The organism is Methylobacterium indicum (genome assembly GCF_017347565.1).
GTDB classification, from domain to species: Bacteria; Pseudomonadota; Alphaproteobacteria; order Rhizobiales; family Beijerinckiaceae; genus Methylobacterium; species Methylobacterium indicum.
This window is the reverse complement of record NZ_AP024145.1, coordinates 4,068,555-4,124,384: the sequence shown is the minus strand read 5'-3', so window position 1 is coordinate 4,124,384 and position 55,830 is coordinate 4,068,555. Positions and strand designations below refer to the sequence as shown.

Annotated in this window: 51 protein-coding genes (1 of these 51 cut by a window edge); 21 read left to right on the top strand and 30 right to left on the bottom strand. The window is 71.5% G+C overall.

The annotated features are described in order from the left end of the window. The 10 genes from phnE to argE form a co-directional block, all read right to left on the bottom strand. Positions 1-788, bottom strand: the 5' portion of a protein-coding gene (gene phnE, locus miv_RS19205; protein ID WP_207178298.1) for a phosphonate ABC transporter, permease protein PhnE. It extends 97 nt beyond the left edge of the window; only the first 788 of its 885 coding nucleotides appear in the window; its start codon is at positions 786-788; its stop codon lies beyond the left edge, outside the window. 128 nt (positions 789-916) lie between these two features. After that, entirely contained in the window at positions 917-1,846 is a 930-nt protein-coding gene (gene phnD / locus miv_RS19200; protein ID WP_207178296.1) for a phosphonate ABC transporter substrate-binding protein, read from the bottom strand. Between the two features lie 32 nt (positions 1,847-1,878). After that, positions 1,879-2,700, bottom strand: a complete 822-nt coding sequence (gene phnC, locus miv_RS19195) for a phosphonate ABC transporter ATP-binding protein (protein ID WP_207178294.1) — start codon at positions 2,698-2,700, stop codon at positions 1,879-1,881. Positions 2,701-2,774: 74 nt separating this feature from the next. Then, positions 2,775-3,392 (bottom strand): DapH/DapD/GlmU-related protein, encoded by a 618-nt coding sequence (locus miv_RS19190; protein WP_207178292.1) that lies wholly within the window; start codon positions 3,390-3,392, stop codon positions 2,775-2,777. A 4-nt stretch (positions 3,393-3,396) separates the two neighbouring features. Then, the gene (locus tag miv_RS19185; RefSeq protein WP_207178290.1) at positions 3,397-4,074 is read right to left on the bottom strand and encodes a DUF1045 domain-containing protein; all 678 of its coding nucleotides are present in this window, start codon (positions 4,072-4,074) and stop codon (positions 3,397-3,399) included. Between the two features lie 112 nt (positions 4,075-4,186). Continuing rightward, positions 4,187-5,698 carry a fumarate hydratase gene (locus miv_RS19180; RefSeq protein WP_207178288.1) on the bottom strand — a complete coding sequence of 504 codons (1,512 nt, stop codon included), beginning with the start codon at positions 5,696-5,698 and terminating at the stop codon, positions 4,187-4,189. Between the two features lie 482 nt (positions 5,699-6,180). Beyond that, positions 6,181-7,323 (bottom strand): CaiB/BaiF CoA transferase family protein, encoded by a 1,143-nt coding sequence (locus miv_RS19175; protein ID WP_207178286.1) that lies wholly within the window; start codon positions 7,321-7,323, stop codon positions 6,181-6,183. Positions 7,324-7,328: 5 nt separating this feature from the next. Next, positions 7,329-8,765 (bottom strand): aldehyde dehydrogenase family protein, encoded by a 1,437-nt coding sequence (locus miv_RS19170; RefSeq protein ID WP_048430895.1) that lies wholly within the window; start codon positions 8,763-8,765, stop codon positions 7,329-7,331. Positions 8,766-8,913: 148 nt separating this feature from the next. Continuing rightward, entirely contained in the window at positions 8,914-9,213 is a 300-nt protein-coding gene (locus miv_RS19165; protein ID WP_207178284.1) for a hypothetical protein, read from the bottom strand. A gap of 128 nt (positions 9,214-9,341) precedes the next feature. Beyond that, positions 9,342-10,484: an acetylornithine deacetylase gene (argE, locus tag miv_RS19160; protein ID WP_207178282.1), complete on the bottom strand. Its 1,143-nt coding sequence runs from the start codon at positions 10,482-10,484 to the stop codon at positions 9,342-9,344. Between the two features lie 357 nt (positions 10,485-10,841). On the opposite strand from argE, the gene miv_RS19155 reads away from it, so the two are divergent. The 6 genes from miv_RS19155 to miv_RS19130 all read left to right on the top strand — a co-directional run bounded on the left by miv_RS19155 (position 10,842) and on the right by miv_RS19130 (position 19,138). Then, positions 10,842-12,431, top strand: a complete 1,590-nt coding sequence (locus tag miv_RS19155; RefSeq protein ID WP_207178280.1) for an ABC transporter substrate-binding protein — start codon at positions 10,842-10,844, stop codon at positions 12,429-12,431. Between the two features lie 219 nt (positions 12,432-12,650). Continuing rightward, a complete protein-coding gene (locus miv_RS19150; protein WP_048430891.1) occupies positions 12,651-13,607 on the top strand; it encodes an ABC transporter permease in 957 nt (318 codons plus the stop codon). Beyond that, positions 13,600-14,475: an ABC transporter permease gene (locus tag miv_RS19145; RefSeq protein WP_058619607.1), complete on the top strand. Its 876-nt coding sequence runs from the start codon at positions 13,600-13,602 to the stop codon at positions 14,473-14,475. The genes miv_RS19150 and miv_RS19145 overlap by 8 nt, the downstream gene beginning before the upstream one ends. A gap of 2 nt (positions 14,476-14,477) precedes the next feature. Continuing rightward, positions 14,478-16,139: an ABC transporter ATP-binding protein gene (locus tag miv_RS19140; RefSeq protein ID WP_207178278.1), complete on the top strand. Its 1,662-nt coding sequence runs from the start codon at positions 14,478-14,480 to the stop codon at positions 16,137-16,139. Positions 16,140-16,658: 519 nt separating this feature from the next. Next, positions 16,659-18,038 carry an aspartate aminotransferase family protein gene (locus miv_RS19135; RefSeq protein ID WP_207178276.1) on the top strand — a complete coding sequence of 460 codons (1,380 nt, stop codon included), beginning with the start codon at positions 16,659-16,661 and terminating at the stop codon, positions 18,036-18,038. 14 nt (positions 18,039-18,052) lie between these two features. After that, positions 18,053-19,138, top strand: coding sequence for a tartrate dehydrogenase (locus miv_RS19130; RefSeq protein WP_207178274.1), 1,086 nt, complete (start codon positions 18,053-18,055; stop codon positions 19,136-19,138). Between the two features lie 287 nt (positions 19,139-19,425). On the opposite strand, the gene miv_RS19125 is transcribed toward miv_RS19130, so the two are convergent. Then, the gene (locus tag miv_RS19125) at positions 19,426-20,085 is read right to left on the bottom strand and encodes a DJ-1/PfpI family protein (protein ID WP_207178272.1); all 660 of its coding nucleotides are present in this window, start codon (positions 20,083-20,085) and stop codon (positions 19,426-19,428) included. A 74-nt stretch (positions 20,086-20,159) separates the two neighbouring features. Here miv_RS19125 and miv_RS19120 point away from each other — a divergent pair, with 74 nt between their 5' ends. Beyond that, positions 20,160-21,128 (top strand): GlxA family transcriptional regulator, encoded by a 969-nt coding sequence (locus miv_RS19120; RefSeq protein WP_207183558.1) that lies wholly within the window; start codon positions 20,160-20,162, stop codon positions 21,126-21,128. 37 nt (positions 21,129-21,165) lie between these two features. On the opposite strand, the gene miv_RS19115 is transcribed toward miv_RS19120, so the two are convergent. Together miv_RS19115 and miv_RS19110 are read right to left on the bottom strand one after the other, a co-directional pair. Continuing rightward, a complete protein-coding gene (locus tag miv_RS19115) occupies positions 21,166-21,375 on the bottom strand; it encodes a hypothetical protein (RefSeq protein WP_207178270.1) in 210 nt (69 codons plus the stop codon). Position 21,376: 1 nt separating this feature from the next. After that, positions 21,377-21,802 carry a rhodanese-like domain-containing protein gene (locus miv_RS19110; RefSeq protein ID WP_207178268.1) on the bottom strand — a complete coding sequence of 142 codons (426 nt, stop codon included), beginning with the start codon at positions 21,800-21,802 and terminating at the stop codon, positions 21,377-21,379. Positions 21,803-21,900: 98 nt separating this feature from the next. On the opposite strand from miv_RS19110, the gene ftrA reads away from it, so the two are divergent. After that, entirely contained in the window at positions 21,901-22,917 is a 1,017-nt protein-coding gene (gene ftrA / locus miv_RS19105) for a transcriptional regulator FtrA (protein ID WP_207183557.1), read from the top strand. On the opposite strand, the gene miv_RS19100 is transcribed toward ftrA, so the two are convergent. Beyond that, complete coding sequence (locus tag miv_RS19100) at positions 22,914-25,442, bottom strand: hybrid sensor histidine kinase/response regulator (protein WP_244748594.1); 2,529 nt, start codon at positions 25,440-25,442, stop codon at positions 22,914-22,916. The genes ftrA and miv_RS19100 overlap by 4 nt on opposite strands. A gap of 212 nt (positions 25,443-25,654) precedes the next feature. Between miv_RS19100 and miv_RS19095 the strand changes: the two genes are divergently transcribed. Next, positions 25,655-26,122, top strand: a complete 468-nt coding sequence (locus tag miv_RS19095; protein WP_244748593.1) for a MarR family winged helix-turn-helix transcriptional regulator — start codon at positions 25,655-25,657, stop codon at positions 26,120-26,122. Positions 26,123-26,149: 27 nt separating this feature from the next. Here miv_RS19095 and miv_RS19090 read toward each other — a convergent pair whose 3' ends face one another. Together miv_RS19090 and miv_RS19085 are read right to left on the bottom strand one after the other, a co-directional pair. Continuing rightward, a complete protein-coding gene (locus miv_RS19090) occupies positions 26,150-27,871 on the bottom strand; it encodes a methyl-accepting chemotaxis protein (RefSeq protein ID WP_207178264.1) in 1,722 nt (573 codons plus the stop codon). Between the two features lie 206 nt (positions 27,872-28,077). Beyond that, a complete protein-coding gene (locus miv_RS19085) occupies positions 28,078-29,019 on the bottom strand; it encodes a LysR family transcriptional regulator (RefSeq protein ID WP_207178262.1) in 942 nt (313 codons plus the stop codon). A 166-nt stretch (positions 29,020-29,185) separates the two neighbouring features. Between miv_RS19085 and miv_RS19080 the strand changes: the two genes are divergently transcribed. From miv_RS19080 to miv_RS19070, 3 genes are read left to right on the top strand one after another with little or no spacing between them, the layout of a single operon-like run. Then, on the top strand, positions 29,186-30,049 hold the full coding sequence (locus tag miv_RS19080; RefSeq protein ID WP_207178260.1) for an NAD(P)-dependent oxidoreductase: 864 nt from the start codon (positions 29,186-29,188) through the stop codon (positions 30,047-30,049). Positions 30,050-30,100: 51 nt separating this feature from the next. After that, the gene (locus tag miv_RS19075) at positions 30,101-31,606 is read left to right on the top strand and encodes an aldehyde dehydrogenase family protein (RefSeq protein ID WP_207183555.1); all 1,506 of its coding nucleotides are present in this window, start codon (positions 30,101-30,103) and stop codon (positions 31,604-31,606) included. A gap of 60 nt (positions 31,607-31,666) precedes the next feature. Further along, entirely contained in the window at positions 31,667-33,028 is a 1,362-nt protein-coding gene (locus tag miv_RS19070) for a DUF3100 domain-containing protein (RefSeq protein WP_207178258.1), read from the top strand. A 71-nt stretch (positions 33,029-33,099) separates the two neighbouring features. Here the strand turns inward: miv_RS19070 and miv_RS19065 are convergent, their stop codons facing one another. The 4 genes from miv_RS19065 to miv_RS19050 form a co-directional block, all read right to left on the bottom strand. Beyond that, complete coding sequence (locus miv_RS19065; RefSeq protein ID WP_207178256.1) at positions 33,100-33,744, bottom strand: L,D-transpeptidase; 645 nt, start codon at positions 33,742-33,744, stop codon at positions 33,100-33,102. Positions 33,745-33,877: 133 nt separating this feature from the next. Continuing rightward, complete coding sequence (locus miv_RS19060) at positions 33,878-36,292, bottom strand: putative bifunctional diguanylate cyclase/phosphodiesterase (RefSeq protein WP_207178254.1); 2,415 nt, start codon at positions 36,290-36,292, stop codon at positions 33,878-33,880. Between the two features lie 125 nt (positions 36,293-36,417). After that, positions 36,418-37,968, bottom strand: coding sequence for an acetolactate synthase large subunit (locus tag miv_RS19055; RefSeq protein WP_207178252.1), 1,551 nt, complete (start codon positions 37,966-37,968; stop codon positions 36,418-36,420). Positions 37,969-38,127: 159 nt separating this feature from the next. Continuing rightward, on the bottom strand, positions 38,128-39,048 hold the full coding sequence (locus miv_RS19050; protein WP_058620042.1) for a glycine/sarcosine/betaine reductase selenoprotein B family protein: 921 nt from the start codon (positions 39,046-39,048) through the stop codon (positions 38,128-38,130). 107 nt (positions 39,049-39,155) lie between these two features. Here miv_RS19050 and miv_RS19045 point away from each other — a divergent pair, with 107 nt between their 5' ends. The 3 genes from miv_RS19045 to miv_RS19035 all read left to right on the top strand — a co-directional run bounded on the left by miv_RS19045 (position 39,156) and on the right by miv_RS19035 (position 42,869). Next, positions 39,156-40,217 carry a zinc-binding metallopeptidase family protein gene (locus miv_RS19045; protein WP_048429203.1) on the top strand — a complete coding sequence of 354 codons (1,062 nt, stop codon included), beginning with the start codon at positions 39,156-39,158 and terminating at the stop codon, positions 40,215-40,217. Between the two features lie 142 nt (positions 40,218-40,359). Continuing rightward, positions 40,360-41,388 (top strand): fumarylacetoacetate hydrolase family protein, encoded by a 1,029-nt coding sequence (locus miv_RS19040; RefSeq protein ID WP_207178250.1) that lies wholly within the window; start codon positions 40,360-40,362, stop codon positions 41,386-41,388. A gap of 224 nt (positions 41,389-41,612) precedes the next feature. Further along, positions 41,613-42,869, top strand: coding sequence for a pilus assembly protein TadG-related protein (locus miv_RS19035; RefSeq protein ID WP_207178248.1), 1,257 nt, complete (start codon positions 41,613-41,615; stop codon positions 42,867-42,869). A gap of 46 nt (positions 42,870-42,915) precedes the next feature. Here the strand turns inward: miv_RS19035 and miv_RS19030 are convergent, their stop codons facing one another. Further along, positions 42,916-44,250, bottom strand: a complete 1,335-nt coding sequence (locus miv_RS19030) for an aminotransferase-like domain-containing protein (protein ID WP_207178246.1) — start codon at positions 44,248-44,250, stop codon at positions 42,916-42,918. Positions 44,251-44,354: 104 nt separating this feature from the next. On the opposite strand from miv_RS19030, the gene miv_RS19025 reads away from it, so the two are divergent. The 3 genes from miv_RS19025 to miv_RS19015 all read left to right on the top strand — a co-directional run bounded on the left by miv_RS19025 (position 44,355) and on the right by miv_RS19015 (position 46,575). Beyond that, entirely contained in the window at positions 44,355-44,552 is a 198-nt protein-coding gene (locus miv_RS19025) for a DUF1127 domain-containing protein (protein ID WP_244748592.1), read from the top strand. Positions 44,553-44,652: 100 nt separating this feature from the next. Then, the gene (locus miv_RS19020) at positions 44,653-45,096 is read left to right on the top strand and encodes a VOC family protein (protein WP_207178244.1); all 444 of its coding nucleotides are present in this window, start codon (positions 44,653-44,655) and stop codon (positions 45,094-45,096) included. A gap of 156 nt (positions 45,097-45,252) precedes the next feature. Further along, on the top strand, positions 45,253-46,575 hold the full coding sequence (locus tag miv_RS19015) for a pilus assembly protein (protein WP_207178242.1): 1,323 nt from the start codon (positions 45,253-45,255) through the stop codon (positions 46,573-46,575). Positions 46,576-46,585: 10 nt separating this feature from the next. Here miv_RS19015 and miv_RS19010 read toward each other — a convergent pair whose 3' ends face one another. From miv_RS19010 to miv_RS18995, 4 genes are all read right to left on the bottom strand, one after another. Next, positions 46,586-47,347 carry an SDR family NAD(P)-dependent oxidoreductase gene (locus miv_RS19010; RefSeq protein ID WP_207178240.1) on the bottom strand — a complete coding sequence of 254 codons (762 nt, stop codon included), beginning with the start codon at positions 47,345-47,347 and terminating at the stop codon, positions 46,586-46,588. A gap of 84 nt (positions 47,348-47,431) precedes the next feature. Next, positions 47,432-47,878, bottom strand: coding sequence for a Crp/Fnr family transcriptional regulator (locus miv_RS19005; RefSeq protein ID WP_048429098.1), 447 nt, complete (start codon positions 47,876-47,878; stop codon positions 47,432-47,434). Further along, positions 47,875-50,841, bottom strand: a complete 2,967-nt coding sequence (locus tag miv_RS19000) for an ABC transporter ATP-binding protein/permease (RefSeq protein WP_244748591.1) — start codon at positions 50,839-50,841, stop codon at positions 47,875-47,877. The genes miv_RS19005 and miv_RS19000 overlap by 4 nt, the downstream gene beginning before the upstream one ends. A 130-nt stretch (positions 50,842-50,971) precedes the next feature. Then, positions 50,972-51,190 carry a hypothetical protein gene (locus miv_RS18995; protein WP_048429097.1) on the bottom strand — a complete coding sequence of 73 codons (219 nt, stop codon included), beginning with the start codon at positions 51,188-51,190 and terminating at the stop codon, positions 50,972-50,974. A 314-nt stretch (positions 51,191-51,504) separates the two neighbouring features. On the opposite strand from miv_RS18995, the gene miv_RS18990 reads away from it, so the two are divergent. Continuing rightward, the gene (locus tag miv_RS18990; protein ID WP_048429096.1) at positions 51,505-51,699 is read left to right on the top strand and encodes a con-10 family general stress protein; all 195 of its coding nucleotides are present in this window, start codon (positions 51,505-51,507) and stop codon (positions 51,697-51,699) included. Between the two features lie 215 nt (positions 51,700-51,914). Here the strand turns inward: miv_RS18990 and miv_RS18985 are convergent, their stop codons facing one another. The 3 genes from miv_RS18985 to miv_RS18975 form a co-directional block, all read right to left on the bottom strand. Beyond that, a complete protein-coding gene (locus miv_RS18985; protein WP_058619845.1) occupies positions 51,915-52,121 on the bottom strand; it encodes a hypothetical protein in 207 nt (68 codons plus the stop codon). 74 nt (positions 52,122-52,195) lie between these two features. Beyond that, positions 52,196-52,699: a hypothetical protein gene (locus tag miv_RS18980; RefSeq protein ID WP_207178236.1), complete on the bottom strand. Its 504-nt coding sequence runs from the start codon at positions 52,697-52,699 to the stop codon at positions 52,196-52,198. 813 nt (positions 52,700-53,512) lie between these two features. Beyond that, a complete protein-coding gene (locus miv_RS18975; protein WP_048429093.1) occupies positions 53,513-54,316 on the bottom strand; it encodes a response regulator in 804 nt (267 codons plus the stop codon). Between the two features lie 229 nt (positions 54,317-54,545). On the opposite strand from miv_RS18975, the gene miv_RS18970 reads away from it, so the two are divergent. Next, positions 54,546-54,788 (top strand): NepR family anti-sigma factor, encoded by a 243-nt coding sequence (locus miv_RS18970; RefSeq protein ID WP_122982719.1) that lies wholly within the window; start codon positions 54,546-54,548, stop codon positions 54,786-54,788. A 132-nt stretch (positions 54,789-54,920) separates the two neighbouring features. Here the strand turns inward: miv_RS18970 and miv_RS18965 are convergent, their stop codons facing one another. After that, positions 54,921-55,097: a DUF1328 domain-containing protein gene (locus miv_RS18965; protein WP_048429091.1), complete on the bottom strand. Its 177-nt coding sequence runs from the start codon at positions 55,095-55,097 to the stop codon at positions 54,921-54,923. Positions 55,098-55,299: 202 nt separating this feature from the next. Here miv_RS18965 and miv_RS18960 point away from each other — a divergent pair, with 202 nt between their 5' ends. Further along, positions 55,300-55,494, top strand: coding sequence for a hypothetical protein (locus miv_RS18960; protein WP_141657945.1), 195 nt, complete (start codon positions 55,300-55,302; stop codon positions 55,492-55,494). 85 nt (positions 55,495-55,579) lie between these two features. Here the strand turns inward: miv_RS18960 and miv_RS18955 are convergent, their stop codons facing one another. Then, a complete protein-coding gene (locus miv_RS18955) occupies positions 55,580-55,783 on the bottom strand; it encodes a hypothetical protein (protein ID WP_048429089.1) in 204 nt (67 codons plus the stop codon). Between the last annotated feature and the right edge of the window lie 47 nt (positions 55,784-55,830).

The window sequence follows — 55,830 nt, the reverse complement described above, 5'->3', positions numbered from 1 at the left end:
CTCACGTCCGTGTAGTAGAAGTTGCGGATCGCGACCAGGAACTCCTGGCCGATGCCGCCGGCCCCGACGAAGCCCATCACGCCGGCACCCCGCACGTTGATCTCGAAGCGCAGCAGCGCGTAGGAGGCGAAGTTGGAGAGCACCTGCGGCACCACCGCGAAGCGCACGGTCTCGAGGAAGCCCGCGCCCGTCCCGGTCAGGCCCTCGACCGGCTTCATGTCGATGTTCTCGACCACCTCGGAGAAGAGCTTGCCGAGCGCCCCGGTGGTGTGGATCGCGAGCGCCAGCACGCCGACCATCGGCCCGAGCCCGAAGGCGATGACGAAGATCAGCGCGAACACCACCTCGGGCACCGTGCGGCACACTTCGAGAAAGCGGCGGGCGCAGAAGCGGATGGCCGGGGACCGCACGAGGTTGGCCGAGGCGAGGAAGCACAGCGCGAACGCCGCGATGCCGCCGAACAGCGTGCCGAGATAGGCCATCAGGATGGTCTCGGCCAGCAACCCGAGCCATTTTGGCAGGCCCCAGTACCAGGCCGCGACGTCGGCAGGCAGGTTGTCGATGGTCAGGGTGGGCAGGATCTGGCCGAGATAGGCGGTGAAGTTCTGGATGTTGTCGAGAAAGGTGAGCGGCCGCACCTCGGCCATCCAGCCGGCGAGCAGGTAGAGCGCCACGATGACGACGACGACCGCCAGGTTGCGCCGGCGCGTCGAGGCGACGGCGCCGGAATAGGCGGCGAGCAGGGTCGCCTCGCGCTCGGGCGGCAGGGTCTCGATGCGGACGGTCACGGGGATGCTCCTCCCCTCCCCCTTGTGGGGAGGGGTTGGGGGGTGGGGGTGGTGCCGGATGAAGCTCGCGCTCTACGCGGCACCACCCCCACCCCTGACCCCTCCCCACAAGAGGGAGGGGAAGTGGCTTACGACCGCTTGCGCTGCTCGTCGTTGTGGCGGAGCATCTCGATGATCGGTTGGTAGTCCTTCAGCGTCACCGGGGTGAGGCCCTGGTCCTTGCCGTCCGAGAGCTTGTCGAAGGCGGCCTTGTCCTTGGTCGGGAACTCGATGAAGGCCTGGCGGATCTTCTGCTTGAGGTCGTCCGGCAGGCTCGCGAGGACCGCGAAGGGCCCCTCGGGCAGGAACTCGGACTTGAAGATGACGCGGAAATCCGATTGCTTCATCGGCGTGCCGTCGGCGTTCTTCACCATGCCCTTGGCCAGCATCCGGGTCAGGTTGCTGTCGGTGTCGGAGTTCCAGAAGTTGGCGGCGGCGTCGGCCGTGCCCTGGGCGAGCGCCAGCACGGCGTTCTCGTGGCTGCCGGCATAGAAGGTCTTGCCGAAGAACTTGTCGACGTCGTGGCCGGCCTTGTGCAGGAAGAAGCGCGGGGCCTGGTTGCCGGAGGTCGAGTTGGGGTCGACCAGGGCGAGGCTCTTGCCCTTCAGGTCCTCGATCGACTTGTACGGGCTGTCCGCCCTGACATAGATCACCGAGTAATAGCCCGAGACGCCGGTCTCGTGCTTCTGGTTGACCACCGGCTCGGCCTTCACCCCGGTGATGACGGCGCGGGCGAAGGAGGCCGGGCCGTAGAAGGCGATCTGGATGTTGCCGGCGCGCTGGCCCTCGATCACCGCCGCGTAATCATTCGCGACGCGCAGCTTCACCGGAACGCCGAGTTCCTTGGTGAGGTAGGCGGTGAGGGGGGTGTAGCGGTCGACGGTGCCCGACGCGTTCTCGGCCGGGATCACGCCGAGGGTCAGCTCGGGGTACTTCGCCTTCCAGTCCTGGGCGAGAGCCGGGCCGGCGGCGAACATCAGGGCGGCAGCGGCGCCCACGAGGGTGCGACGGGTCAGCATCGTTCAAGTCCTTCTCGGAACGAAAAAAGGTTTCAGGCGCTCAGCGCCTCGGCGTGGCGGACGGGAGCCCGCACCGGCACCGGCGGGGTCTCGGGCTCGCCCCGGTCCATCACCTCGCCGGCCTCGAGACCGTAGAGGGTGCGGGCGACGTCCTCGGTGAGGTCGAAGCCGCGGCCGTCGAACACCACCCGGCCGGCCGAGAGGCCGATCAGCCGGTCGCAATAGGCCCGGGCGAGGTCGAGGGAGTGCAGGTTGCACAACACGGTGATGCCGTAGCGCTTGTTGGCGTCGGCGAGCGCGTCCATCACCAGGCGGGTGTTGCGCGGATCGAGGGAGGCGACCGGCTCGTCGGCCAGGATGATCTCCGGCTCCTGCACCAGGGCGCGGGCGATGGCGACGCGCTGCTGCTGGCCGCCCGAGAGCTGGTCGGCCCGGTTGGCGGCGAACGCCCCCATGTCGAAATTCTCGAGGGCGGCCAGGGCCAGCGCCCGGTCCTGCTCGCTCCACAGCTTCAGCAGCGAGCGGTGGGCCGGCACCTGGTTGAGCCGGCCCATCAGCACGTTCGTCATCACGTCGAGGCGGCCGACGAGGTTGAATTGCTGGAAGATCATCGCGCAGCGGGCGCGCCAGGCGCGAAGGGCCCCTCCACGCAGGCCCGTCACGTCGGTGCCGTCGAAGAGGATGCGCCCGCCGGTCGGGTCGGCGAGGCGGTTGAGCATCCGCAGCAGGGTCGACTTGCCGGCGCCCGAGCGCCCGATCACGCCGACGAAGCTGCCGCGCTCGATGGACAGGGTGACCCCGTCCACGGCCCGGCGGGCACCGTATTGACGCGTGAGATTCTCGACAACCAGCATCCGCTCGCCCGACTTCACTGTTCGGCGAACGTAAACGCCCGTTAAGCGACAGCCGGATGACAGTGCGTCAGTGCTTAGCCGGCATATTTATCAAGGAAGGCCTCGATCGGAAGCTGGCGGAAGTCGGGGAGAGCGGCGCGCAACCTGTCATGGCCCCAGTCCCACCAGGCGAGTTGCATCAGGCGCTCGGCGGCCGCCTCGTCGAAGCGGCGGCGCACCGGCCGGGCCGGGTTGCCGACCACGATGGTGTAGGGCGCGACGTCCCTTGTGACGATGGCGCCCGCGCCGACCACCGCGCCGGTGCCGATGCTGCGCCCCGGCAGCACCACGACGCCGTGGCCGATCCAGACGTCGTGCCCGATGGTGACCGGCAAGGCCCGGCGCCGGTCGAAGAAGGCCGGCTCATTCGCTTCCTCCGGCCAGTACGAGGCGGCTCGGTAGGTGAAGTGGCTCTGCGAGGCCCGTTCCATCGGGTGGTTGCCCGGATTGATCCGCACCATCGCGGCGATCGAGCAGAACTTGCCGATCGTGGTGTAGATCACCTCGCCGTCGTTGCCGATGTAGGAATAGTCGTCGAGCACCGTCTCCGCGAGCTGGGTGCGGGGTCCGACCTCGGTATAGCGGCCGAGCCGGCTTTCCCGGATTGTGGCGGTCGGATCGATGACGGGCTCCAGCCCGAGTTGTCCGGCCATCGCGTCAGCCTCCGAGCGGGATGCGTTGCAGCACCCGGAACGGGGCGGCACCGTCCTGGCGCAGCACCGACAGGGCGTCGAGGGTGAGGGAGGCGCCTGCGCCGTAGGCGGCCGTCAGGCGCTCGCGCCAACGCGCGCGAGCCTCCTCCGGCAGGGCGTCGGTCAGGGTCATGTGGAAGCGGAATTCCTCGAAGACGTGCGGATAGCCCCAGGCCGCGAGCAGCGCCCGGCCGCGGGGGCTCAGGCGCTCGGGCCTGCGGCGCGCCGTTTCGGCCTCGCTGAGGGGCGCGCGGAACGGCTCGAAGGCGGCGACGCATTCGGCGGCGAACAGGCCGAGTTCCGGCGGCGGGGCCACCGGGATCAGGGCCGTGAAGGCGCCGAGCGTCGCGACGTGCAGGGGACCGACCGGGACCGGCGGATGGTCCGCCGCCAAGGCCTCCGCCGCGGCGAGCAGGTCGGCCTCGGCCGCGCCGGGGGCGAGCCGCATCGGCGCCTTCAGGGTGGCGTGGAAGCCGTAGCGACGGGGCGAGGTTGTCACGCCCGCGAGATCGGCCATCCCGTCCGGGCGGGGGATCTCGGCGCCGGTATGGTTGTCGATGCCGAGCACGGCGTTGCCGAACCGGGCGAGGTCCGAGCCGGGCTTCGGCGTGAAGTAGAGGGCGTAGCGCGTCGTGCCGGTCACGCTTGTCTCCTTGCGCCGCCCGATTCAGCACGCGGGCGTGACTGAACCGTGACGGCAAGGCTCAAGGGTGACGAGCACGAACCCTCCCCTGCGGGGGAGGGCCATCCTGCGCTTACGCCGGCGCCATCTCCCGCACCGGCCGCCTCCAGCGGGCCGGCCCGTCGCGGTGGACCGAGGTGCCGGCGGCGTCCACCGCGACGGTGACCGGCATGTCCTCGACCACGAATTCGTGGATCGCCTCCATGCCGAGATCGGCGAAGGCGAGCACCCGGGCCGACTTGATCGCCTTGGAGACGAGGTAGGCCGCGCCCCCCACCGCGATCAGGTAGGCCGCACCGTGGCGGGCGATGGTCTCGACCGCGGCCGGGCCCCGCTCGGCCTTGCCGACCATGACGAGGAGGCCGGTCCGCGACAGGATCGGCTCCAGGAACTTGTCCATGCGGGTCGCGGTGGTCGGGCCGGCCGGGCCCACCGCCTCGTCGCCGACCGCATCCACCGGGCCGACATAGTAGATCGCCCGGTCGCGCAGATCGACCGGCAGGTCCTCGCCCGCCTCCAGCATCCGGGTCAGGCGCAAATGCGCCGCGTCGCGCCCGGTAAGCAGGTGGCCCGACAGCAGCAGGGTCTCTCCGGCGCGCCAGGAGGCGACCTCCTCGCGGGTCAGCCGGTCGAGATCGACCCGCCGCCCGGCGGCCGTCGCGACGCTGACATCCTGCGGCCAGAGATCGAGGGAGGGCGGGGTGAAGACGGCAGGCCCGCTGCCGTCGAGGGTGAAATGCGCGTGCCGGTCGGCGGCGCATTGCGGGATCAGGCCGACGGGGAGCGAGGCGGCGTGGACCGGGAAGGTCTTGAGCTTCACATCCAGCACCGTGGTCAGGCCGCCGAGGCCCTGCGCGCCGATGCCCAGCGCGTTGACCCGTTCGAAGATCTCGAGCCGCAACTCCTCTTCCCTGGACGACGGCCCGCGGGCGCGGATCTGCGGCAGGTCGATCGGATCGAGGAGCGAGAGCTTGGCGAGCGTCATCGCCTTCTCGGGCGAACCGCCGACGCCGATGCCGAGCATGCCGGGCGGGCACCAGCCGGCCCCCAGGGTCTCGACGGTGCGCACCACCCAGTCGGCGACGGAATCGCTCGGGTTGAGGGCCGCGAACTTCGCCTTGTTCTCCGAGCCGCCGCCCTTCGCCGCGACATGGACCTCGACCGTGTCGCCGGCCACCATCTCGACATGAAGCATGGCCGGCGCGTTGTCGCCGGTGTTGCGGCGCCCGAAGAGCGGCTCGGCGACGACGGAGGCGCGCAGCGGGTTGCGCTCCTCGCGCCAGGCCCGGCGCACGCCCTCGTCGACGATCTCCTGCAGCGAGCGGTTCGAGACGATCCGCGCCCCGAGCCCGACCTTCATGAACACTTGCGCGGTGCCGGTATCCTGGCAGATCGGCCGGCGGCCGAAGGCGGCCATGCGCGAATTGACCAGGATCTGCGCCATCGCGTCCCGCGCCGCCGGGCTCTCCTCGCGCCGCCAGGCCTCGGCGAGGTTCTCGATGTAATCGGCCGGGTGGTAGTACGAGATGAATTGCAGGGCGTCGGCGATGGAGGCGACCAGGTCGTCTTCGCGGATGGTGGCCATGGTGGTCCTCCCGGGTGGTTTTATTGAGGATCCCGCGACTTTATCAGGCGCGGGATCCCCTCTCCCGTGTGGGAGAGGGGTAGGGGCGATCGAAGATCGCGCGAGGGTGCTACGGTTCCGTGTGAAGCACTCAGCGTAGAGCTGCCCACACAACAGTCACAGCTTTATACCGAAGCCGAGCCACCCTCACCCCCGGCCCCTCTCCCAAACGGGCTAGCGGATTCACACTTCTCCTCTGAATGCTAACCCATTGAAGGTAAGCGCGCTTCCCCTCCCCCTTGTGGGGAGGGGTTAGGGGTGGGGGTGGTGCAGAAGGCACCGCAGAGCCTTATCCGGCACCACCCCCACCTCCGGCTCCTCCCCACAAGGGGGAGGAGAGGCGCGCTACTTTCAAAGGGAGAAGCGCTCAAACCAAGATGTGTGAACATGCTAGCCCAAACGGGAGAGGGGAGTGTGCTCGACTTTTCGATGTTTGGGAAAGCTTACGCCGCGAATTCCCGCCGGATCGCCTCGCTGTGCTCGCCGATGCCCGGCACGCGCCCCAGCACCGGCGCCCGGCCATTGCGCAAGGCCGGCGGCGCGACGATCGAGGCCGGGCCGGCATGGGTCTCGACGGTGACCCGGCGGAGCGCCGGATGCGAGACGAGATCGGCGAGCCCGTTGACGAAGCCGTAGGCGGTGCCGGCGGCTCTCAGTCGGTCGGCCGCCTCGTCGCGGCTCAACTCCGAGAAAACCTGCGCCACCACGGCGTCGACCTCGGGGCGGTTCGCCACCCGGGCGGTGTTGCTCTCGAAGCCCGGGCGCGAGGGCAGATCGGGCTGGCGAAGGAACGCGGCGCAGAACTTGACCCATTCGCGCTCGTTCTGGATCGAGAGCAGCACCAGGGCCCCGTCCCGGGTCGGGAAAGCGCCGTAGGGGCAGATCGACGGGTGGGCCAGACCCACCCGCTGCGGCGCCCGGCCGGTGCCCTCGAAGTAGAGCAGCGGAACGTTCATCCAGTCGGCCATGCCGTCGAAGAGGCTGACCTCGAGCTTGGCGCCCTCGCCGGTGAGGCCCCGGGCGATCAGCGCCTCCAAGACGGCGGAATGAGCCGCCATGCCGCAGGCGATGTCGCAGACCGAGACCCCGACCCGGCCGGGACCCGCCGGATGGCCGGTGATCTCGGCAAGCCCGCTCTCGGCCTGGACCAGGAGGTCGTAGGCCTTCATGTCCGAATAGGCATGGCCGGCGCCGTAGCCGGTGACATCCACGGTGATGAGACGCGGGTAGCGGGCCCGCAGCTCCTCCGAGCCGAACCCGGCCCGGGCGGCGGCGCCCGGCGCGAGGTTCTGGATGAACACGTCGGCCTTGGCGAGGACGGCGTGGAGGAGCGCGGCGTCGCCCGGGTCCTTGATGTCGGCGACCAGGCTTTCCTTGCCGCGGTTGAGCCAGACGAAGTAGCTCGCCAGCCCGTTCACCGCCGCATCGTAGCCGCGGGCGAAATCGCCCTCCGGCCGCTCGATCTTGATGACGCGGGCGCCCGCGTCGGCCAGGCGCGAGGAGCAGTAGGGTGCCGCCACCGCCTGCTCGAGCGCCACCACGGTCAGGCCCTCGAGCGGCCTGACCCTACCACTCCCCGCCGCCATGACCATCAGACCCCGTGCTTGATCGCGATCATCTTCATCGAGCCGAAGCCGTAGAGGGCCTCGAAGCCCTTCTCGCGGCCGTGGCCCGAGCCCTTCACGCCGCCGAAGGGCAGCTCGACGCCGCCGCCCGCGCCGTAGTTGTTGACGAAGACCTGGCCCGACTTGATGCCCTTCGAGAGTCGCAGCGCCTTGCCGAGATCCTGGGTCCAGATGCCGGCGGCCAGCCCGTACTCGGTGCCGTTCGCCACCTTCAGGGCCTCGGCCTCGTCGCGCACCCGGATCGCCACCAGGACCGGCCCGAAGATCTCTTCCTGGGCGAGGCGGTGGTCGGGCGGCACGTCGCCGATCAGGGTCGGGCGGACGTAGTAGCCGTCACCCGGCACGTTCGTGCCGAGCTCGCCCTCGGCCAGGATGGTCAGGCCGTCGCGGCGGGCGAGATCGATGTAGCTCTGCACCCGCTCGCACTGCTTGGCGTTGACGACGGGGCCGAGGTCGAGGTCCTGCTCGCCCGAGCCGACGCGCAGGTCCTTGAAGCGCCTGGCGAGGTCGGCGGTGAAGCTGTCGTAGATCGCGTCCTCGATCACCACGCGGGAGCCGGCCGAGCAGGTCTGGCCGGCATTCTGGGTGATCGCCTTCACGATGACGGTGCCGGCCTCCGACAGGTCGGCATCGGCGAAGACGACCTGGGGCGACTTGCCGCCGAGTTCGAGCGTCACCGGAATGGTGTTCTTGGCCGCCGCCGTCTGGATCAGCGTGCCGACCTCCCGCGAGCCGGTGAAGCTGATGTGGTGGATGCCCTTGTGACTGGCGAGCGCCGCGCCCGCCTCCTCGCCGAGCCCCGTCACCACGTTGAGGCTGCCGGCCGGGAAGCCGGCCTCCGCCGCGAGCTTGGCCAGATGCAGCGCCGAGAGCGAGGTGTCCTCGGCGGGCTTGAGCACCACGGCGTTGCCCATGGCGAGCGCCGGGGCGACCGAGCGGCCGGTCATCTGGAGCGGGTAGTTCCACGGCACGATGACGCCGACGACGCCGTGCGGCTCGTAGACGGTCATGACGGTGAAGCCGTTCTGGAACGGGATCGTGTCGCCGTGCACCTTGTCGGCGGCGCCGCCGTAATACTCGAAGTAGCGGGCGCAGACCTGGGCGTCGTTGCGGGCGAGCGTCATCGGCTTGCCGACATCCTCGCTCTCCATCGTCGCCAGGATCTCGGCGTCGCGGCGGATCAGCTCGGCGAGCTTGAGGAGCAGGCGGCCGCGGGACGCGGCGTCGAGCCGGCCCCACTCGCCGTCCATGGCGGCGTGGCCGGCCTTGACGGCTTCGTCGATCTCACGGGCCCCGCCGCGGGCGATGCGGGCCATCTCCTGGCCGTGCGACGGGTTGAGGACCGGCAGGGTCGCCTCGCTGCCGATCCAGGCGCCGCCGATGAAGTGCTGATGGGCGTTCATGCTCGAAAAGACCTCCCGTGGTGGCCGGCCGCCGGTTCGAGGCGGCCGGCCTGCTCTTGGCCGCGGTGTTACCGCGCCGGGAGGGGCAATTCCAATACGATCGACGGGCGGACGCGATAAGATCGGGATATGGCCCGCCCGGGGGCGCTCAGCGGCTGCCGCTGCCGGCGCTGCCCTGCGGCACCGCCCGGGACGGCTGCCCGGCATTGCCGCCGGCGGCCGAGTTGCCCGTGATGGTCGAGGCGCCGTTCGGCCCGGGGGCCGCGACGCCGCCGGCGCCGCCGCCGGTGTTGTTCGGCATCGGGGCGACGGTGCCGGTCGCGGCCGGGCCAGTGCCCATGCTCGACCCCGTCCCGGGGCCCGGGGCCGTCGAAGGGGCGGCGGTCTGGGCCGAGGCGGCGCCCGCAACGAGAAGGCCGGCGGCGAGTCCTGCGAGAATCGAACGCATGCTGCTCTCCTGTCGGATCCCGGAAATCGTTAGATCCTGGCTCCGACAACGTTCCTCCTCTGGCCCGGTTCGCCCTTCGGCTCGATGGGGGCGATCACCGCTGGTGGGCGATCACCTCTGGTCGGCAATCACCTCTGGTCGGCAATCACTTGGCGCAGCATGGCGCAGCATTCCTCCAAGTCGGCCAGCCCGATCGATTCGTCGGGGCGGTGCGCCTCGGCGATGCGCCCCGGGCCGCAGATGATCGACGGGATGCCGGCGGCCTGGAACAGCCCGGCCTCGGTGCCGTAGCTCACCGCCCCGAGGGCGGCGTGGCCCGACCACGCCTCGGCGAGGCCGCGCAAGGGCGCGTCGTCGGGAAGATCGAGCGCCGGATAGGCCGACAGCACCTCGCTCTCGACCGCGACCTCGCGGCCGGCCGCCCGCAGGGGCTCCACCAGGGCGGCGACCCGGGCGAGGAGCGTGTCGTGGATCGTCATCGGGTCGGTGCCCGGCACCGCGCGGGCCTCCCAGTCGATCCGGCAGGTATCCGGCACGACGTTGACGCCGGTGCCGCCGGCGATGACCCCGACCTGGAGGGTCGAGGAAGGCGGCGTGAACATCGCGTGGAACGGACCTTGCGCGACGAAATCCTCGTGCAGGCCGCGCACCAGCCCGACGAGGTCGGCGGCGAGATGCACGGCGTTGTCGGCGAGGTCCGGCCGCGAGGAATGGCCGGCCCGGCCCCGCACCGTGAGGCGGCCGGCCACCTTGCCCTTGTGGCGCAAAACCGGACGCATCTCCGAGGGCTCGCCGACGATGCAGGCGGTCGGCGGGGCGCAGAGCGCGGGCAGCCGGTCGATCATGTGGCGCACGCCGACGCAGCCGACCTCCTCGTCGTAGGAGAGGGCGAGGTGGATCGGCCGGGCGAGCGGCGCCCGCACCATCTCGGGCACGAGCGCCAGCAGGCAGGCGACGAAGCCCTTCATGTCGACGGCGCCGCGCCCGACCAGCCGGTCGCCGATCTGTTGCAAGGTGAAGGGATCACCGGTCCAGCCTTCGCCGGCCGGCACCACGTCGAGGTGGCCCGAGAGGACGATCCCCGGCACGTCGCGCGGGCCGATCGTGGCGAAGAGGTTCGCCCGGTCGCCCTCCGGCCCCGGCAGCACGGCCGCCTCGACGCCGTGGCGGGCGAGGTGGTCGCGCACCAGCGCGACGATCGCACCGTTCGGCGTGCGGCAGACCGAGGGGATCGCGACCAGGGCGGACAGGAGGGCGGCGGGGTCGGTCATCGGGGCTCTCGCGGAGGGGCTGCGGGCGAATCATAGCGCCTGGACACCGCCGCGCTCCGGCCGAAGGCGGCGCGCCGGGCCGCAGAACCTGCCGCGGCGGACGCCCCGCGCGGCACGAAGGCCCGGCCGGAGGCGGCGGGAGACCGCTTTCGCCTCAAGTCGCCGGGCGAGGCGGCGGCCAACGATTCAGATTGTTGACAATCCTACGAAGATGGTGATGATTGTTTGTGCCGAACGGATTATGCCCAAAATTTTGGCGGTGCAGCATGACGCTATCGCACCGCACAAAGACACCGCCGCCGGGCTTGGCCAGAGGGGAAGACGATGTCGCAGCTGGACGCAGACGCCTTTGAGACCATGAGCCCCGCCGATCGCGGCCGCGTCCTCGACGGCCTGCGCCGGGGAGCATCGCGGCGCGACATCCTGGGCCTGCTCGGCTCGGCCGGCATGGGCCTGCTCGCCGGCGGCGCGGTGTTCGGCAGCGCCACCAAGGCGCTCGCCCAGACGCCCAAGCGCGGCGGCAACATCCGGGTCTGCACCTATACCAGCTCGACCTCCGACACGCTCGACCCGGCCAAGCAGTCGAACGCGAGCGACTACGTCCGCTGCAACTTCTTCTACAACAAGCTGGTCCGCATCGACCAGACCGGCGCCCCGGGCCCCGAGCTGGCCGAGAGCTACGACAGCCCGGACGCCAAGACCTGGACCTTCACCCTGCGCAAGGGCGTGACCTTCCACGACGGCAAGGCGCTGACGGTGGAGGACGTGGTCTTCTCGCTCAAGCGCCACCTCGACCCGGCGGTCGGCTCCAAGGCCAACACGCTGGCCAAGCAGATGACCGCGATCGAGGCCGCGGGCCCGAACGAGGTGCGCATCGTGCTCAGCGGCGCCAATGCCGACTGGCCGGTCATCCTCGGCACCGCCCATTTCCACATCGTCCAGGCCGGTACCACCGACTTCTCGAAGGGCATCGGCACCGGCCCGTTCAAGTGCAAGGAATTCACCCCGGGCGTGCGCACGATCGCGGTGCGCAACGACAATTACTGGCGCCAGCCCGGCCCGTTCCTCGACAGCATCGAGTTCTTCGGCCTGCCCGACGAGCAGTCGCGGGTGAACGCCCTCATGTCCGGCGACGTGCAGATCGCCGCGGTGATCAACCCGCGCTCGCTGCGGGTGATCGAGAGCATGGGCGGCTTCAACGTGCTGGAGACCAAGGCCGGCCTCTACACCGACCTGATCGCCCGCCTCGACGAGGGCCCGGGCACCAACCCGGACTTCGTGCTCGGCATGAAGTACCTGCTCAACCGCGCCCAGATGCGCAGCGCGGTGTTCCGCGGCTACGCCGAGATCGCCAACGACCACCCGATCCCGTCCTCGAACCGCTACTACGCCGCCGACATCCCGCAACGGCCCTACGATCCCGAGAAGGCCAAGTTCCACTTCAACAAGGCCGGGGTGCTGGGCTCGACCATCCCGCTCGTCGCCTCCCCGGCGGCCGACGCCTCGGTCGAGATGGCGGTGCTGATCCAGCAGGATGCCAAGAAGCTCGGCCTCAACATCGACGTCCAGCGGGTGCCGTCCGACGGCTACTGGTCGAACTACTGGATGAAGAGCCCGCTCTGCTTCGGCAACATCAACCCGCGCCCGACCGCCGACCTGCTGTTCAGCCTGTTCTTCAAGTCGGATGCGGCCTGGAACGAGTCGCGCTGGAAGAACCCGGCCTTCGACCAGCTGATCGTCGGCGCCCGGGCCGAGCGCGACGAGGCCAAGCGCAAGCAGATGTACCACGACGCGCAGGTGCTGGTGCACGAGGGCGCCGGCATCGGCATCCCGGCCTTCATCAGCAACATCGATTGCTACTCCAGCAAGATCAAGGGCCTGCACCCGATCCCGACCGGCGGCCTGATGGGCTACACCTTCGGCGAGTACGCCTGGCTCGACGCCTGATCGTCTCCCCGGACGGGGACGGGGGGCGCCCCCGTCCTCCCCCGCATCCTGCCGGGCCCGGCCCGGTCCCGGGGTCCCAGCACGTCCGGGGTCCCGGCCGCGCGGCGTCGCGGGACCGCGGCGCCGAACTTGCCGCGTGGCGTCGCGGGACCGCGGCGCCGAACTTGCAACGAACCGCCCGCCCGGGAGGGCCGGCCACCCAAGGATCAGGGAGGGCGCATGAGCCGCCGCATGTTGACGATGATCGCGGGCCGCGTGCTCGTCGCCGCCGCGACGCTGCTCTTCGTCTCGGTGGTCGTGTTCGGGGCGACCCAGCTCCTGCCGGGCGACGTCGCCCAGGCGATCCTGGGCCAGAGCGCGACCCCGGAGGCGGTGGCGGGCCTGCGCCAGGCGCTCGGCCTCGACGCCCCGGCGCTGCAGCGCTTCGCCACCTGGCTCGGCGGGCTCCTCACCGGCAATGCCGGCGTCTCCCTGGTCAGCCACCAGCCGGTCGGCAACCTGATCTGGGCCCGGCTGTCGAGCTCGCTCATCCTCGCCGGCATCGTGACCGCGATCTCGGTGCCGGTCGCGCTGACGCTCGGCATCACGGCGGCGGTCTGGCGCGGCTCGGCCTACGACCGGGCGGTCGGCATCCTGACCATCGCCGCGGTGTCGATCCCCGAATTCCTGGTCGCCACCCTGGCGGTGCTGGTCTTCGCGGTGCACCTGCACTGGCTGCCGGCCCTCTCCTTCGTGCCGCGCTCGGCCACCCCGCTGGAATTCCTGCGCGCCGTGGCGATGCCGGTGATGAGCCTGTCCTTCGTGGTCGTCACCCAGATGGTCCGGATGACCCGCGCCGCGGTGATCGAGGCGATGAAGGCCCCCTACGTCGAGATGGCGGCGCTCAAGGGCGCGAGCCCGGCCCGGGTGGTCCTGCGCCACGTCCTGCCGAACACGGTCGGGGCCATCGCCAACGCGGTCGCGCTCAGCCTGTCCTACCTGCTCGGCGGCGTCATCATCGTCGAGACGATCTTCAACTATCCGGGCATCGCCAAGCTGATGGTCGACAGCGTGTCGATGCGCGACATGCCGGTCGTGCAGGCCTGCGCCATCGTGTTCTGCGCCGTCTACCTGCTGCTGGTGACCACCGCCGACATCGTCGCCATCCTGTCCAACCCGAGGCTGCGCCATGCGTGAACAGAATCTTGGCCTCGGCGAGACCGTGACGGAGATCGCCCCTGCGGCGCCGCGGATGCGCCTGCGGCTCTCCCCCATGGCCTGCCTGGGCGCCGGCATCGTGCTCGCCGGCATCGCGGTCGCGGTGTTCGGCCAGGCGCTGAGCCCCTACGATCCCGGCGCGATCGTCGATACCGACGTGTTCGGGCCGATGAGCCGGGCCTTCCCCCTCGGCACCGACTATCTCGGCCGCGACATGCTGAGCCGGATCCTGCTCGGCGCCCGCTACACGGTCGGCATCGCGGCGCTCGCCACGGCGCTGGCCTGCACGGCCGGCATCGGGCTCGGCCTGTTCGCCGCGGTGGTCGGCGGCTGGACCGACAGCGCGCTGAGCCGGCTCCTCGACGCGCTGACCTCGATCCCCTCGAAGATGCTGGCGCTCGTGCTCATCGCCGGCCTCGGCTCGTCGCTGCCGATCCTGGTGCTGACCATGGCGTTCATCTACGTGCCGGGCTGCTACCGGATCACCCGGGCGCTCGCCGTCAACATCGCGGCCGAGGATTTCGTGCTCGCCGCGAAGGCCCGCGGCGAGGGCCGCGGTTACATCATGCTGCGCGAGGTGATGCCCAACATGGTGGGGCCCCTCGCCACCGATTTCGGCCTGCGCTTCGTCTTCGTGGTGCTGCTGCTCTCGAGCCTGTCGTTCCTCGGTCTCGGCGTGCAGCCGCCCTACGCCGATTGGGGCTCGCTGGTGCGCGAGAACGTGGCGGGCCTCAGCTACGGCGCCCCGGCGGTGGTGATGCCGGCCATCGCCATCGCGATCCTGACCATCGGGGTGAACCTCCTGGTCGACAACCTGCCCGGCCGGGCGAGAGCGGGAGGGCGCTGATCATGGCGCACGCGCATAAGAGCGGCACCGTCCGGGTCGAGGCGCTGAAGGTCGCCGCGAAGGCCGAGGACGGCCGCGAGACGACGATCGTCCACGAGGTCGGGTTCGAGATCGCCCGCGGCGAGGTCCTGGCGCTGATCGGCGAATCGGGCTCGGGCAAGACCACGATCGCGCTCGCCATGATGGGCTACGCCCGCAAGGGCTGCGCCATCCGCGGCGGCAGCGTCGACGTGTTCGGGACGCAGGTCCTGGCCTCGTCGCCCGCCGAGCTGCGGGCGCTCCGCGGCAACCGCATCGCCTACATCGCCCAGTCGGCAGCGGCCTCGTTCAATCCCGCCCGCACCATCATGGCGCAGGTGATCGAGAGCGCGCTGATCCACGGCTCGCTCACGGCGGAGGCCGCCACCGCCAAGGCGAAGACGCTGTTTCGCGAACTCGCCCTGCCGAACCCGGACACGATCGGCGACCGCTACCCCCACCAGGTCTCGGGCGGGCAGCTCCAGCGGCTGCTCGCCGCCATGGCGCTCCTCAACGATCCCGACCTCGTGATCTTCGACGAGCCGACCACGGCGCTCGACGTCACGACCCAGATCGAGGTGCTGGTCTCGTTCAAGGCGGCGATCCGCGAGCGCGGCATCACCGGCATCTATGTCAGCCACGACCTCGCGGTGGTGGCCCAGATCGCCGACCGGATCGCGGTCCTGCGCCACGGGCGCCTCGCCGAGATCGGCGCGGTCGACCAGATGGTGAGCGCGCCGGCCCATCCCTATACGCGCCAGCTCATCGCGGCCGCCTCCCCGGTCAAGCGCAAGGGGGCGGAGGCCTCGCCTCAGACCGGCGAAGCCCCGGTCCTCGCGGCGACCGGCATCACCGCCGGCTACGGTCCGGTCGGGGCCGACGGCCTGCCGCAGGTCAAGATCCTGCACGACGTCGGCTTCTCGCTGCGCCGCGGCGAGACCCTCGGGATCATCGGCGAATCGGGCTCGGGCAAGAGCACGCTGGCGCGCGTCGTCTCCGGCATCGTGCCGGCCGCCCGCGGCGAGGTGCGGCTCGACGGCACGGTTCTGGCCCCGGCGCTCGGCCGGCGCGACCGCGAGACCCTGCGGCGGATCCAGATCGTCTTCCAGAACGCCGACACGGTGCTGAACCCGGCCCAGACCATCGCCCAGATCCTGGAACGGCCGCTGGCCTTCTACCATCGCCTTGGGGCGTCGGCCCGCCGCCAGCGGCTGATGCAGCTCCTCGACCAGGTCCGCCTGCCCCGCACGGTCGCCGAGCGGCGCCCGGGCGAGCTCTCCGGCGGCCAGAAGCAGCGCATCAACCTCGCCCGCGCGCTCGCCGCCGAGCCCGACGTGATCCTGTGCGACGAGGTGACCTCGGCGCTGGACACGGTGGTGGGCGAGGCGGTGCTCGACCTCCTGGTCGAGATCCAGCGCGACCTCAACGTGGCCTACGTCTTCATCAGCCACGACCTCGGGGTGATCCGCTCGATCAGCGACGCCGTCATGGTGCTCCAGCACGGCCGCGTGGTCGAGGCCGGCCCGACCGAGGCGCTGCTCGCCGCCCCGCAAGAGCCCTATACGCGGCTGCTCCTGTCCTCGGTGCCGGAACTGCGGACGGGGTGGCTCGACGAGGTGTGCGCGGGGCGTGGGGCGGCGGCGTAGCGCGCCGTCATCGCGGAAGGCGATCTGTCCCAAGAACATGCAAGCGCGGGTCTCCCCTCTCCCCGCGGGCGGCAGGGCTGTCCGGGGAAAATCTCTTTAAGAATCAAGCGCGGGATCCCCTCTCCCGTGTGGGAGAGGGGTAGGGGCGATCGAAGATCGCACGAGGGTGCTACGGTTCAGGATCAAGCACGAAACGTCCCGCTGCCAGCAGGACGTTCACTGCTTCACACTGCACCGTGTCACCCTCACCCCCTGCCCCTCTCCCACACGGGAGAGGGGAGACGCGCCACTTCTTTTCCCCGGACAGCCCTGCCGCAGAGGGGGGAGGGGAGACCCGCGTCCCTAACGGCCATTCGCGCATCGCACGCCCGGGCTGGTCGCCGGATCCCTCCCCCACCGATTCTGCCGCCCCGCCCCCTCCAAACCGCACCCCGCGCGGTGCCGCCCGCCCATCTCGGCAAAAAATCCCGCGGCCCCCCGGGCATCCTGCCACTCACGCCGCCCCGGAGCCTCTGAGCCATGCGCCCCAATTCCCTGATCGAGCTCGACCGCGACCACCTCATCCACCCGGTGATCTCGTGGAAGGGCCACGAGGCGCGCGGCGCCACGGTGCTGCAATCGGCCAAGGGCGCCTATCTGACCGACGCCGAGGGCCACACCCTGCTCGACGGGTTCTCGGGCCTGTGGTGCGTCAATGTCGGCTACGGCCATGACTCGATCGTCGAGGTGGCGGCCGAGCAGATGCGGCGGCTGCCCTATGCCACCGGCTACTTCCACTTCTCGAGCGAGCCGGCGATTCGCCTCGCCGCCCGCCTCGCCGAGCTGGCGCCGGGCGACCTCAACCACGTCTACTTCACGCTCGGCGGCTCGGACGCGGTCGATTCGGCGGTGCGGTTCATCCGCTACTACTACAACGTCACCGGCCGGCCGACGAAGAAGCACATGATCGCCCTGGAGCGGGGCTATCACGGCTCCTCGACCATCGGTGCCGGGCTGACCGCGATTCAGTCCTTCCACGACAACTTCGACGCGCCGACCACCCTCCAGCACCACATCCCCTCGCCCTATCCCTACCGCAACCCGGCCGGTGACACGGACGACGCGGTGATCGCCGCGTCGGTGGCGGCGCTGAAGGCCAAGGTCGAGGAACTGGGCGCGGAGAACGTCGCGGCGTTCTTCGCCGAGCCGGTCCAGGGCTCGGGCGGCGTGATCGTGCCGCCGGACGGCTGGCTGAAGGCGATGCGCGAGACTGCCCGCGAGCTCGACATCCTGTTCGTCGCCGACGAGGTCATCACCGGCTTCGGCCGCACCGGCCCGCTCTTCGGCTGCGAGCATGACGGCGTGGTGCCGGACCTGATGACCACCGCCAAGGGCCTGACCTCGGGCTACAGCCCGATGGGCGCGGTGCTGATGTCGGACCGGATCTATCGCGCCATCGCCGACCACGCTCCGGCCGGCAAGCCGATCGGCCACGGCTTCACCTACTCGGCCCATCCGGTCAGCGCCGCGGTCGGCCTCGAAGTGCTTCGCCTCTACACCGAGGGCGGCATCCTGGAGAACGGCCGCCGCGCCGGCGAGCGCTTCACCGCGGGCCTCGAGCGCCTCGCCGACCATCCCCTCGTCGGCGACGTGCGGGTGCGCGGGCTGCTGGCCGGCGTCGAACTCGTCACGAACAAGGCCAAGCGCACGAAGCCCTCGGCCGATCTCGGCATCTCCGGCCACCTCGCCCGGTTCGGCTACAAGAACGGCGTGATCTTCCGCGCCTTCGCCGACGACATCGTCGGCTTCGCGCCGCCGCTCTGCTGCACGGACGAGGACATCGACACCCTGCTCGGCCGCTTCGAGCAGACGCTGAACGACGTCCTCGACGTCGCCGACGTGCGCGCCGCGCTGGCGTGAGAGGACGTTCGACCATGACGACCAAGAACCGCCACTACCGCATCGCGGTCATCCCCGGCGACGGCATCGGCAAGGAAGTGGTGCCGGAGGGCGTCAGCCTCCTCGAAGCCGCGGCGGAGAAGTTCGGCTTTCGCCTCGACCTCCAGCATCACACATTCGGCTCGTGCGACTACTACGCCGAGCACGGCACGATGCTGCCGGCGAACTGGAAGGAGATCCTGACCCCAACCGACGCGATCTTCTTCGGCGCCGTCGGCTGGCCGGCCACCGTGCCGGACCACATCTCGCTCTGGGGCTCGCTGCTGCAATTCCGGCGCGAGTTCGACCAGTACGTCAACCTGCGTCCCGTCCGGCTGATGCCGGGCGTGCCCTGCCCGCTCGCCGGCCGCGAGCCCGGCGACATCGACTTCTACGTCGTGCGCGAGAACACCGAGGGCGAGTATTCCTCGGTCGGCGGCACGATGTATCCGGGCACCGAGCGGGAGATCGTGATCCAGGAGACGGTGATGAGCCGTCACGGCGTCGACCGGATCCTGAAATTCGCCTTCGACCTCGCGCAAAGCCGGCCGAAGAAGCACCTGACCTCGGCCACCAAGTCGAACGGCATCGCCATCACGATGCCGTACTGGGACCAGCGGGTCGAGGCGATGGGCGAGCGCTACCCGGAGGTGCGTCGCGACAAGTACCATATCGACATCCTGACAGCCCACTTCGTGCTGAACCCGGACCGGTTCGACGTGGTGGTGGGCTCGAACCTGTTCGGCGACATCCTGTCGGATCTCGGCCCGGCCTGCACCGGCACGATCGGGATCGCGCCGTCCGCCAACATCAACCCGGAAGGGCGCTTCCCCTCCTTGTTCGAGCCCGTCCACGGCTCGGCGCCGGACATCGCCGGCAAGGGCATCGCCAACCCGGTGGGCCAGATCTGGACCGCCGCGATGATGCTGGAGCATCTCGGCGAGGTGGACGCCGCCCACGCCATCGTGGCGGCGATCGAGACCGCCTTGCGCGAGCCGGCGTCGCGCACCCGCGACCTCAAGGGCACGGCCACGACCCGCGAGGCGGCCGACGCGGTGCTGCGGGCTTTCGCGGCGGCGTGATGATCGGGACGGGCCGGACGCCGCTCGGTGTCCGGCTCGTTCCTGTGCGGCGACACGGGACGCGGTGTGCCATCGTCAGGTTGAACGAGGACGCGGCGCAAGGGTGAAAAGGCGACCGCCAGCTTAAGGCAACAATGCGCAGATAAACTGCTGCTCGGTCCACTTGGTAGCCACGCTTATTCGACGACCCGGCGATGAGAGGCGCCATGATCGATCAGACGCCGGCTTGATCGCGGCCTTAGCCGCGGAGTCAGCGCTGCCCTCATCCCCTAGATTACCTGAGGCCGTCACCCAAGAAGCGCCTCTCGCTCCCGCCGCGAGCCCGCCATGCGGGCCTTGGCCGCCGCGATGATGGCATTCGAAGCCGACGCGGGTGAGCCGGCGTCGAAGGGGGGCTCGGGGTCGTATTCGAGCGAAAGCTGGATCGTTTCAGCTTCCTCGCGGCCGAGAAGCTCGGCGACGACTTTGAGGCCAAAATCGATGCCCGAGGTCACGCCGCCTGCGGTGATGACCAAGCCATCCTGCACGACGCGTTCAGCGACTGGGATGGCGCCGAGGGCTGGCAGGAGGTCCATCGCGTTCCAGTGTGTGGCGGCGCGCTTGCCCTTGAGGAGCCCGGCCCGCCCGAGAACCAGTGACCCTGTACAGACGGAGGTGACGAACCGAGCCCTCTCTGCCTTGTCTCGTATGAAGGTGAGAACCGTTTCATCGGTCAGCAAAGCATTCACCCCGCCGCCGCCGGGAATGCACAAGACATCGAAATCTGGCGCTTCGGCCAGCAGCGTGTCGGGCGTTAGCATCAGACCCGTCGCCGAGCGCACGGGCTGAAGATCCTTCCAAACGAGATGGACGGTAGCGCCCCTGGCCGAAGCGAAGACCTCGTAAGGGCCAGTGAGATCGAGCTGCTGGACACCGGGAAAGCAGAGAAAGCCGAACCGAAGGGTCATGGGTCTCGTCCTGTCTTGACGGAACGAGCCTAGCGGGAGACGGTTTGGCTATCGCGCCAATCATCGCTCGCTTCATGCCAAACGCACCATCGCCCCACCGGATCGAAATCCTTGCTTTCGCCCGCGCCCAGATCCTTGACGTAACGGGCCCGGCGCAGGTCTTCGCCACGGCCAACGACCTGACGCCGCAGGGTCAGCCGAAGCCCTATGAGATCGCTGTGGTCTCGCTCGATGCCGAGATCGTCACAAGCTCAGGCTTGACACTCAAATCTCAACCGGCAGCCGAATGCGCGGGCATGCTCGGCACGCTGATCGTTGCCGGCGGCTACGGGGTGGACGCGGCGCGATGCGACAGAGCGCTCATCGACTGGATTCGTCAGCGAGCATCGGTGGCGGAGCGCACCGCCTCGGTGTGCAGTGGGGCTCTGCTCCTGGCCGAAGCGGGGCTCCTTAACGGGCGCCGAGCGGTGACGCACTGGCAGCGCTGCGCGGAGTTCGCAGCCCGCTATCCCAAAGTCCGTCTCGACCCCGACCCGATCTTCATCCGCGACGGCCGGATCTGGACCTCGGCCGGCGTGACGGCGGGGATCGATCTAGCGTTCGCTATGGTCGAGGCCGACCACGGGCGGAAATTGGCGCTGTCCGTAGCACGCCAACTCGTTGTGTTCCTGAAGCGTCCGGGCGGCCAGTCGCAGTTCAGCGCAACGCTTTCACTTCAAGCGACAGACGAGACATTCCAGGATCTCCATGGCTGGATCACATCCCATCTCGATCGCGACCTGACGCTATCCACGCTGGCCGAGCAGTCCGGCATGAGCCTTCGTACCTTCTGCCGGCGCTATCGAAGCGGGACGGGCCGCACACCGGCGGAAGGAGTGGAGATCATCCGCCTCGACGGCGCCCGCAGAATGCTGGAGGAGGGCGCCAGCGTGACGCGGACCGCCGCCCGGTGCGGTTTCGGCTCGACGGAAACCATGCGGCGCGCGTTCCTCCGCCATCTGGGCATCGGCCCGAGCGCCTATCGCGAAAGATTTCATGGGTAAGTCAAGACTCTGCAACCGGAGATGTCCGCTGCGTGGTTCATGGGCAGATCATACCCATCTTTTGCAATCGATCGCAATCATCCCTCCCATAATTCCATCTGATTGGGGTTTTTAACTGACATTGTCCCGCCACGGAGAGTGCAAGCAGCGCCTTTTTCTGGATGTTTTGAAAAATTTGCAGCGTGTCATCTTCCAAAATCACATCGTCAAAACTTGAATACGTGTGGTCGCGACCGCGCAGGATCACCTCACCATTCCGCCAACTCGAATCCCTCGTCCACCCACCCGGTGATGCCGCCGATCATCACCTTCACCGACACGCCGAGTTCGGCCAGATGCAGGGCGGCCTTGTCGGCGCCGTTGCAGTGGGGACCGGCGCAGTAGACGACGAACAGCGTGCCGGCGGGCCATTCGGCCATGCGCCTTGGCGTCATCTTGCCCCTCGGCAGGTTCAGCGCGAAGGGGACGTGGCCTTTCGCGTAGAGAGCCGGCCCGCGCACGTCGAGGAGCACGAAGCCGACCGCACCCACTGCCGGGCCTCCCTGCGCCGGATCTCCCTGTGCGAAGGCGGCATGCACGTCGGCGCAGTCGGTCTCGAAGGCGAGGCGACGGGCGTAACGCGCGGCGACCTCGGCGGCAGGAGCGGGCGGAACGGCGGTGACGGGGTTCGACATGGCGGGCTGTGCTCCTTCAACGGTCGGCGCCGCCCTTGGAGCGGCCCATCGACCTGGCCTATCCTGCCGCCTTCCCCGCCGGCCCGAGACCGGGCCGGCTGCCGTTCCGCGTCGAGATCGTGCCAAAATCCTCCGTCTTCCCGAGTTCGACCTCGGGCCCCCGCGTCGCGGTGCTGGCCTATGACGGCCTGTGCACCTTCGAGTTCGGCGTTGCCTACGAGGTGTTCGGGCTTCCGCGGCCGGAGGCCGGTCCGCTCTGGTACCGCTACGCGGTCTGCGCGGCGGAGGCCGGCCCCTTGCGCGCAGGCGGAGGCCTCACGGTCGCGGTCGAGGGCGGGCTGGAGGTGCTGGCGGAGGCCGACCTGATCGTCGTGCCGGGCTGGCGGGCGATCGACGCACCGGTCCCACCGGACCTCGTCCAAGCCCTGCGCGATGCCCATGCGGGCGGCGCCCGGCTGATGTCGCTGTGCTCCGGGATCGTCGTCTTGGCTGCGACCGGCCTCCTCGACGGGCGGCGGGCCACCACCCACTGGCGCTACGCGGCGGCCATCACGGCGCGCCGCCCCGCCATCGCCCTCGATCCGGACGTGCTCTACGTCGAGGAAGGCCGGATCCTGACCGCCGCCGGCAGTGCCGCCGGCATCGATCTCTGCCTCCACGTCGTGCGGGGCGATTTCGGGCCGGACCTCGCCAACGCGGTGGCGCGCCGCCTCGTCGTGCCGCCGCACCGCGAGGGCGGCCAGGCCCAGTTCATCGAGGCGCCGGTCCTGCGCACGCACGAGGCGGCCCGCCTCGGCCCGGTGATCGACGCGATGCGGGCAGGCCTCGCCGAGGACCGGTCGCTTTCCGCGATGGCGCGCCTCGCCGGCATGAGCCTGCGCACCTTCCAGCGCCGCTTCATCGCGGCGACCGGCCTGCCGCCGGGCGAATGGATCATCGCCGAGCGGCTGCGCCTCGCCCGGGAGATGCTGGAACGGCCGGAGCCGATATCCCTCGCCGACATCGCCGCGGCGACCGGTTTTCGCAACCCGGCCGGCCTGCGTCATCACTTTCGCAGCCGCCTCGGCACCAGCCCGGCCGCCTACCGGCGGAGCTTTGCAGGACCCCGTGCCTAACCGCCCGGAACGATGCCCCGCCGCTGCCCGATGGCACTCGCCAGCATCCTCGAGAGCTGCTCGGCCGAATACGGCTTGTGCAGGAGCGGAAAGCCGTGGGAGCCCTCCTGCGCCAGGACGTGGCTGTAGCCGGAGGTGAGCAGCACCGGCAGGTCCGGATGGCGCCGGCGCAGGGTCTTGGCGAGCTCGATGCCGCCCATGCCGGGCATCACCACGTCGGAAAAGACCGCGTCGTAGGCGGCGTCCTGGCCGAGCACGTCGAGGGCGGCCTCGGCGTTGGTGACCCAGGTGGCGACGTAGCCGAGATCGCCGAGGATCTGCGCGGCGAAGCGGCCGACGCCGACATTGTCCTCGACGAGGAGCACCCGCTGCCCGGCCCGGGCCGGCGCCAGCCCCTCGTCCGGCGCCGCCGCGCGGCCGGGCTCGGCCGGGGCGGCCACCTCCGGAAGGTAGAGGATGAAGGTCGAGCCCTGCCCGACCCGGCTCGTCACGTCGACGTCGCCGCCCGACTGCTTGGCGAAGCCGAAGACCTGGCTGAGGCCCAGGCCCGTGCCCTTGCCGACCTCCTTGGTGGTGAAGAAGGGCTCGAAGATCTTGTCGATCACCGACGGCGTCATACCGGTGCCGGTATCGGTGAGCGAGATCGCCGCGAAGGGCCCGGCCGCGGCGGCGTGGCCGCGGATCTCGGGTTTCTCCGCCCCGCAGGCGACCGCCAGGGTGAGCGTCCCCTCCCCTTCCATCGCATCGCGGGCATTGACCGCCATGTTGATGAGCGCGGTCTCGAACTGGCTGAGATCGGCGCGCACGAAGCAGGGCCGCTCGGGGCCCCTCGTCACCACGCGGATGCGCGCGCCCGTGACCGTGTCGAGCATGTCGGCGACGCCCTGGAGCCGGGCGACGACGTCGAACACCTCCGGCGCCAGGGCCTGGCGGCGGGCGAAGGCGAGGAGCTGGCCGGTGAGCTTGGCGGCCCGGTCCACCGTGTCGGACACCGCGTCGAGGTAGCGGCGTTTGCGCGCCTCCGGCAGATCGGGCCGACGCAGGAAATCCACCGACGAGCGGATGATGGTGAGCAGGTTGTTGAAGTCGTGGGCGACGCCGCCGGTGAGCTGGCCCACCGCCTCCATCTTCTGCGACTGGCGCAGGGCCTCCTCGGCCTGGACGAGGCGCTGGGCCCGCTCGCGCTGGTCGGTGACGTCCCGGGCGACGCAGTACAGGCTGCCCTCGAACGGGACCGCCCGCCAGGACAGGGTGCGGTAGCCGCCGTCCCGGGTGCGGAACCGGTTCTCGAACGACAGGGTCGGCTCGCCGTCGGCGAGGCGGCGGATCTCGTCGCGGGTCCGGTCCTGGTCGTCCGGGTGCTCGAGCCAGGCGGAGCTGCGCCCCACCACCTCCTCGGGCTGCCAGCCGAGGATCGCGGTCCAGGCCGGGTTGACGCTCAGCCAGGCGCCGTCGGCATCGGCGACGCCGAGCATGTCGCGGCTGACCTGCCAGATCCGGTCGCGCTCGGCGGTGCGGGCGGCGACCTGGCGTTCCAGGGTCTCGTTGAGGCCGCGCAGGGCCTCTTCCAGCCGGCGCTGGGCGGTGACGTCGTTGAACAGCACCGCGACGTGGTGGTCCTCCGGCGCGTCGACCCGGAAGGCGTGCACCTCGTACCAGCGCTCCCCCAGCGCCCGGGCCGGCTGCATGAAGCGCACCGATTCGCCCGTCCGCGCCACCCGGCCGTAGAGGTCGAACCAGTGCTGCTCGTGATCGGGGGCGAGGTCGCGCATCCAGCGCCCGGCGGCATCCGCGAGGCCGGTATGGCGGGCGAAGGCGGGGTTGACCTCGAGGAAGCGGTAATCGTCGGCCCGGCCGTCGGCGCCGAACCGCAGGGCGATGACGCAGAACCCGGCATCGATCGCCTCGAACAGCGTGCGGTAGCGCGCCTCGCTGCGCCGCAGCGCCTCCTCGGTCCGGCGCCGGTCGGTGATGTCGATGATGAACTCGAAGCCGTTGCCGTCGTCGAGCCGGGTCGCCGCGCACAGGCCCCAGAACCGCGAGCCGTCCCGGCGCAGATACTCGCGCTCGGTCGAATCGGATCGGCCCTGGGCCTGGAGCTCGGCGATGACGCGGCGCGACACCGGCTGCCATTCCGGCGGCACCAGGGTGGCGCCGGAGAGCCGGCCGCGGTCGAGATCCTCGCGGTCGTAGCCGCTCATCGCCAGGAAGGTGTCGTTGGCCTCCAGCACCCGGCCCGCCATGTCGAACACGATCACCCCGACGGTCGGGATGCCGAGGGCCGCCCGCAGGCGCGGATCGCCGAGGAGGCCGCCGCCCTCGCCCGACGGCCGGGCTGCCCCCGCGGGAGCGGTCCGGGCCGTGTCGACGAACTCGGTTCCGGCGGACGCGGCCTCTGCGAGAGCCGCCTTGGCCGCTCGCGCCTCCGCCTCCGCCGCGTCCCGGGCGCGCTCGGCGGCCGCCAAGGCGGCGCGCAGGCGCTCGTTCTCCGCGGCGAGATCCGGCGCGTGTCCGAGTTGCGTCATCCGTCTCCCATCCGTCCGGGCGCCGCACGGCCGAGCGCGTCCGCCTCGCGCCACCGATCGGCCCAACACTTCGGCAGGTGCATATAGGCCGAGCCCGCCACCCGTCTCCCCCCGGCCCCCGCGACCTTCGGCGCGGGTGCCGGGGGGAGACATTGCGGCGGGGTGCGCCAGGCCGCATATCCGGACATCCCCCGGAAGGCGGAGGCCGGCGCGTGACGATCCAACCGACCCGTTGCAGCAACGCGGCCCTGCGCCGGGCGACACGCAGCGTCGGGCAACTCTACGACGAGGCGTTGAGCCCCTGCGGCCTGCGCACCACGCAGTACGGCCTGCTGGCGACGATCCGCAGCCTCGGCACCCCGACGATGGGGGAATTGGCCGAGGCGATGGTCATGGACCTCTCGGGGCTCGGCCATACCCTCAAGCCCCTGGCCCGGGACGGCTACGTCGACGTGGTGGCGGACCCGCGCGACCGCCGGGCCCGGCGCATCGCCCTGACGGAGGCCGGCGCCGCCAAGCTCGCCGAGGCGACGCCCCTCTGGCGCGACGCCCAGACCCGCTTCGAGGCCGCGTTCGGGGCCGAGCGGGCGGGGCTGCTGCGCGACCTCCTGCACGCCCTCGCCCTGCCGGACTTCCGCGACGCGTTCGAAGGCCGGGAGCGGGCCTCTCCGCTCCCGTGAGGCCCGTTCAGACGACCCGCACGCGTCTCAGGCCGCCCGCACGGTGGCGAGGAACCGCGTCACCTCGGCCGTCAGGCGCTCCGACTGATGCGACAGCGCGGAAGCCGAGGTGAGCACCTGGCTCGCGGCGGCGCCGGTCTCCTCCGCCGCGCCCGCCACCCCGGCGATGGTGCCGGTCACCTCGCCGGTGCCGACCGCCGCCTGCGAGACGTTGCGGACGATCTCGCGCGTCGCCGCGCCCTGCTCCTCCACGGCGGCCGCGATCGCCGCCGCCACGCCGCTGATCTCGTCGATCCGCCCGCCGATGCCCGCCATCGCGGTCGTCGCCCGGCCGGTGGCGGCCTGGATCGCCGCGATCTGCCCGGTGATCTCGTCGGTCGCCCTCGCGGTCTGGCCGGCGAGCTCCTTCACCTCGGCGGCCACCACCGCGAAGCCGCGGCCGGCCGCGCCCGCGCGGGCCGCCTCGATGGTGGCGTTGAGCGCCAGCAGGTTGGTCTGCGCGGCGATCGAGGAGATCAGCCCGACGACGTCGCCGATGCGGTTCACCGCGAGGCTGAGGTCGCGCACCACACCGGCGGTCGCACCGGCCTCGGCGGCAGCCGTGCGGGCGAGGCCGGCCGAGCCGTCGACCTGGCGGCCGATCTCCTGGACCGAGGCGCCGAGCTCCTCCGCCGCCGCCGCGACGGTGCCGACGTTGGAGGAGGCCTCTTCGGCCGCCGCCGCCACGGCGGTGGATTGCGCGGCGGTCTGCGTCGCGGTGGCCGACATCGTCCGGGCGGTCGCCTGCAGCGCGGTGGCCGAGGTCGAGACACCCTCGACGATGCCGCCCACCGCGGCTTCGAAGGCATCGGCCATCTGGCGCATGCCGGCCTTGCGCTGCTCCTCGGCGGAGGCGCGGGCGAGCCGCGTCTCCTCTTCGAGCGCCCGGGCGCGGATCAGGCCGTCCTTGAACACCTGGACCGCATCGGCCATCCCGCCGATCTCGTCGCGGCGGCCGGCGCCGGGGACCTCCACGGCGAGGTCGTGGCCGGCGAGCCGGCCCATCGCCGCCGTCATGCCGCGGATCGGCCAGATGACGCCGCGTTGCAGGAGGAGCAGCGACAGGGCCGCCGCCCCGACCATCACGGCGAAGCCGACGAGGCTGGCGAGGCGGGATTGCCGCACGGCCGCCGCGGATTCCTCCCGGCGCGCATCCAGCAGCGCCTGCTCGACCGCCGCGAGCTCGGCGGCCTTGGCACGGATCGCGTCCATCACCGCCTTGCCGGCGCCCGACGCCTCGATCCGCCGCGCCTCCCCTTGCGTCGCCGGATCCTGCATCAGGCGGATCGCCCGCGCGGCGACCTCGGCGGTCCATTGCTGCTCGAGACGGCCGAGGGCATCGAGATGGGTGCGCTGCTCCGGGTTGTCGGCCACCAGGGTCCGGGCCCGCCCGAGGGCCGCCGCGAAATCCGCCTCGCCGGCGCGGTAGGGCGCCAGGAACGACGTTTCGCCCGACAGGAGGAAGCCGCGCAGGCCCGACTCGCGGTTGACCATGGCGAGGACCGTCCGGTCGACGTTCTGCATCACCTCCCGGGTATGCGCGGACCAGGCGGCCGTCTCCTCGACGGTCTCCAGATTGCGCCAGGACACGGCCGCGACGGCGAGGCTGAGGCACAGGAGCAGGACGGGAGCCGCCGCGATCTTGGCGGCAAGCGGCAGGTTCACGAGACGCAGCGACGAGACGCCGGAGGGCGCGGCACGAGACGACATGGGCGGAGGCTCCCCAATGTCCCGGAACGGGCCGGTCCGGCCACAGTCTGGACAGCACATTATCCCGTAACGCTGCGGCATAGATCCTAATGCCGCGTGAATATCGATCTCGCTATGCAGCCTTGGACCGGCGAACTTCCCACATCGACATCACGCGAGAAGGTTCCGCCTATCCGGCGATTTTTTCTTGCTGAGCCGGTCTCGCATCACCTCGAGGAAGACGAATTGCGGGCCTCGCCCTTCGCCTCCCCGGCCATGCCGCGGGCGAGGTGCTGGAGCAGCGTGCCCGCCGCCGGCGGGAGCTGACGGCCGAGGCGGGTGACGATCTGCGCCTCGACGCCGTCGAGCCCGGGATCGGCCAGCGGCAGCGCCGCCAGGCTGCCCTCGGCGACCTCCTGGGCGGCGCAGAAGGCCGGCAGCAGCGTCACGCCGATGCCGGAGGCGACGAACTGCTTGAGTACCCCGATCGAGCCGGTGATGAGCACCGGGTCGAGCCGCACGCCCTCGGCCCGCTCCGCCGCCGCGATGATCTGCCGGATGCCGTAGGCCGGGTGCATCGTGCCGAGGCGGTGGCCGGCGAGGTCGGCGAGGCGAACCGGGCCCGGATGGGCGGCGAGCGGGTGGTTCGCTCGCACCAGGACCCGGATCGGCTGGGGCATCGCCAGATGGGTGCGCAACCGCGGCTCGGGCGGCGGATTGTAGACGAGACCGAGATGCGCCTCGTCCTCGACGACGCGACGCACCACGTCGTTGGTCGCCGCGAGGTCGAGGGTCATGGTCAGGTCGGGGTGACGGCCCCAGAAACCCTGGAGCAGGCCCGACATCAGATCGCCGACGAAGCCCTCGCCGAGCACTACGTCGATATGGCCGCGGCGCAGGCCCTTCAGGTCGGTGAGCTTGGCCAGGATGTCCTCCCGGTCGGAGGCCTGGCGCCGGTAATAGTCGAGGAGGAGCGAGCCGGCCGGCGTCGCCCGCACCCCGCGGCGGTGGCGCTCGATCAGGGGCGTGGCGAGCTGCACCTCCATCTGGGCGAGCTGACGGCTCACCGCCGAGGCGTTGACGTTGAGCTTGTCGGCCGCGGCGCGGACCGACCCGCAGCCGACCGCCTCCGCGAGATAGCGCAGGCAGCGCTCGTCCAGGCTCTGCATCGGTCGTCCCTCCCGCCCGTCGACATTCCGCTCGCCGAGTGCGTTGCCGGCAAGTCAACGCAAAATACTTGCCAGTGTCATTCCACTCAACACCGGCCTGCCTCACTCTCCGGGTCCCAGGAGGCGCCGCGGCCACGATCCCGGCGCCGATGGGAGACCAGCGGACATGCGCAGGATCGGCGTCATCGGGCTCGGCAACATGGGCCGGGGCATGGCCCTCTCGCTGCGGCGGGGCGGCTTCGAGGTCATCGGCTACGACCCCGCCCCCGCCGCCCGCGCGGCCCTGGAGGCGGACGGGATCACGGTCGCGGACGCCCCCGCCTCCCTGTGGCGGGACTGCGACGCGGTGGTGCTGTCGCTGCCGACCCCCGAGGTGGTGGAGGCGGTGCTGCTCGGCGCCGACGGGCCGCTCCAGGGCGCGAAACCGGACCTCCTGATCGTCGACACCTCGACCTCGCACCCGGACGTCACCCGGCGGATCGCGGCGGCGCTCGAACCCGCCGGCCTCGCGCTCATCGACGCGCCGGTGAGCGGCGGCCCGAAGGGCGCGCATGCCGCCACCCTGACGATGGTGCTCGGCGGCAGCGACGCGGCGGTGGCCCGGGCCGAGCCGGTGCTGGCGGCGATGAGCGCGACGCGGGTCCATGTCGGCGGCGTCGGCGCCGGCCACGTCACCAAGCTCGCCAACAACCTGCTCTGCGCCGCCCACCTGATCACCGCCGCGGAGGCGGTGCGGATGGCGCGGGATGCCGGCGTCGAGCCCGCGCGCCTGCTCGCCGGGATCAATGCCGGCTCGGGCCGCAGCGGCGTCACGCAGGTCAACTTCCCGACCTGGGTGCTCAACGGCGCCTTCGATTCCGGCTTCACCATGAAGCTGATGCGCAAGGACGTGCGGCTCGCCGGCGCGCTGATCGCCGCCCTCGACCTCGATCTGCCGCTCTCGGCGCAGGCCGCCCGGCTGTGGCGCGACAGCACCGAAATCCCGGACGACGCCGACTTCAACGCCATCGTCAAGCTCCAGCTCGCCTGATCAGGAGGCCCCGTCGTGACCGAGACCCGTCCCCAGACCCTGGCCGTCCTGATGCGGCCGTTCTTCCCCGAGACCCCGTCGACCGGGCCCTGCATCGGCTCCTGGGTGAACGGCCGCATGGTGCCGGGCACCGGCGAGACCGTCCGCCTCGTCGATCCCGCCACCGGCCTGACGCTGGCCGAGTACCCGGATGCCGGCGCCCCGGTCGCCGCCGAGGCCGCCCGGGCGGCGCGCGAGGCCCAGGGCCGCTGGGCCGCGCTCACCGGCGCCGCCCGCGGCCGGGTGATGCAGGAGATCGCCCGCACGATCCGGGCCGAGATCGAGCCCCTCGCCCGGCTCGAGGCCCTGAACGCCGGCAAGCCGATCCGCGACTGCCGCGGCGAGGCGGCCAAGGTCGCCGAGATGTTCGAGTACTATGCCGGCTGGGCCGACAAGCTGCACGGCGAGGTGATCCCGGTCCCCACCAGCCACCTCAACTACACCCGCCGCGAGCCCCTCGGCGTGGTGCTGCAGATCACGCCCTGGAACGCCCCGGTCTTCACCTGCGGCTGGCAGCTCGCCCCGGCGCTCGCCGCCGGCAACGCGGTGGTGCTCAAGCCCTCCGAGCTGACCCCCCTCACCTCGCTCGCCGTGGCGGTGCTGGCCGAGCGGGCCGGGCTGCCGGCGGGCGTCGTCAACGTGCTGTCGGGCTACGGCCACACCACCGGGCAGGCGGCGCTCGCCGATCCGGCGGTGGCGAAGGTGGTCTTCGTCGGCTCGCCGGCCACCGGCGCGAAGATCGCGGAGGCCGCGGCGCGCCACCTCAAGCCCTGCGTGCTCGAGCTCGGCGGCAAGTCGGCCAACATCGTGTTCGCCGATGCCGACCTGGAGCGGGCGTGCCTGGGGGCGCAGGCGGCGATCTTCGCCGGCGCCGGCCAGTCCTGCGTCGCCGGCTCGCGGCTCCTCGTCGAGCGCCCGGTCCACGACCGCTTCGTCGCCATGCTGGCGGAGGGGGCGAACCGCATCCGCGTCGGCGATCCCCTCGACCCGCAGACCGAGGTCGGGCCGATCAGCAACGCCGCCCAGTACCGCCACGTGCTGGCGATGATCCGCGGCGGCCTCGACCAGGGCGCCACCCTGGCGGCGGGCAGCGACGGCCACCCGGCGGAGGGCGGCTTCTTCGTCCGCCCGACGATCCTGTCGGGCGCCGACAACGCCATGGATTGCGCCCGCACCGAGATCTTCGGGCCGGTGGTGACGGTGATCCCGTTCGACACGGAGGAGGAGGCGGTGAGCATCGCCAACGATTCCGCGTTCGGGCTCGCCGGCGCGGTCTGGACCCGCGACGTCGGGCGCGCCCACCGGGTGGCGGCCGCGGTGCGGGCCGGGACCTTCTGGATCAACGCCTACAAGACGATCCACGTCTCCTCGCCCTTCGGCGGCTCCGGGCGCAGCGGCTACGGCCGCTCCAGCGGGATCGAGGCCCTGCACGAATACACCCAGGTCAAGAGCGTCTGGGTCGAGACCGCCGCCGCCCCCGCCGTCGCGTTCGGCTACGCCCCCGGCGTCGGAGCCTGACACCCCACCCGGTCCGGGGGGCGGCCCCCGGACCGCCCCCCCGCACCGGAGACGTCCCCCATGACCAGCGGTACCCTCGCGAGCGGCGGCACGGCCGTCGCGCCCCCGACCGATGCCGGCCGCGCCGGCATCCTGACGCTCTTCCTCGTCGCCCTCGTGGTGGTGACCATCGCGGAGGCGATCGGCAACGTCGCCATCCCGCTCGGGCACGGCAAGATCATCCTGCTGCCGCTGCTCTGGGCCCTGCTGATGGGCGGGGGCCTAGGGCTGGCCGCGCCGCGCCTGCCCCGCTCCTTACGGCTGCCCGTGGCGCTCCAGCACGCCGCGGGCGCGATCCTGCAGCCGGCCCTGCTGCTCTTCGTCGCCAAGCTCGGCCTCCTCGTCGGCGGCTCGCTGCCGAAGATCCTGAGCGCCGGCTGGGCCCTGGCCTTCCAGGAATTCGGCCACTTCTTCGGCACGATGGTGTTCGGCCTGCCCGTGGCGCTCTTGCTCGGCCTCAAGCGCGAGGCGATCGGCGCCACCTTCTCGGTCGGGCGCGAGCCGAGCCTCGCGATCATCGGCGAGCGCTTCGGCATGGATTCGCCGGAAGGCCGCGGCGTGCTGGCCGAGTACCTCACCGGCACGGTGTTCGGGGCGGTGTTCATCGCGGTGCTGGCCGGGCTGATCGCGAGCCTCGGCCTCTTCAACCCGCTGGCGCTCGCCATGGGCGCCGGCGTCGGCTCGGGCAGCATGATGGCGGCCGCCGCCGGCGCCATCGCGGCGCAGCAGACGCCCGAGATGGCCAAGGAGGTCGCCACCTTCGCGGCGGCGAGCAACCTCATCACCACCACCATCGGCACCTATTTCACGCTGTTCCTGTCGCTTCCGTTCACGATCTGGGCCTACGGCGTGCTGGAGCCGATCCTCGGCCGGGGCCGCGGCCGGACCGAGGCCGCACCCGAACCGGCCACCGCGGTCGCGGCCCATGCCGCCCCGGCCTTCGGGCTGCCGGCGCTGGTGCTGATCTGGCTCGCCACGGCGGCGTTCGGCCTCATCGGCAACCGGCTCACCTACGGCACGGCGATCGACGGTCAGGTGCTGATCGGTGCAGCCATCATCGTGGGTGCGGTGATCGTCGGCGAGGTGCTCTACCGCCTCGCCGGGCGCCGGCTGCCGGCGGTGGTCTGGGTGTCGCTGATCGGCATGGCGCTCACCTATCCGGGCACGCCGTTCTCGGCCGAGATCGCGGCGGCGACGGGCCGGATCAACTTCCTGGCGCTCGCCACCCCGATCCTCGCCTTCGCGGGCCTGTCGCTCGCCAAGGACTTTCCGGCCTTCCGCCGCCTCGGCTGGCGCATCGTGGTGGTGTCGTTCATGGCCAATGCCGGCACGTTCCTGGGCGCGGCCCTGATCGCCCAGTTCTGGATGCACCCGCCGGTGTGAGGAGGGGCGCTCCCGCCGAACCCTTCCCCGCAGAGGGGGGAGGGTTCACGAGCCCCCGACGACGCTTGCCCCTAGACCCGATACCTCCCGTTCCGCTTCACCATCACGGTCGTGCCGACCGGGACGCGGTTGTAGAGGTCGACCACGTCCTCGTTCAGCATGCGCACGCAGCCCGAGGACATCTGCTCGCCGATGCTCCAGGGCTCGTTGGTGCCGTGGATGCGAAAGAGGATGTCGCGGCCGCCCTGGTAGAGGTAGAGGGCGCGGGCGCCCAGCGGGTTGTCGACGCCGCCCTTGCGGTTACGCGGCAGGTCGGGGTTGAGGCTGACCATCTTGGCGGTCGGCCCCCAATCGGGCCAGACGCCCTTGCGGCCGACCGTGGCGGTGCCCTTCCAGGAGAAGCCGAGCTTGCCGACGCCGACGCCGTAGCGGCGCGCCTGGCCGCCCTCCTGGACGAGGTAGAGGAAGCGCTCGTCGATATCGACCACGACGGTGCCGGGCTTCTCCAGACCGGTATAGGCGACGGTCTGGGGCCGGTATTTCGGGTCCATCCGGCTGCGATCGACCAGCGGCACGTCGTAGGGCTGGTCGGGCATGGTGCCGATGTACCAGGCCGCATCCGGATCGACGGCCGCCACCTGGGCGGGACCGCGGGCGTTGCAGGCCGCGAGCGGCAGCCCGGCGAGGAGGGCGAGGACGAGGCGGCGCGGCGGCATCGGAAAGCGACCTTTCGGCGGGACGGGCGGATCGGCGGCCCGTCGCTGGACAGGGGCCCATGCCTAGCCGCTCCCGCCGCTCCAGGTTGTGTCCCGCCGGACTCAGGAGGCCGGGAAAGTCGGAGCCTCCGCCTCAGGCCGCCGCCGCCATCCAGGGCCCCGCGGACGCGGCGACGAGGGCGCGCAGGTCCGCCGCCGGGACCGGGCGGCTGAACAGGAAGCCCTGCACCTCGTCGCAGCCGCTGCGCCGCAGGACGGAGAGCTGCGCCTCGGTCTCGACGCCCTCCGCGACCGTGGTGATGCCGAGGCTGGCGCCGAGCCCGATCACCGCCTGCACCACCGCCAGAGCCGCGGCCTCGTGGCCGAGCGCCGCGGTGAACGAGCGGTCGATCTTGATCTTGTCGAACGGAAAGGCACGCAGGTAGCTCAGCGAGGCGTAGCCGGTGCCGAAATCGTCGATGGCGATGCGCACCCCGAGGCCGCGCAGGCGGTGCAGCACCGCGATGTTGGCGGCGCTCTCCTCCAGCATCACCTGCTCGGTGATCTCGAGCTCGAGCCGCACCGGGTCGAGGCCCGATTCGGCGAGCGCCCGGGCCACGGTGCCGACGAGGTCGGGGGTGCGGAACTGGGCCGGCGAGAGGTTGACGGCGATCCGCACCGGGCGCGGCCAGGCGGCGGCCTCGCGGCAGGCCCGGGCCAGCACCCACTCGCCCAAGGGCGCGATCAACCCGGTCTCCTCGGCCACCGGGATGAAATCCGCCGGCGAGACGAAGCCGCGCTCGGGGTGGCGCCAGCGCAGCAGCGCCTCGCAGCCCGTCACCGCGAGGCTGCGCGCGTCGACGAGGGGCTGGTAGTGGACCTCCAGCGCCTCCGCGGCCATCGCCGCCCGCAGGTCGCGTTCGAGGGAGCGGCGTCCCTGGAGCGCCGCGTCCATGGCGGGCTCGAACAGGCGCCGGGTGCGCCGGCCGTCGGCCTTGGCGGCGTAGAGGGCGGTATCGGCCTTGCGCAGGAGCCCGTCGGGATCCCGGCCATGCTCGGGCGCGTGGGCGAGGCCGATGCTGACCCCGACCGTGACGTCCTGGCCGTCGAGCGCGAACGGCCGGCAGAGGGCAGCGATGATCCGGTCGGCGAGGGCCAGAAGGGCCGGCCGCTCGGCCCGGTGCAGGATCGCGAACTCGTCGCCGCCGAGCCGTGCCACCAGCCCGTCGGCCGTCAGGCAGGCGCGCAGGCGCTCGGCGACCTGGCGCAGCAGCGCGTCGCCCGCCGGGTGGCCGAGGGTGTCGTTGACGAGCTTGAAGTGGTCGAGATCGAGGCAGAGCAGCCCGACCGGGACCTCTGCCGCTACCGCCTCGGCCAGCCGGTCGTGGAACAGCACGCGGTTCGGCAGGCCCGTGAGGGCGTCGTGATGGGCCATGTGGGCGATGCGCCGCTCGGCCCGGCGCTGCTCGGTCACGTCGACGCAGGCGTTCAGGGTGGCGCTCACGCCCTCGAACGGGATCGGCCCGGAAAACACCTCGACGTCGATGACGCTGCCGTCCCGGCGGCGGTGGCGCTGGGACGGCCCGCCCGCGCCCGGGGCCACGAGGTCGCCGGCCGACAGGTGCAGGAAGTCCTCGCGCGGGAAGCCGTAATGGCCGGTGGCGGCGTCGTTGACCGCCAGCACGGCCCCGTCCTCGCCCGAGAGCCACATCGGCACCGGGTTGTGCTCGAACAGGAGGCGCGCCGAGGCCTCCCGCGCCTTCAGGTCGCCGATATCCGTGAGGGTCACGCCGAGGAGATCGCCGATCGCCGCGATCTCGACGCGGAGATGCAGCAGGCTGCCGTCCGCCCGGGTGTAGGAGGTCTCGTAATGGCGCTTGTCGCCGGACAGGGCGGCGCTCAGGCGCGCGAGCATCGGCGCGACCGTCGTGGCCGGGAGAAGCGTCGACAGGCGCCGCCACTGCGCCCGCTCGACGGTGGTGCGCATCATCGCGGCGGCGGCATCGTTGAGGGACAGGATGCGGAAATCCGTGACCGCGCCGGCGCCGTCCCGCACGGTCGTGACGGCCGCCATGCCCTGCCGGGTGGAGCGAAACAGGGTCTTGAGGAGGTTCGTCCGCGTCGTCCTGCCGGCGAGGCACAGAAGCACCAGCCCCCCGGACCGGCCGGCCATCGGCAGGCCGACCATCTCGGTGGTGTAGGCGACGCCGCCCGCCACCCGGGCGCAGGGCGTGCGGACCGGCTCCCCGCCGGCGAGGGCCTCGGCGACGATCTCGCGCAGGGCGTACGAGAGCCCGCCGGTCACCTCGTCGAGGGCGCGGTCGGCCCAGGCGGAGCCCGGTGCCGCTCCCGGTTCGGAGCGTCCGAGCCACTCCTCGAAGGTCTCGCCGACCCAGAGGAGGCGGGGGCTGGCGAACGACGCGTCCACCAGGGCGGACCGGCTCGCCATGCGGCCGAGATTGCCCAGGACCAGGTCCTCGTAGGCCGGCAATCCGCGGATGGCGGCCTTCGCGGCGTGCCAGCGGTGCAGCAGCCCCTCGGTGCCGTCGCGCGTCGCGTTCCCGCTCATCCCGTCCGATCCGAACCCGCAACCGTCCGAGCAGTAGCGGGCCCGCGACTTCCAGACCGTTAAATCGAGCCGGCTCGGTATCCGGATTCGGGCCGGCCGGGACGCGGAACCGGCGCGACCCGGGCTCAGGCCAGGGCCACCTCGATCAGGAACGGCCCGCGCCGGGCGAGCGCGCCCTTCAGGGTGTCGACGAGCTGGGCCAGGGTCTCGATCCGGCGCGCCTCGACGCCGTAGCCCTTGGACAGGCTCACCCAGTCGATCGGCGGATCGTCGAGGGTCAGCATGTCGATCGCCTTGCGGCCGGGATTGGCGCCGACATTGGTCAGTTCGTGGCGCAGGATCGCGTAGGAGCGGTTCGACCAGATCAGCGTCACCACGTCGAGGCGCTCGCGCGCCTGGGTCCAGAGCGCCTGGGCGGTGTAGAGGGCACTGCCGTCGGCCTGGAGCGAGATCACCTTGCGGTCGGGGCAGGCCACCGCCGCGCCGGTCGCCATCGGGATGCCGACCCCGATCGAACCGCCGGTGAGCTGGAGCCAGGTATGCGGGGCCGCCGCGTGCGTCGCGGGGAAGAAGTTGCGCCCCGTCGTCACCGACTCGTCGCAGACGATGGCGCCCTCGGGGATCAGCGCGCCGAGCACCCGGGCGATCGAATCCTGGTCGAGGCGGCCCTCCCCCGGCAGCTCCGGCCGGGGCCCGGCGGGGGCGGGCGCCTCGGGCGGGGCGCCGACCGCCTCGGCGAGGCGTGCGAGCGCATCGATCTGGTCCTGCTCGGGTGTGGCGAGGGCGAAGACGTCGCAGGTCGGCGGGGCGAGCGCGCTCGGCTTGCCCGGATAGGCGAAGAACGCCACCGGCAGGGTCGCACCGATCAGGATGATGTGCTTGTAGGGCGCCAGCACCTCGCGGGCCGGATCGACCGGATAGGGCAGGCGCTCGATCGGCACCGTGCCCGCCCCCCGGTCGATGCGGGCGTTCGAGGTCATGGCGAGCAGCGTCGCGCCGGTCTTCTTCGCGATGCGGTCGGCGAGGCGCCGTCCCTCGTCCCGCACCGCCCGGTCGCCGAGATGGAGCAGCACCGGCTCGCCGCTGCGGAGCGCCGCGACCGCGTGCGCGATCGCCTCGTCGCTCGCCCGCGGGCGTTCGGGGATCGCCGGCAGGGGGGCGATGCCGGAGCCTTCCTCCCAGGCGGTGTCGGCCGGCAGGATCAGGGTGGCGACGCCCCCGGGCGCCGTGCGGGCGGCGACGATCGCGTCGGCCCCGTCCGCCGCCACCGCCTTGGCGCTCATGCCGGTGCGGACCCAGGCCGAGACGGGACCGGCCAGCCCCTCGATGTCGGAGGTGAGCGGCGCGTCGAAGGCGCGGTGATAGGTGGCGTGCTCGCCCACGATGTTGACCAGCGGCGAGCGGGCGCGGCGCGCATTGTGCAGGTTGGCGATGCCGTTGCCGAGGCCCGGCCCGAGATGCAGGAGCGTCGAGGCCGGCTTGTCGGCCATGCGGGCATAGCCGTCGGCGGCGCCCGTCGCCCCGCCCTCGAACAGGCACAGGACCGCCCGCATCCCCTCGACCCGGTCGAGGGCGGCGACGAAGTGCATCTCCGAGGTGCCCGGATTGGTGAAGCAGACCTCGACGCCCCCCGCCACCAGGGTGCGCACCAGGCTCTCGGCCCCGTTCATCGCCATCGGCATCTCCTCATCGCGCGGGCATCTGGCGGCCCGGTTCGTGTTCGCGCCTCCGGTGATAGGGGATTTCGGGCCTGCCCGTGAGAGCGCCGGGGGCATGGGAGGTGGGCGCCGCCGCACCGATCCGCTACGGCGATCCCGGCTCGGTGGGAGGGACAGTCAGGAGGCCACCGCGCCGGTCGCCGTGCGGTTGGGCCGTGCCCGGCGCTTCTCGCTCTCGAAATCCGCGCGGCGGCGCGCAATCTCCTCGGCGGAGAGGCGATCGAGGCTCGCATAATCCGCCTTCCAGGACGGGTCGGGGCTCCACCGCTGGGGCGATTGCACCGTCGTGCGCGCCACCGCGGCCGATTCGAGGAGGGTGAGGGCCAGATCCAGCGTCGCCTCCTGCGAGTCCCGGTCGTGCGGCCGTCCGGCCGCGTGGCCGAGGGGGAAGTCGCTGAACAGGAAGCGCGGCACGCCGCAATGCTCGACGACGTCCTTGGCGCACCCCATCAGCACGGTGGCGATTCCGGCGGCTTCGAGGGCCCGGGCGGCGAGAGCGAGCGACAGGTGACAAACGGGGCAGTTGGCGACCAGGATCGCCGCATCAGCCCCGTCGGCGCGGATGCGGGCGACGATCTCAGGCGCATCGGTCTCGGTCGTGACGCGCTGGCTGCGGTTCGTCGGCAGGCCGTGGAAGCGGGCTGCGATGCGCCCGACCCGTCCCGCCGCGACGGCCGCCCTCAGAGCCGCGAGGGGGAAGTAGGTGGCTGGATCGTCCGCACGCGCGTGGTCGCGATCATACGCGACGTGGGCGATACGCAGGTCCGGAATCACGTCCGCCGGAGCGGAATACACCGTGAAGAACTTGGCCGCCCCGTTGTAGGGCGCGCCCGGCCCCTGGTCGCCCTTGTCCGGCTGGTAGGGCGCCGCCGTCGTGACGAGGGCAAGGCAGCACGTCCCGAGGGGCTTGCCGAGGGAGGCGAAGGGCACGTCGTCGAGATGTGCCCACCGGTAGGGCGGGTAGCCGAGGGCGCCGTAATAGGCCCGCGTGCGCGCCATGTAGGGGATCGGCTCGTCCAGTTCGGCGCTCGCATCCATGGTGGTCCTCGTCGCCTTGCGCGACGAGGCCGGCCCATCGCAACCCCCGCACCCCTAGCACGTTCGTTGCACCGTGCGGCGGGCGGTCGCGCCCGGTGGAGAGTCCGATGAAACTGTTCCAGTGCCAGTCCTGCGGCAACATCCTGTACTTCGAGAACCGGGCCTGCCAGCGCTGCGGCCACACCCTCGCCTACCTGCCCGAGACCCGCACGCTCTCCGCGCTCGCGCCGGCCGGGGGCGAGGACTGGAGCCCGCTCGCGGTGCCGGACCGGCCGAGCCGGTTCTGCGCCAACGCGGTGCACGATGCCTGCAACTGGCTGGTGCCGCCGGGCTCCGGCGACGCCTTCTGCCTCGCCTGCCGCCACAACGGCACGATTCCCGACGTCTCGAACCCCGAATACCTCGCCAAGTGGCGCGAGATGGAGTTCGCCAAGCACCGGCTCTTCTACAGCCTCCTGCGCTGGAACCTGCCGCTGAAGACCCGGGCCGAGGACCCGGAGCACGGCCTGATATTCCACTTCCTGGCCGACCCGCCGGAGAACCAGGGCCCGAAGGTGATGACCGGCCACGACAACGGCGTCATCACCATCGCGCTCGTCGAGGCCGACGACGCCGAGCGCGAGAAGCGCCGGCGCGAGATGGGCGAGCCCTACCGCACCCTGCTCGGGCATTTCCGCCACGAGGTCGGGCACCATTACTGGGACCTTCTGGTGCGCGATGCCGGGAGGCTGGAGGCCTGCCGGGCGGTGTTCGGCGACGATTCGCAGGACTACAACGCGGCGCTCCAGCGCCACTACGAGCAGGGTACGCCGGCCAACTGGCAGGAGACCCACGTCTCGGCCTACGCCACCACCCATCCGTGGGAGGATTTCGCCGAGACCTGGGCGCATTACCTGCACATCGTCGACACGCTGGAGATGGCGAGCGCCTTCGGGATGCAGGTCCACCCGCTCCTCGACGCGGGCGGCGAACTCGCGGCGCGGATCGACTTCGACCCCTACGAGGCGCAGGGCATCGAGCAGATCGTGGCCGCCTGGCTGCCCTTCGTGTTCGCGTTGAACAGCGTCAACCGGGCGATGGGCCAGGGCGACCTCTACCCCTTCGTGCTGGCGCCGCCGGTCATCGCCAAGCTCGGCTTCATCCACGGCCTCGTCCACGGGACGATCTGACGGAAGGGAACCCCTCCCCGGCCGTAGCCTCCGCGGCCGGGGCGGTCCATGATGGACCGACGCGCCCGACGAACCGGGCCGCGGGCCTGCCGTCTCGGCAGGCTCGGACGCCCGCAACAGCGGGCGACAGGAGGGACGCCGAATGAAGCTCGCCAGCCTCAAGCACGGCCGGGACGGCCGCCTCGTCGTGGTCTCGCGCGACCTGACCCGCGCCACCGACGCCTTCATCGTGGTACCGACGCTCCAGCGGGCCCTCGACGACTGGGAGCGCTATGCCCCGGCCCTCGCGGCCCTGGCCGAGCAGCTCGAGCACGGCTCGGTGCCCTCGTTCCGCTTCCACGAGCACGATTGCGCCGCTCCCCTGCCCCGCGCCTATGCCCGCCGGCACGCCGCCGCCTGGCCGGGCTACCCGGCCCTGCTGCGCCAGGCCGCCGGCGCCGAGGCGGCGGGGAGCGAGGCGGGCCGCCTGCGCCACGCCCCCTCGGACGGGTTCCTGGGGCCCCGCGAGCCGCTCGCCGCCGACGATCCCGCCGCCTCCCTCGACCTGTCGGCGGGCCTCGCGGTGATCACCGGCGACCTCGCCCGGGGCGCCGGGATGGCCCAGGCCGAGGGCGCGATCCGGCTGGTGACGCTGGTGGCGGAGGTGATCCGCCACGACCGCCTGCGGCCCGACGGGCTCGACCTCGACGGCGCCGAGGCACCGGCGCTCGCCGCCAGTCTCGCCCCCGTGGCGGTGACGCCCGACGAGCTGGAGGGCGCCTGGCGCGACGGCACGCTGCACCGCCCGCTCCTCGTCAGCCGCAACGGCAAGGCGCTCGGCTGCCCGGACGCGGGCGCCGACATGACCCAGGGCCTGGTCGGCCAAAGCCTCGTCGCTCAAGGCCTCGTCGGTCTGGTGGCGGAGGCGGCGCGTCACCACGCCCTCGGCGCCGGCACGCTGATCAGCGCCGGTCCGGTCTCGAACCGCGGCATCGACGGCGGGCCGGGCCGGGCCACGGCCGAGGGCGGGGCGGGCTATGCCTGCCTGGCCGAAGCCCGTGCCGCCGAGGTCCTGACCGGCGGCTGGGCCCGAACGCCCTACCTGACGGCGGGCGACCGCATGCGGGTCGAGATGAAGGATACCGGCGGGCACTCGATCTTCGGGGCGATCGAGCACGACGTGACCGCCTGAGGCGAACGAACCCGGCGCGGCCCCGCATCGCCGCGCCGGATCCACCAATACCGGGCACAGGGCGGAATACACGTAACCTCGTAAGACCACGAGCGGGCGAAGGCGTTAGGCTTTTGTTCGGAATCGAACGGCAGAGATGGGCGAAGCTGACGTTGTGGAAGCCGGAAGACAACTGCCGATAGCAGTGTCTTTCTTCTACAACTTGAGTAGCCGCCTGCCGCACGATGACGTTCCGCCCGGATCCCGCCCCGTCCCTCTTCGTCCGCTTCCGGCGCTGCCGGCGCGGCTCGGTGATCGTCGTGCTGGGGCTGCTGCTGCCGATCCTGGCGATGGCGGCGGTCGGCGTCGCCGAGGTGTCGGAGGTGATGCTGGCGAAGTCGAAGCTGCAGAGCTACGTCGATGCCGCGGCGATCCAGGGCGCGGGCGAGTTCGGCGTCGACCAATCCTCCGCCACGGCCGAACGGGTCCGCCTCGCCGCAGACGGGATGGCCGCTCCCTTGCGCCTGCGCTGGACGATCATGTCGAGCGCGACCGTCGATACCGCCGCCCGCACCGTGACGGTGCTGCAGACCGGGCACCGGGCCTCGTTCTTCCGCAACATGCTGCCGCCGGGCGGCTGGACCATCGAGGCCAAGGCGACGGCGATTCGCACCGCGCGAAAGCCGCTCTGCGTGCTGGGCTCCCAAGACTCCATCGGCCTCGGCGCGCCGGTCGCCGTCGGCCTGAGCGGCAACTCGGCGATCACCGCCAACGACTGCCTCGTCCAGAGCAACGCCAACCTGGCGGCGGGGGCGGCCACGGCCCTGTGGGCGGGCGAGGTGCGGGCGTCGGGCAGCGCCACCGGCCCGGTGCGCCCGGTCCCGGTCACCGACGCGCCGACGATGGCGGATCCCTTCGCCAAGATGCGCATCGACGTGCCGCTCGTATGCGACGACGTGCTCACGCTCAACATCGGCAGCGGCACCACCTACCTCAATCCCGGCGTCCATTGCGGCGAGCTGACCCTGCTGGGGATGACGACCATCGTGCTCCGGCCCGGCGAGCACTATTTCGTCGGCCCGATCCTCAACCTCCTCGGGCAATCCACCATCACCGGCACCGACGTCGTGCTGATCTTCAAGGGCCTGCTGTCGGCCCAGGTCATCGGCATGGCCAAGCTCGAGATCGAAGGCCGCAAGAGCGGACCCTATGCGGGCTTCGCCTTGATCACCGACCGCAGCTACTTCGGCGACTTCGGGATCTCGACCAATAACGCCCGCAAGATCGTCGGCACGATCTACCTGCCGAATGCCAGCCTCACGGTGAGCGGATACGGCAACAGGATCGCCGATCAGTCGCCCTGGACGGTCGTGGTGGCGCGCTCGATCCGCACCTTCGGCAGTGCCAACCTGATGATCAACGCCAACTACACTTCCTCGGCCGTGCCGGTGCCCTCGGGCGTCGGCCCGGCGAAGGACCAGCCGGTCCGCCTGTCGCAGTGACGGCGGGCCGGCGGCGGACGGGCCCGGCGGCCGGAAAGGCCCGCGCCTACTCGACGACCTGATCGTCCCCCGCGAGGGCGAGGCGGCGCAAGGAGTCGAGGGCCCGCGCGAGATCGGCCCGTGCCGGCGCCGCGAGGGCGAGCCGGACGGCGTTCGGGGCGTGGCCCGGGCTGACCGCGAAGGAGGAGGCCGGGATGAGCGCGATGCCCCGGCGCAGGGCGGCCGCGGCGTAGGCCTCGGCCCGCCAGGTCTCCGGCAGGGCGAGCCAGAGGTGATAGGCCGCCGCGTCGCCCGTCACCGGCAGGCCGGCGAGGCAGGTCCGGGCGATCGCCTGCCGCTCGGCCGCGTCGATCCGCTTGGCGCGGGCGAGCCGGGCGGCCGACCCGTCCTCCATCCAGCGCGTGCCGGCGGCGAGCGCGAGCCCCATCGCGCTCCAGCCGCCCTGGCGCACCGAGGCCGCGAGGCGATCCGCCATCTCGGGCGGGCTCACGATCATCCCGACGGTCAGGCCCGGCATGACGCGCTTCGACAGGCTGTCGACCAGGATGGTGCGCTCGGGCGCCAGGGCGGCGATGGAGGTCGTCTCGCGCAGGAAGCCGTAGACCGCGTCCTCCACGAGGGTGAGGCCCGTCTGCGCCAGGACCGCGGCGATCTCGGCCCGGCGCCCGGGGCCCATCGTCAGCCCGAGCGGGTTCTGCAGCGTCGGTTGCAGGTAGAGCCCGCTCAGCGGCGCGGCGCGGTGCGCCTGGAGGATGGCCTCGGGCCGCACGCCCTCGCCGTCGAGGGGGAGCGGCACGAGAGCGATGCCGAGCCGCGCCGCGATGCCCTTGACCACCGGATAGGTCAGCGGCTCGCAGCCGATGCGCTCCCCCGGCGGGGCGAGCGTCGCCAGGGCGGCGGCCAGCGCCTGGCGCCCGTTGCCGGTGAACAGGAGGCCTGCCGGATCGGGCACGAAGCCCTCGTGCGCGAGGAAGCGGGCGGCGACGCCCCGCGCCTGCGGCGTGCCGGCCGGACCGTACTGGGTCAGCGCCGCATCGGTCGCGCCGCGCCCGAGCCCCGCCAGGGTCTCGGCGAGCAGGGCCTCCTGCTCGGGCAGGCGGGACATCGTGCGCTGGAGGTCGAGGGCGGCCGGCGGCGGCTCCGGCCGGATCGGCTCGGGCGCGCCGAGGTCGGAGCGGATGTAGGTGCCGCGCCCGACCTCGCCGAGGACGAGGCCGCGTCGCGCCAGCTCGGCGTAGACCCGGCTCGCCGTCGAGACGGCGATGCCGCGGGCATAGGCGAAGTCGCGCTGCGGCGGCAGCCGGTCGCCCGGGCGCAGCGTTCCGTCGGCGATCTCCGCCGCCACCGCGTCGGCGATTCCGCGATAGTCGAGCCCTGCCATCATTGCTCCGAGCGCAATGTTTCGATTGCACCGATATTCGTATCGGTACAATCCTGGCGGCGCAATCCCGGCCGGATCGCTTCCCCCCGCTCGGATCGACCCTCATGCCCGTCGTCTCGCTGCCCCTCCCCCGTCAGGTCCCCGACACCTCTCCGCCTCGTCCCGCCCTCCTGCGTCTCTGGTGGCGTCGCGCCCGGGACCGCCGGGTCCTCGCCGAGCTGACGGCGGCGCAGATGCTGGATACCGGACTCGATCCCGATACGGTGCGGCGGGAGAGCCGCAAGCCGTTCTGGCGCGCCTGACCGCGACAGGCCGCGCGGCGGCGCGACATTTCCCGCCGGCCCGCTGGTCACCGGTACCGCCGCCGCGTTACCTTGGGGGTGGCAAGATCGGAGGCGCGCGATGCCGGAGACCGAGACCCTTCCCGACTTCGTCGGTGCGGTGCCGGAGACGGTCGTCCGTCCGGCGGTCCACCTCGACCACTGCGTCATCCACGTCTCGGACTGGGAGCGCTCCACCATCTTCTACCGGGACGTGCTCGGCGCGGAGGTCGTTCCGGTCGGGCGGGGCTACGCCTACCGCTTCGGCGGCGTGCAGCTGAACTGCCACGGGCCGGGCCAGATCGGCGAGCCGCGGGCCCGGCTGCCGGTGGCGCCCGGCAACAGCGACCTCTGCTTCCGCTGGCACGGCCCGATCGAGGAGGCGATCGTCCACCTCGAGCGTCACGGCGTGCCGGTCGAGCTCGGCCCAGTGCCGCGCCACGGCGCGGTCGGCGAGGGCATCAGCGTCTACTTCCGCGATCCCGACGGATCGCTGATGGAGTTCATCACCTATCCGACGGGGTGACGCCGGGCGGCGCCGCGGATCGCCGCCGACGGGACGGATTCCGGGTCGAGACGAGTCCGCCGCCGCGACCGCGCGGCCGCGGGTTTCGCCGATCGCATTCACGGCGGGGAAACGCCCGCCGGGGCAGGATGACGGACGCCTCCCGGTCGGTCCGTCATGCCCCTGCCTCCCTTCCTGCTCCCCCCGACGACGCGGATCCGGGCCTTCGGGCACGACCGGCGCGGCAGCGTTGCGCTGATCGTCGGCCTGACCGCCCTGATGCTGGTGATCCTGGCCGGGGCCGGGGTCGACTTCGCCCGCTCGCGCCAGGATCGGTCGCGCCTCGACGCCGCCCTCGACGCCGCGGTGCTGGCCGGCGCCCAGGCGGTGCGGGCGGCGGATGCCAAGGGCCTGTCCGACGTGGCGATCCGCCAGGCCGGCAGCGACGCGGCCACCCAGCTCTTCGCCACCCTGGCGCCGAAGGCGGCCACGGCCACGGCGCCCCAGGCGACGTTCACCGTCGCCCTGACGGGCCGCAGCGTCACGGTCTCGGGCACCTACACGGCCTCGACGAAGACGACCCTGATGGGGATCATCGGCACCACGGCGATGCCCTATGACGGGGTCTCGCAGGCCAGCGCCGACCTGTCGCCCCTGATCGACGTCTACCTGCTGATCGACGTCTCGGGCTCGATGGCGCTGGGGGCGACGAGCGCCGACATCGCGGCGCTCCAGGCCAACCTGAACGGATGCGCCTTCGCCTGCCACGACGGCCAGCCGGTGAAGAATACCAGCCTGGACAGCTACCAGTGGGCCAAGGCGAACGGCATCACCCTGCGCCTCGACGAGATGAACCAGGGCATCCTGGATTTCGTCGCCTCGCTGCGCCAGCAGGAGGCGGCGAGCAAGCGGGTGCGGATCGCCATCTACGCGTTCAGCACCCAGCTCACCAAGGTGCTCGATCCGACGAGCGACCTGTCGAAGGTGGCGGGCAACCTGCCCAAGGCGCCGAGCGCCTCGGGCGAGAGCGACGGGGCGACGCTGTTCTCGACCATCATGCCGGCCTTCACCAAGGCGGTGGGCCCGAGCGGCGACGGCATCACCACGCCGAAGAAGCTCGTGATCCTGGCGACCGACGGCGTCGCCGATCCGGGCCGGTCCTGGACCTGGGACGTGCCGAAGCGCGCCCTCGTCGCGCCCTTCGATCCGGCGCAATGCGCCGCCCTCAAGGCGCCGGGCGGCAGCGCCAAGCTGCCGGTCTGGGTCGGGGTGATCTACACGCCCTACCTGCCGATGACCTGGGACTGGGGCTACAACGCCACCCTCGGCCAGCCGAGCCAGATCCGCGGACGGGGCACGCGCCTCGACGACATCCCGTCCCAGCTCGCCGCCTGCGCGACCAGCGGGGACTTCTACATGGAGGCGGGCAAGACCGGCGCGATCGGCGACGCGATGCGGAAGCTGTTCAACACCTTCGCGCAGGTCCGGCTGACGAACTGAGAGCCGCCGGTCAGAGCCCCGAGACGAGGTGGCCGCCATCGACCGGCAGGGTCGCGCCGGTCATCCAGCCGGAGGCGTCGCCGGCCAGCAGCAGGAAGGCGCCGTCGAGATCCTCCGGACGGCCGAGGCGGCGCATCGGGATGCGCTTGAGCATCGCCTGGCCGGGGGCGGTCTCGAAGAACTCGCGGTTGATGTCGGTGCCGATATAGCCCGGCGCCAGCGCGTTGACCCGGATGCCGTAGCGCGCCCATTCGAGGCCGAGCGCCTGGGTCATCTGCACCACGCCGGCCTTCGAGACCGTGTAGGGCCCGACCCCGCCGGCGACCCGGAGGCCGAGGATCGACGCGACGTTGACGATCACGCCGCCGCGCCCCGCGTCGCGCCAGGCACGCGCCGCCGTGGTGGACATTGCCCAGACGCCGCGCAGGTTGGTGTCGATCACCCGGTCGAAGGTCGCGATGTCGACGTCGATCGCCGCCCCGCCCTCGGCGATGCCGGCATTGTTGACCACCACGTCCGGCAGGGCGTGCAGGGCCGCGAAGGCGGCGGTCACCGAGTCCGCGTCGGCGACGTCGAGGGAGACCGCCCGGGCCTCCGGGGCGCCGGCGGCCAGGAGATCGCGCACCAGGGCGTCGAGCTTCTCCTTGCGCCGCGCCGCCACCGTGACGGCGGCGCCGCACCCGGCGCAGAGCCGGGCGAAATGGTCGCCGAGGCCGCCCGAGGCCCCGGTCACGAGGACGTGGCGGCCCTTCAGGCCGGCTGCGAGGTCCATGGTCTCCCCCCGGGATCGTGTCTCGGGCCTGCCTCGTTCGCGGGCAAGCCTCGTTCCATCGGCGAGGCTCGCCGATGCTGGTTCTCAGCTGGCCCGCGTCTGGGCCAGCTGCTGGTTGGTCATCTCGAGGCGATGGGCGAGCTCGCGCATCACCGCGATGGCGATCTGCGGGAACTGGCTCAGAAGCTCGAGAAAGACCCGCCGGTCGATGCGGAGCGCCGTCGTCGGCACGGCGGCGGTCACGGTGGCGGAGCGCGGCTGGTCGGCCAGGATGCCCATCTCGCCGACGAGCGCGTTGGCGCCGAGCAGGGCCAGGCGGATCGGCCCCTGCGGCCCGTCCAGGGTGACGGCCGCCTCGCCTTCCAGGATCAGGTAGGCCGCATCCGCCGCGTCGCCCCGGTCGAAGAAGCGCTGCCCGTCGGCGAAATGCACCCGCTCGCTGGTGAAGGCGAGCAGCTTCAGGCGAGCCGGATCCACCTCGCGGAACATCGGCACTTGGCGCAGCGACTGCACCTCGGTCTCTAGCGTCATGCCCTTACATCCTGCTCGACGCGCGCCGGTTCCGGCCCCGTCTCGTTGTCGGCGCGCCCGGAGACTGCCGCAGCCGGCGCCGCAACGCCAGCCCCCGCCGGTGCCTCTCCGCCGGAGGCTTCGCCCGCGGCGGGTGCCGACGGCGCCGCCTTCGCGTCAGGCCCGTGGATCTGCGTGCCGGCGGCCCGCAGCACCACCTCGAATCGGTCGGCGACGCGGTCGTTGGGGAGCACCGCCACGAGGCTGTTCTCGCGGCCGAACCGCTCCAGCAGGAGTCCGAGCACCGTGCGGGCCCGGTTCTCGCCCATCGGCGAGAGGGCGCCGTCGAGGACGAGGAGGTCGGGCCGGCGGATCAGGGCGCGGACCAGGCTCACCACCGCCCGCTGCCCCCCCGACAGGAAGCGCCCCTCGGGACCGACCTGGTGGTCGAGGCCGACCCGGGTGATGGCGGGGGCGAGCCGCATCTCCTGGACGAGGGCGGTGCCGGTCGCCGTCACGGTCTCGACGGCGTCGGCGACCGACTGGTTGATGCGGCCGAACAGCAGGTTGTCGCGCAAGGGGGCGGCGGCGCAGACCTGGTCGGGATCGTAGAAGTCGACGCCGCCGAGACCCGCCTCGTCGAGGGCGGTGCGCAGCTGGCCTCGCGCCTCGACCAGCCGGTCGCGGAAGGCGTCGTCGATCAGGCCGAGGCGGTGACGCGGCTCGATATAGGCGAGCGGCAGGGCGATGAGCCGCGTCGCGTCGGCCGAGCCGTAGCGGCCGAGCCCGATCCAGCGCCGCCGGATCCGGTTGAGCATCCCGCCGCCGTGGCGCTCGGCCGAGGCCTCGGTGGCGGTGCGGCGGGCGAGGATCGCCTCGAATTCTGGCAGCTCGTCGGCGGAGAGGAACGAGAACTGCTCGAACAGCGGGTGCCCGCTCGGCAGGCCGCGGAAGATCTCCAGCATGGTGGCGGCGATCCGCTCGCCCATGGTGACGAGGTCGTCGGCGAGACCGGTGCGGTCGAGGACGAGGCGCACCACCGCGTGCTCGGCGAGCGCCCGTCCGGTGAGCGCCGTGGTGGTCGGCACGCCGAACAGCAGGTTCTCCGCCACCGTCGCCTGGCGGTTGTAGCGGGCGGGGTCGAACGGCTCGACGAGGTGGGCGTGCCCTTCCGCGGCGAGGCGCTCGCGGAAGGCGATCCGGGCCTCGATCAGCCGGGCGGCGAGATCGGGGTGGCGCTCGGGATCGACCTGGCCGAGGAGACCGAAACGGTAGACCTCCTCGCCCATGCCGATGCGGGCGAGCCAGTCGAGGATCAGGGCGTCGAGCTCGCGCGCGTCGGCGACGCCGGCCTGGGCGTAGTCGATCCAGTCCGCCGGGAAGGGCTCGACCGGGTTGCCGGTGCGGTGGGCCTCGGCCAGCAGCTTGGCGTCGGCCGGATGAGCGCCGGAGGCCGGTGGGCGGCGGTTGAGGCCGTACACGATGTTGTCGCGCAAGGACCCCGGGAACAGGATCGGGTCGACGCCCGCGAAGGCGATGCGCCGGGTGAGCGCGGCGCCCGCCCAGTCGGCGAGGTCGTGCCCCTCGAGGGTGACCCGGCCGGAGGTCGGCACGACCCGGCGCGCCAGCACCCGCGCGAAGGTCGAGGCGGCGGGACCGCCGTCGCTGACGATGGCGACGATGGCCGGCAGGGGCAAGGACAGGGAGACGTTGGAGAGGACCGGCCCGTGCGGTTCCTGCACGCCGACGCCCTCGGCGGCCAGCCGCCCGCAGAGCGAGTCGTCGCGGCCGGGCGCGTCGAGCCCGAGAAGCCGGTCGGGCAGGAATTGCTGCAAGACCTGCTCGTACTTCACCTGCACGTCGAGGCGCTGCTGGTCCCAGTCGATCAATTCCTTCAGGGGCGGCGGCAGATCGCGATAGGCGGCGATCACCGCCACCAGCTGGCCGATGCTGAGCTGGCCCTTGAGAGCGAAATAACCGCCGATGCAGTAGAACAGGAACGGCGTCATCTGGGCGAGCAGGTTGTTCAGGAACTTGACCATGAACTTGCGCCGGTAGATGCGCAGGCGCAGGTCGAACAACCCGCCGAGGCGGTGGCCGATCTCGGCCCGCTCCCAGGCCTCGGCCCCGTTGGAATGCACCGCCGCGATGCCGTCCACCACCTCGCCGACCCGGCCGGCGAGGCGGCGCGAGGCGAGCTGGCGCTGGCGCCCAAGGCGCAGCAGCTCGCGCCGCAGGCGCGGGATGACCACGAACTGCACCCCCACCACCCCGGCGGCGAGCAGCCCGAGCCAGACGTTCTGAATCAGGATGAACGCCATCGCGGTGGCGGCCTGGGTGCCCAGGAAGGCCGGCAGGATGTAGGCGTCGCCGATGAAGCCGCCGATCGGCTCGACCTCGTCGCGGATGATGGTGGCGACCTCGGAGGCCTTGGTGTGGCGCAGCGCGTCCGGCGAGAAGCGCATGATCAGCGAGAAGAGCTGGAAGCGCAGGCGCCGCAGCATCCGCTCGCCGAGCGCCCCCTTGGCCACGTTGATCCAGTACTTGAAGGCGCCGTTGATCAGCACCAGCAGCAGGAACATCGAGGAGAGGCCGAACAGCAGCTCGAACCGGTCGACGTCGAAGCCGGAGAACAGCAGCCGCTCGCCACCAAACCAGTCCGGCACCTGCAGGCGCAGGATCAGGAACTTGGCGGTCTCGTTGCCCTTCTCGAAGGCGTGGCCCTGGATCGCCTCGTTGACGATGCGCCGCGGCAGGTCGAGCGAGGCGAAGTAGAGCGGCAGCGAGGCGAGCACGACGCCGCAGATCAGGATCTGGTCGCGCTTCGAGTGGCGCCAGATGTAGCGGAACAGGCTGCGGTCGAGGCCGCCGGAGGCGTCGCCCGCCTCCCGGTCGTTGCCGGCCCGGGCGGGCACCGCCTCCCGGCCCGCGACCTGCTCCCCGCTGCGGCCGTCGGCCGGGCGGTCGCCCGCCTCCCGGGCCATTCCGCCGCCCGTCCGTTCCGCCGCTCCCGCCCCGCCGCTCATGGTCCGCCGCCCCAGATCCCGCCTGCCTGTGTAGAGGGGCGGAGCGGGGCTGGGAACCGCTGCCGCGCCGGCACCGGCCGGCCATGCGTCACTCCTTGCGCGGCTGCTCCTTTCGCGTCGTCAGACCGCCGATCGGCCGGTCGCCGAACTGGCGGTTGGGCTGGGGGGAATCACCCGGCTCCTCCGTCGTGGTCGGGCGCGGGCTGCCCTCCTCGGCCGGCATCGCGGGAGGGGCGTCGCGGTTCGGCGCCGGGGCGGTCTCGGGATGCTGCGCCGCCTCGCGGGTCACCATGGTCCTGTTGGTCATCGGGATCGCTCCGAAACGGGCGGGCGCCGGCCCGCTTTCCGCGACATGAAACGGGCGAGCGAAATCTCGCCCGTCTGCCGCAAAGTCCGGGGCGAACGCCGGCCCGCCCGCGGGGTTCCCACCGCTCCGGGGCCGCTTACGGCCAAGCTTCCGGCCGGTTCGCAGCATACCTGCGGCGGCGTGACTCAAGTCGCCGGCCCGCCTGTACTGGCCCGATTCGGGACCGTCTGCCCGGCTCAGCCTGCATGCGTGGCAGGAACCATCATTTCCGCTGAAGGTTGTTCGGTCTGAGAACACCGGCCAAGGAGGCACTCATGGCTACCGGAAATTCGACTTCGAAGCGCGGCTTCGCTTCCATGGATCTGGAGCGGCAGCGCGAGATTGCCAGCAAGGGCGGCCGCAGCGTGCCGGCCGAGAAGCGCTCCTTCTCGCAGGACCGCGAACTGGCCTCGTCGGCCGGCCGCAAGGGCGGGCAGGCCTCGGGCAGCGGGCGCGCCACGGACGAGTGAGGGCGGGATCCGGCAGGGCCGGCCCCTCGCGCCGATCCACGGACCGGCCCCGCGAGACCGGGGCGAACGGTTTGAGACCCATCCTCATGCGCCGGAGGGAGCCTTGATGCCCCTCCGGCGCATCGGCATGGGCCGCAGACGGCATGGCGGCACACGACGACGACCCCGGAGGCCCTCGGCCTTCGGGGTCGTCGTTGCTCTGAAGGGTGCGCCGGTCAGGCGGCGCGGGCGCGTGTCGTCACCACGAGGTTGCGCTTGGCCATCGCGGCACAGATCACGTCGTCGACGGACCTCACCGCCGTGAGGCCGGCCAGCAGGCTCGCGAGCCGATCGATGTCCGGCTCGACCTGCCCGTCGCGATGGACCCGTTCCAGACGCAGCGGCTCGGGGGAAGGAAGCTCGTAGTCGCGGGGATCGGTCATGGCGGGCGGTCTCGTGACAAGAACCTGGCAAAGAACTGGGGGAAAGCTCGGCAAGCGTCCGGTTCTGCGAATTGTCAGAGGGTCGCGATGCGGGAGGGAAGGCTGTCGCCGGCATCGGCGAGGCAGCGGCTCGGGAGCAGGCGGCGGGCCTCGTGCCCGGCAAGACCGCTGATCGCCCCCTCGCAGCCTTCCGGCATCCGGCGTACGGCCTGCCCGGCCTGACCGACGTCGCGCTGCGCCACCGGTGCTCCGGCACGCTCGCGGACGGTGACCTGGGGAATGCTGGTGTCGCGGGCGACGAGCGTCGTGTTGCTGTGGGCGTCGGCCTGGTAGACGACGTCACCCGCCGCGTTGCGCAGGGTGACCTTGGCAGCACCGAGCCCGGTGATCTCGACCGCCACCGGCACCTGCACCTTCGTGGCCGGACGGACCGGCCCGAGGCGGTCGCCCTTGATGGCCGCCTGCTCGACGGCCGGACGAGCGAAGGCCTCGACGGAGTGCTGGACCAGCGGCTGGCCGACCAGCGCGACGAACGCGGCAGGAACCGTAATTCCGAAGAAGAACTGGGGGCGGAGCATACGCGTGGCCCTCGCGGCGAAGCTTGATTATGCTTTCTTAACGCGCGCCCGCCGGTAGTAGTTCCCGCCTCCGTGCCTGACTGGGACAGTTCGTGCCGGCAATGCGAGGCATCGTGGCAACCGCTCGTTAACCGGGTCGCGGCCCCGATCCGCACCCCACAAGCGAGGCTTTTTCGCCACATGCAACGACAAACGCGCGATCTTGCAGCGACGCGGAACCTTTCCGGTGGGATTCCCGTTGATATGGCAACCCGGCCACCTGGTCCTCCCCGCATTCCCCTTGTGCATTGGCCGGAAACTCTTCCAACGGGCCGGATCCTGATCCGGCCCGTTCTTTTGTATTGGGGCGCCGTTCACAGACACGGCAAAGTCTATCGGCAATGCAGGATGCGCTCTACGTCCCGACGCCTGTCGGTGCGATGGCCTCTCCGTGCGCTGCGAGACCGTTAGCTGACCGTTAACCGCGACGCGCCGCCGCAGCGACCGGATACAGGCTGGCTGCGGCGCGCCGATGACGGTCCGGCATCGGATCGGGGTCGTCTCGGGGCATTCGCCCCCCCCCGACCCTGCCGTTTCTCATGGCCGAGGGTCGAGTTCGGCCGTCACCAGCCGGAGGGCCCGTTCAGTCTGTCCGCCCCAAGCGCCCCCCCTTGGTGAAGGCGGGATGCGGGGCATCGCGCGGGACGCCGCCCCGCCTGTCATTCACCGTCGCGACGCCCCCCTGAAACGACGAAGTCCCGGCCCCCGCCTCACGGCGGGTCCGGGACTGCGATGTGTCGAGACGCGCGCCGCGGGGAGCGGCACGCCGGGCCGTCAGGCGCTCGCGCGGGCCTCGCGGCGGCGGGCGCTCTGCTGGAAGAAAAGCGCCTGGCTGATCACCGCCGAGACGTTGGCAGGCTGGAACGGCTTGGCGATGAGGAAGGCCGGCTCCGGCCGCTCGCCGGTGAGGAAGCGCTCGGGATAGGCGGTGATGAAGATCACCGGCACCTCGAACGACTTCAGGAGGTCGTTCACCGCATCGAGGCCCGAGGAGCCGTCGGCGAGCTGGATGTCGGCGAGGATCAGGCCGGGGCGCTTGGTCGAGGCGAGCTTGACCGCCTCGGTGCGGGTGCGGGCGACGCCGGTGACGTTGTGGCCGAGACCTTCCACCAGGGCCTCGAGGTCCATGGCGATCAGCGGCTCGTCCTCGATGATGAGGATCTCGGTCGCCATGTCGGCGGCGAGTTCGCGGCCGGCCTCGTCGACGAGATCGCGGACCTCCGAGACGTCGACGCCCAGGATGGTCGCGGCGTCCTCCTCGGAGAAGCCTTCGAGGCAGGAGAGCAGGAAGGCCTGCCGCGGCAGCGGGGTGATCTGGCCCAGCCGCACCTCGGCCGGCAGATCGTGCTGGGTCTGCTCGGTCTGGCCGTTGACCGACAGCGAGTTCCAGATCCGGGTGAAGACGCGGAACAGGTCGGCCTTGACGTTGGTGCTGCGCCCGAGGGTCTCGGGCTCGTTCACGAGCGTCTCGAGCGTCGCGGCCACGTAGGCATCGCCGGCCACCTGGCTGCCCGTGAGGGCGCGCGCGTAGCGACGCAGGTAAGGCAGGTGCTGCACCACGAGTTGTGCTGTCGACATTCAGATCCCCTTGGTCTTCTCGTTCCGCTCGGGTCTTATCGTTGGGTTCGTCGGACCTCGTGCCCTTCAACGCCGCGCCGCCGCATTCGTTCCGATGCGGCGCGGAACTGATTCCCCGGGAACGCGTTGTCGCCGCAAGCGCGCGACCCGGCATACCGGGCGCCATGGCATCGCTCTGTCCGCGTGTCCAGGACGGGCGAAGGGGAATGGTATGAACGATGGCAAGGGGATGCAGGACCCGGGATCAGGGGGTCCGCGATCGTCCCATCAGTCCCCGGAGAACGGGGACGATCCCGTCGCCGGGTCCGGCGAACCCACGCTCGATCGCGGCGTCCAGGGGCGCATCGGCTCGCATTTGCGTGCCATGTACGACGAGATGATGCAGCAGCCGATTCCCGACCGCTTCCTCGATCTCCTCGCCAATCTGGAACGAGGCGCCGCCGCGCCGCCGCCCGAGACGACCGACGAGTGATCCGTGCAGGGTCGCTCGACGCGAAGCGCCCTTCGCATGCGCCCGATACAAGCGCGCCGCCCCTCGCGGGGAGGGACGGCGTGGGTGTTGCAACGTTCAGGTCTCGATGCCGACCCGGCGGTATCCCGCCGGTCAGAGCGTCGGCGAGCGCCCGCGCATCAGGCCGACCACGGCCGAGATGGCGAACAGGACGACGGCGACGAAGAAGATAAGCTTGGCAGCCTCGACCGCCGTGCCGGCGATGCCGCCGAAGCCGAACAGCGCGGCCACCAGGGCCACGACGAGGAAAGTGACAGCCCAACCCAGCATGGCGTGACCCCTCTTGTCAGATCTCTCGGCCGACGGCCGATCATGGCAAGATAACGGCAAGCCTGACTATAGGTTCCGATCTGTCGCAGGTGGCGCAATCGCCTCGGACACCCCACATTGGGATGGCGTGGTCGGCGGGGGCGGCGCGGAACTCGGGTTTCGCGCCATACGTTCTCACCGGCGTCTGGATGGAGGCTTGATGATGATCCGTTCCAATGCCCTGCGTGCCGGCTTCGTGCTGCTCGCCCTGCTGGCGGGTCTCCTCACGGCCTCGCCTATGGTGATCACCGGCATTCTCGCGGCGCTCGGCCTCGCGGGGGCTCTGGCGGCGGCCGGTGCCCGGGCGCAGGCCCCGGCTCTCGTACCGGTTCGCGTGCGCGACCGTCGGCGGCGCTGAGACGCGCCCTCCCCTCTCGCGAACACGGCGGGCCCTCGTCCCGCCGTCTTCCCTCATCAACGTGCGCCCGCTTCGCAGCGGGCGGTCAGCGAAGCCGCTGCAACTCGCGCTCGCGGTGCCGCAGCCGCAGCAGCAGGTCGACCTGATCGAGCGGGATCGGCTGTCGGTCCACGGTCCGCTCGTAGAGCGAGCGCAGCGTCCGACCGAGCCGCCGTTGCGCCTCGGCGCCGAGCGCCGGCAGGCCCGTCTCCTCGACGCAATCCCGGGACGCACTCACTTCCTGATTCATCGGACCACTGGCCCCGTGCCGTCGCGCGGATCCGAGGGAAGGCTGAC

What these genes read in the sequence shown, in the direction of transcription:
- miv_RS19140 (WP_207178278.1), top strand. Translation starts at nt 14,478, where the DNA reads ATGGCGCACGCGCATAAGAGCGGCACCGTCCGGGTCGAGGCGCTGAAG.
- miv_RS19145 (WP_058619607.1), top strand. Translation starts at nt 13,600, where the DNA reads ATGCGTGAACAGAATCTTGGCCTCGGCGAGACCGTGACGGAGATCGCC.
- miv_RS19085 (WP_207178262.1), bottom strand. Translation starts at nt 29,019, where the DNA reads ATGCAGAGCCTGGACGAGCGCTGCCTGCGCTATCTCGCGGAGGCGGTC.
- miv_RS19070 (WP_207178258.1), top strand. Translation starts at nt 31,667, where the DNA reads ATGACCAGCGGTACCCTCGCGAGCGGCGGCACGGCCGTCGCGCCCCCG.
- miv_RS19175 (WP_207178286.1), bottom strand. Translation starts at nt 7,323, where the DNA reads ATGGCGGCGGGGAGTGGTAGGGTCAGGCCGCTCGAGGGCCTGACCGTG.
- phnD (WP_207178296.1), bottom strand. Translation starts at nt 1,846, where the DNA reads ATGCTGACCCGTCGCACCCTCGTGGGCGCCGCTGCCGCCCTGATGTTC.
- miv_RS18955 (WP_048429089.1), bottom strand. Translation starts at nt 55,783, where the DNA reads ATGAATCAGGAAGTGAGTGCGTCCCGGGATTGCGTCGAGGAGACGGGC.
- miv_RS19025 (WP_244748592.1), top strand. Translation starts at nt 44,355, where the DNA reads ATGCCCGTCGTCTCGCTGCCCCTCCCCCGTCAGGTCCCCGACACCTCT.
- miv_RS19155 (WP_207178280.1), top strand. Translation starts at nt 10,842, where the DNA reads ATGAGCCCCGCCGATCGCGGCCGCGTCCTCGACGGCCTGCGCCGGGGA.
- miv_RS19130 (WP_207178274.1), top strand. Translation starts at nt 18,053, where the DNA reads ATGACGACCAAGAACCGCCACTACCGCATCGCGGTCATCCCCGGCGAC.
- miv_RS18960 (WP_141657945.1), top strand. Translation starts at nt 55,300, where the DNA reads ATGATCCGTTCCAATGCCCTGCGTGCCGGCTTCGTGCTGCTCGCCCTG.
- miv_RS19000 (WP_244748591.1), bottom strand. Translation starts at nt 50,841, where the DNA reads ATGGCCCGGGAGGCGGGCGACCGCCCGGCCGACGGCCGCAGCGGGGAG.
- miv_RS19015 (WP_207178242.1), top strand. Translation starts at nt 45,253, where the DNA reads ATGCCCCTGCCTCCCTTCCTGCTCCCCCCGACGACGCGGATCCGGGCC.
- miv_RS19150 (WP_048430891.1), top strand. Translation starts at nt 12,651, where the DNA reads ATGAGCCGCCGCATGTTGACGATGATCGCGGGCCGCGTGCTCGTCGCC.
- miv_RS19120 (WP_207183558.1), top strand. Translation starts at nt 20,160, where the DNA reads ATGCCAAACGCACCATCGCCCCACCGGATCGAAATCCTTGCTTTCGCC.
- miv_RS19060 (WP_207178254.1), bottom strand. Translation starts at nt 36,292, where the DNA reads ATGAGCGGGAACGCGACGCGCGACGGCACCGAGGGGCTGCTGCACCGC.
- miv_RS19055 (WP_207178252.1), bottom strand. Translation starts at nt 37,968, where the DNA reads ATGGCGATGAACGGGGCCGAGAGCCTGGTGCGCACCCTGGTGGCGGGG.
- miv_RS19040 (WP_207178250.1), top strand. Translation starts at nt 40,360, where the DNA reads ATGAAGCTCGCCAGCCTCAAGCACGGCCGGGACGGCCGCCTCGTCGTG.
- miv_RS19045 (WP_048429203.1), top strand. Translation starts at nt 39,156, where the DNA reads ATGAAACTGTTCCAGTGCCAGTCCTGCGGCAACATCCTGTACTTCGAG.
- argE (WP_207178282.1), bottom strand. Translation starts at nt 10,484, where the DNA reads ATGACCGACCCCGCCGCCCTCCTGTCCGCCCTGGTCGCGATCCCCTCG.
- miv_RS19035 (WP_207178248.1), top strand. Translation starts at nt 41,613, where the DNA reads ATGACGTTCCGCCCGGATCCCGCCCCGTCCCTCTTCGTCCGCTTCCGG.
- miv_RS19180 (WP_207178288.1), bottom strand. Translation starts at nt 5,698, where the DNA reads ATGGCCACCATCCGCGAAGACGACCTGGTCGCCTCCATCGCCGACGCC.
- miv_RS19165 (WP_207178284.1), bottom strand. Translation starts at nt 9,213, where the DNA reads ATGCGTTCGATTCTCGCAGGACTCGCCGCCGGCCTTCTCGTTGCGGGC.
- miv_RS19110 (WP_207178268.1), bottom strand. Translation starts at nt 21,802, where the DNA reads ATGTCGAACCCCGTCACCGCCGTTCCGCCCGCTCCTGCCGCCGAGGTC.
- miv_RS19010 (WP_207178240.1), bottom strand. Translation starts at nt 47,347, where the DNA reads ATGGACCTCGCAGCCGGCCTGAAGGGCCGCCACGTCCTCGTGACCGGG.
- miv_RS18965 (WP_048429091.1), bottom strand. Translation starts at nt 55,097, where the DNA reads ATGCTGGGTTGGGCTGTCACTTTCCTCGTCGTGGCCCTGGTGGCCGCG.
- miv_RS19170 (WP_048430895.1), bottom strand. Translation starts at nt 8,765, where the DNA reads ATGAACGCCCATCAGCACTTCATCGGCGGCGCCTGGATCGGCAGCGAG.
- phnC (WP_207178294.1), bottom strand. Translation starts at nt 2,700, where the DNA reads ATGCTGGTTGTCGAGAATCTCACGCGTCAATACGGTGCCCGCCGGGCC.
- miv_RS18980 (WP_207178236.1), bottom strand. Translation starts at nt 52,699, where the DNA reads ATGCTCCGCCCCCAGTTCTTCTTCGGAATTACGGTTCCTGCCGCGTTC.
- miv_RS19190 (WP_207178292.1), bottom strand. Translation starts at nt 3,392, where the DNA reads ATGGCCGGACAACTCGGGCTGGAGCCCGTCATCGATCCGACCGCCACA.
- miv_RS19090 (WP_207178264.1), bottom strand. Translation starts at nt 27,871, where the DNA reads ATGTCGTCTCGTGCCGCGCCCTCCGGCGTCTCGTCGCTGCGTCTCGTG.
- miv_RS18975 (WP_048429093.1), bottom strand. Translation starts at nt 54,316, where the DNA reads ATGTCGACAGCACAACTCGTGGTGCAGCACCTGCCTTACCTGCGTCGC.
- miv_RS19020 (WP_207178244.1), top strand. Translation starts at nt 44,653, where the DNA reads ATGCCGGAGACCGAGACCCTTCCCGACTTCGTCGGTGCGGTGCCGGAG.
- miv_RS19075 (WP_207183555.1), top strand. Translation starts at nt 30,101, where the DNA reads ATGCGGCCGTTCTTCCCCGAGACCCCGTCGACCGGGCCCTGCATCGGC.
- miv_RS19080 (WP_207178260.1), top strand. Translation starts at nt 29,186, where the DNA reads ATGCGCAGGATCGGCGTCATCGGGCTCGGCAACATGGGCCGGGGCATG.
- miv_RS18990 (WP_048429096.1), top strand. Translation starts at nt 51,505, where the DNA reads ATGGCTACCGGAAATTCGACTTCGAAGCGCGGCTTCGCTTCCATGGAT.
- miv_RS19100 (WP_244748594.1), bottom strand. Translation starts at nt 25,442, where the DNA reads ATGACGCAACTCGGACACGCGCCGGATCTCGCCGCGGAGAACGAGCGC.
- miv_RS19005 (WP_048429098.1), bottom strand. Translation starts at nt 47,878, where the DNA reads ATGACGCTAGAGACCGAGGTGCAGTCGCTGCGCCAAGTGCCGATGTTC.
- miv_RS19050 (WP_058620042.1), bottom strand. Translation starts at nt 39,048, where the DNA reads ATGGATGCGAGCGCCGAACTGGACGAGCCGATCCCCTACATGGCGCGC.
- miv_RS18995 (WP_048429097.1), bottom strand. Translation starts at nt 51,190, where the DNA reads ATGACCAACAGGACCATGGTGACCCGCGAGGCGGCGCAGCATCCCGAG.
- miv_RS19030 (WP_207178246.1), bottom strand. Translation starts at nt 44,250, where the DNA reads ATGGCAGGGCTCGACTATCGCGGAATCGCCGACGCGGTGGCGGCGGAG.
- miv_RS19125 (WP_207178272.1), bottom strand. Translation starts at nt 20,085, where the DNA reads ATGACCCTTCGGTTCGGCTTTCTCTGCTTTCCCGGTGTCCAGCAGCTC.
- miv_RS19135 (WP_207178276.1), top strand. Translation starts at nt 16,659, where the DNA reads ATGCGCCCCAATTCCCTGATCGAGCTCGACCGCGACCACCTCATCCAC.
- miv_RS18970 (WP_122982719.1), top strand. Translation starts at nt 54,546, where the DNA reads ATGCAGGACCCGGGATCAGGGGGTCCGCGATCGTCCCATCAGTCCCCG.
- miv_RS18985 (WP_058619845.1), bottom strand. Translation starts at nt 52,121, where the DNA reads ATGACCGATCCCCGCGACTACGAGCTTCCTTCCCCCGAGCCGCTGCGT.
- miv_RS19065 (WP_207178256.1), bottom strand. Translation starts at nt 33,744, where the DNA reads ATGCCGCCGCGCCGCCTCGTCCTCGCCCTCCTCGCCGGGCTGCCGCTC.